We start from the raw sequence: 56,485 nt of genomic DNA on the forward strand, positions 1-56,485 counted from the left end.
TCAACTACGCCGGTGTCCTCACCGGTGGCGCGGTGAGTGGGCTCCTCGGCTCCACCGGCCGGTTCCGTCTCGCCTACGCGGCACCGGCCGCCCTGGCGGTTCTTGTCCTGGCCGCGGCCCGCCACTTCACCCAGCAGCCTCCACGCCCGGCCCGAGCGGAGCATTTCCCTCCCTTCGACCGGGCGGATCCTCAGCCACTGGGCTGAGCGGCCCCACACCGGGTGCCCGATGAGAAGCTCGGCCGCCGTCTGTCCGGACACGCCGGCGCGCGGATGCTTCCCTCGGGCAGCTCGATCTCGGTCACCTCGAAGGGAAGGCCGCCCAGCCCCAGCGGCGGACCCGCAGGTATGTCGGGGAACACGACGGCGCCGTCCGGGGTGGCCGGCGCGGGTACGGCGTAACCCCCCTGGGGGCCGTCTGCCCAACGGTCTGCCGGCCTGCAGGTACCGGCAGGTGGCTCGGACCTGCCCTCCCCGCGCGCAGCCGACGGAGAGGCCTGCCGAGCGAGGCCACGAAGTCCTGCGACAAGGCGAATCGGTCTTCGACGAGTTGCGCGGCCAATGGAAACAGCGGACCGGTTCCAGCGAGCTCGCGAGCCTGGAGGCGCACCTGGCGGTCGAAGCAGCAGGACCGCCGTGCCGGTCAGTCCGTCTTCGTCGACGGTGAGGAATGCGGGGAGAGGGTCTGTTCGGCCCAGATCGTCTTGCCGGTGGACGTCTGGCGGGTGCCCCAGCCTCGGGTGAGCTGGGCGACGAGGAGCAGGCCGCGGCCGCCCTCGTCGAAGGTGCGGGCGCGGCGCAGGTGGGGGGTGGTGTTGCTGGCGTCGGAGACCTCGCAGATGAGGTTGCGGTCGAGGATGAGCCGGAGCTGGATGGGGGCGCCGCCGTAGCGGATGGCGTTGGTGACGAGTTCGCTGACAACCAGTTCGGTGACGAAGGTGGCCTCGTCCAGGCCCCAGACGTCCAGCTGCCGGGTGGTCTTCCTGCGCGCCTCGGCGACCGCTGAGGGATCGGGCGGCACGTCCCAGGTGGCCACATGGGCCGCGTCCAAGGCGCGGGTGCGGGCTATCAGCAGCGCCACGTCATCGGTGGGGTGGTCCGGGAGAAGTGCCTGGAGCACGGTGTCGCAAATGCTCTCCAACGACTGAGCCGGGCGGGCCAGCACCTTGCGCAGCACGTCGAAACCCTCGTCGATGTCGCGGCCACGGGCCTCGATGAGGCCGTCGGTGAACAGTGTGAGGAGGCTGCCTTCGGGCAGCTCGATCTCGGCGACTTCGAAGGGCAGGCCGCCCAGCCCCAGCGGCGGTCCGGCAGGGATGTCGGGGAATTCCACGGCGCCGTCCGGGGTCACCAGCGCGGGTACGGGGTGGCCCGCGCGAGCCAGGGTGCAGCGCCGGGAGACCGGGTCGTAGACGGCGTACAGGCAGGTCGCGCCGATGTCACCGACGGTGTCGGCCGCGCTCTCGTCCTCGGCGGACATGCGGATGACCATGTCGTCCAGGTGGGTCAGCAGTTCGTCGGGCGGCAGGTCGACATCGGCAAGGGTGCGCACGGCGGTACGCAGTCGTCCCATGGCGGCCGAGGCCTGGATGCCGTGGCCGACGACGTCGCCGACGGCGAGTGCGACCCGGGCACCGGACAACGGGATCACGTCGAACCAGTCGCCGCCGACGCCGGCCTGCGTGCTGGCGGGGAGGTAGCGGGAGGCGACGTCGACGGCCGCCTGCGGGGGCAGCCGTTGCGGCAGGAGACTGCTTTGAAGGGTGAGGGAGGTGAGGCGCTCGCGGGTGTAGCGGCGGGCGTTGTCGATGCAGACGGCGGCCCTGGCGGTGATCTCCTCGCCCAGAAGCAGGTCGTCCCGCTCGAAGGGTTCCTGGCGCCGGTGGCGGGAGAACGTCGCCACGCCGAGGGTGATGCCGCGGGCGCGCATCGGCACGGCCAGCACCGAGTGGAAGCCGAAGCGTCGCATCTGCTCAGCCCGGTCCGGGGCCTGCCTCGCCACCTGGTCGATCACGGGGACGGTCACGTTCTCGATCAGCGGCAGGCCACTGGTCAGGCACCTGGCCGCGGTCGACTCGTCCGGGTAGGCGGCCACCGTTCCGCGGCTCACCACGACCTCGGGGCAGCCCTCCAGGACGGACTGGTAGGCGACACGGCGCAGCATGACGGGGCTGGGCGGCGAGCCGGCGAGTGGGTCGTCGCCGCCTTCGATGGCGGGAAGCAGGTCGACGGTGACGAAGTCCGCGAGCTGCGGTATGGCCACATCGGCGAGTTCCTGTGCGGTCCGGGCGAGGTCCAGGGTGCTGCCGATGCGGATGCTGGCCTCGTTGAGCAGGGCCAGGCGCCCTCGGGCCAGGTGCTCCTCGGTCACGTCGTGTGCGGAAAGCAGCACTCCCCGTATCAACCCCTCGCTGTCCCGCACGGGGGTGAGCGAAGTCGTCCAGACGCTCTGGCTCTCCTGGCCCGTAAGGTGCAGGGACTGCTGTAGATGCTGCTGTTCACCGGTCTCCAGCGCTCGCCGCATGCACTGTTCGGTCCGGTCGCTCTCCGGATCGACCACGATCTCCGATACCCGCAGCCCCTGCATCGCCGCCTCGGGCAGGCCGATCACACGCTCCATGTTCGTGTTCGCCCGCCTCAGCCGCAGACCGATGTCGTAGAGCGCCGTGGTGAACGGGGACCGGGTGAACGCCCACATCACCAGCGCGTCGTCCTGGAGTGGCGACGACGGCCGGGCCAGGGGGGAGACCAGGAGCCACTCGCCGGGCCCCCCGCCCTCGCGGTGGGGCGCCCGACGGTGGGCCAGCAGGTTCACCGCGAGGCGGTGGCCGTCCCGGTGCAGGAGAGTGGCCGTCCCGTGCCACCTCGGCAGCGTCTTCAGGGAGCGCAGCGTCTCGGCGGGCGGCTCCCCGGGGAGCAACGATGCGGCGGGCCGGCCGATGACCTCCGCGGACCGGTATCCGAGCAGCCGCCGTGCTCCCTCGCTCCACCCGGTCACGATGCCGTTCGGATCCATGCGGGCTCTGGCCGTGGCCGACTCGTCGATGGGGTCGTCCGGCCGCCGCGCCGCCCGGTCGTCGTCGGCGGTGTCAGAACCCGTCGTCGCGTTCATCCGCCCTCACCTCGGTCTTTCCCTATGTGTCCCGGCCCGGCCATCCGAGCAACCGACGGGGAGTGGACGGACATATATGCTCTATAAGGCCATAAGCCTAAAAGAGATACCAATATGGAAAGAGATTCCAATGTATCGGGGCGGCGTGCCATGACTTCCACCGGCGAGGACACGTGGCCGGACGTGGCCGAATGGACCGGGAAGATCTACAGCGGCGGTTGGCGGCAGTCCGAGGGCGGAGTTCAGCAGGTGAACGAACCTGCCTCGGGAGAGCGGCTGGCCGAGGTGGGTGTGGCGGGGCCCGCGGATGTCGCCCGGGCGGGGGCTGTGGCCGCCCGAGCTCAGCGGGCCTGGGCCGAGACGGCACCCCAGCAGCGTGCCGAGGTCCTGCTCCGCGCCGCCCGGGCACTGAGCGACAACAGCGGGGCGGTACGCGAGTGGATCGTCAGGGAGTCCGCAGGCGTCCCGGCGAAGGGCGACTACGAGATCGCGGCCGGACTCAGCCAGCTGGCACAGGCCGCCGGACTCGCATCGCTGCCCCGCGGCGAGATCCTGAGCCCGACGGCACCCGGCCAGACCAGTCACGCATGGCGGGTACCGCTGGGGGTGGTCGGCGTCATCAACCCCTGGAACGCCCCCCTGCTGTTCGCCATGCGGGCCCTGGCACCCGCGCTCGTGCTGGGCAACGCCGTCCTGCTCAAGCCCGATCCCCACACACCGGTGTCCGGCGGTGTCGTCGTGGCGCGGCTGTTCGAGGAGGCCGGACTGCCCGAGGGGCTGCTCCATGTCCTGCCCGGAGGCCCCGGCACCGGTGAGGCGGTCGTGGCTGATCCCCACGTCGCCATGGTCGTGTTCACCGGCTCCACCGAGGCGGGACGGGCGGTCGCCCGCGCCGCGGCCGACGGGCTCAAGCGGGTGGCCCTGGAACTGGGTGGCAAGAACTCGATCGTCGTGCTCGATGACGCGGACATCGACTCCGCCGCGGCAGCCGGGGCGATGAGTTCCTTCGGCTATCAGGGGCAGGCCTGCGTTGCCGCCGGACGTCATCTGGTGCACGCCGACGTCGTGGAGCCTTACACCGAGGTACTGATCAGGCAGGCCAAGGAACTGCGGGTCGGCGACCCCCGGGAGGAGGGCGTGGCCCTCGGTCCGGTGATCAGCGAGCGCCAGGCCGCGAGGATCGAACGCATCGTGGACGCGAGCGTGGCCGCCGGTGCGCGGTTGCTGGCAGGCGGACGACGCGACGGGCTGTTCTACCCGCCCACCGTACTGGACCACGTCGAGCGGACCATGCCCGCGTTCACCGAGGAGATCTTCGGGCCTGTCGCCCCCGTCGTCGCGTTCCGTGCCGACCAGGAGGCCGTCGAGATCGCCAACGACACCGAATACGGCCTGACGGCGGCTGTGCACTCCCGGTCGGCGTCGCGGGCCGCGGTCATTGCCGAGCAGTTGCGCACCGGCATGGTGCACCTCAACGACGTGTCTGCCAAGGACGCCGCGAACGCCCCCTTCGGCGGGATGGGAGCATCCGGCAACGGCTCCCGCATCGGTGGCACCGCCAACCTGGAGCAGTTCACCCAGTGGCGCTGGATGACGGCCCGGCGTTCCGCGTGATCGCGGGCGGCAGGAGCTCGCCGGACATCAGCGCGGTGTCGACGCGGGCCCGGCCCAGGGCGAGACCATGGCGCCGGCGGCCCGCTCGGTGCTGTTGTTGATCCACCTCGTGTCGACGTGTCCCGTGGACCGGGCCGGCGAACGCTGTCCCGGCGGGCGCCTAAGGGGCGGGCGCGTAGGGGGGAGCAACGGGGCGCGGCGGGCGGCGTCCGGTTCGTGGCCGTGGGCGAACGCGGGACTCCTCACGGTGTCGGCGCCGCTGACCAGATAGCTGTGCTTCAGGTGGAGCGGACCGGCGATCCGCTGCTGGACCAGGTCGCCCAGGGTGTGTCCGGACACCCCTCTCGGCGATCAGGCCGAGCGCGAGGTGACCGGTGTTGTTGTAGGCGTATTTCGTGCCGGGGGCGAACAGCGGTTCGGGTCGTCCTCGCCTACCTGCAAGGCTGAACCGCCGCCGCCCGCCACCGGAGTGTGAGGACGCCCCAGCCGGTCGCCGCGGCCCAGTGACCCAGCGCCCCAGCGCCCCAGTGTGAACGGCCCCCGCCGCTCACCCCCGGTTCCCCTTCCCCGTCCCATCCGCATCCCCGCGGTCGTCCGTCCTCGCAGGTCACACGCCTGGGACTGTCCCGGCGTCCCAAAGGGGAGGTGGGGAGATCCGCTGGGGGGCGGGCGGTGCCAGCATGAGCGGCGCCGGGGCTCCCGGCTACTCACATGAGGGGGAACACAGATGGGACGACGGACGCTTCTGCGGGGTCTGACCCTCGCCGTGGCAGCGGTCCTGCCCCTGTGCGGGCCGGCGGCGGTGCAGGCGGCCCAGTCCGCCACCGCGGTCGCGGTCTGCGGGCACACCAGCGCACAGCCCACGCTGCAGCTGGGATCGACGGGCGACCCGGCGGTCGAGGCGCAGTGCGAGCTCAACCTGGCGACCAAGCCGAGCCGTTACACGCCGATCGCGGCGGACGGCTCGTTCGGGCCGGGGACGGAGACGCGGGTCAAGGAGTTCCAGCGGTGCGCCGGGCTGGGCGTCGACGGTGTGCTCGGACCGCAGACCTGGGCGGCGCTCAACACCTGGGCCGCGCAGCCCCACAGCTGCGCCGGCCAGGGCACATCCAGCGCGGCGCAGGCGACCGTGTGCGGCCACACCGGGACGCGCCCGACCCTGAAGAAGGGGGCGACGGGCAGCGAGGTCGAGGAGCTGCAGTGCCGGCTCAACCTCGCCATGGAGCCGTTCCACTATCCGCCGCTGACGATCGACGGCGACTTCGGGGGCGGGACCGAGTCCCGGGTCGCCGAGCTGCAGAACTGCGCCAACCTCAGCGCCGACGGCGTCGTGGGCCCCAACACCTGGGCGAAGCTGGTGGACTGGTCCAGCCGTAACACGTACTGCACGCCGCCGCGCCCCGCCGGCTACCCGATCGACGGTCTGGACACGGCCAAGTACCAGCACCCCGGCGGAGCGCCGATCGACTGGAAGGCCGTACGGGCCTCGGGGGCCGAGTTCGCGACGGTCAAGGCCACGCGGGGGCTGAACGTCACCGACGAGTACCTCACCGCCGACCTCCAGGGGGCCAGGGCGGCGGGTCTGGCCGTCGCGCCGTACCACTTCTACACGGGGACGGCGGCCGACACGGGTGCCGCGCAGGCCGACCGGTTCATCGCCGCGGTGCGGGCGACCGGTTACACCGGGCAGCGGGCGGGCGACCTGCCGCCGATCTTCGACCTGGAGCGCATGGACGACGGCAGCGGACGCTGCCCCACCTACGGCACGGTGGCCGACGCCAAGGCGTGGCTCGACCGGGTCGAGGCGGCGTTCGGCCGTACGCCGATGATCTACACCCAGAAGTCCTTCCTGGACGACTGCCTGGGTTCGACCACCGCCTTCGCCCGCTATCCGCTGCAACTCGCGGACTACCGCCAGTCGATCACCCAGCCGCCGCTGCCGAACGGTTCGACGACCTGGGCGATGTGGCAGTACACCGACTCCGCGCTGTTCCCGGGGATCAAGGCACCCGCGACCGGCGACGTGTTCAACGGCACCCAGGCCGATCTGGACCGTCTGGCCAACCGCTGACCCGACCGGTCCGGACCGACCCGACCGGACTGACCCGACCCGACCGGACCGACCCGACCGGCCCGATCTGTTCGGACTTACCCGTTCGGACCGATCCGACCGGACCAAGGAGGACCGTCATGACCACCCGGTTCGCACGTGCGTCCCTTGTCGCACTGTTCGTCACGCTGGGCCTCGCCGCTCCCGCGCCCCTCTCCGCCTCGGCCGCCACGGCGGCGACGAGCTGCTATGGCGGGGCAGTCACGGTGCACTACGGGGACGTGCTCGACTTCGGCCCGTACCGGACCACGAGCCGCTGCACCGACATCAACATGCGCATGACCGGCGGCGACGCGGAGTACGTCGTCGCCTGCGTGAAGTTCGAGAAGACCGGCGTCTGCAACCACTGGACCAGGGTCGGCCGGAGCTGGACGACCATCGCCACCGACGTCCTGGACGGCACCCGGTTCACGGTGCCCAACGGGGTGGACCTGGAAGGCAGCTCCGCCACCCTGCAGATCGCCTTCTGACCCCCCTCACCCGAACGGAGACCACCATGATCCGGAGCAGGACGTTCGCCTCGGCCCTGTTCGCCGCGGCCGCACTGCTGGGCGCCGCCTCCGCGCCCGCCTCCGCCTCCGCGCAGTCGTCGGCATCCGCCGCCACCAGCTGCTACGGCGGCGCCAAGACCCTGACGTACCACTACCAGTCAGCCGCCAAGGAGTACGGCACCTACACCACGTCCTCGCGGTGCGGCGACATCAACATGCGGCTCGTCACGGACATCCCGGGGGTCTACCTGGACGCCTGTGTGGTGTTCACCGACCACACCACCAAGTGCAACAACGGCGACGCGTACACCACGCACGGCACCGAGTGGGGAACCGTGGCCACCGACGTCAAGGACGGCACGCACTTCGTCCTGCGCGTGCACGCGTACGACATCGACGCGCAGAACGTGACGTTCCTGCTCGCGTACTGACTCCCTCCCGCACCACCGTTCCTGAAAGGACGACGATGACCTCCTCCTTCCGTGCTCCCGTCAACCGCCGCGCCATGCTGCGTGGCACGCTCGCCGCCGGCGTCGGTGTCGCGTTCGGCCAGCTGCTCTTCTCCGGTGTCGCACAGGCCTACTCGTGGTCGCGCACCCTGGAACAGGGCGACACCGGCTCCGACGTGACCGAGCTGCAGATCCGGATAGCCGGCTGGGCGGCGGACAGCGCCGGTCACAGCCGGGTCGGCGTCGACGGCGACTTCGGCGCCGGGACGGCGGCTGCCGTACGCCGGTTCCAGGCGGCGTACGGTCTCACCGCCGACGGCAGTGTCGGACCCAACACGCAGGCCAAGCTCAACGCGCTGGAGCAGTCCGACGGTTCCACGGTTCATTTCAACTGGACTGAGTTCGTGGACCAGTCGAGCGGCACCTTCAACGGCGGCAAGGTGAGCGCGGCGCAGGCGAAGGAGAACGCCCGCCGCTGCATGTACAAGCTGGAGGCGCTGCGCAAGAAGCTGGGCGACAAGCCGATCACGGTCAACTCCGGCTTCCGCAGCATCGCGCACAACGCCGACATCGGCGGGGCCAGCGACAGCATGCACCTGTACGGCACCGCCGCCGACCTCGACGTGCCCGGCGTGGCCAACAAGACCGTCTACCAGAAGGCGGAGACCTGCGGGTTCTCCGGGCTGGAGACGTACACCGTCGACCACCAGCACGTCGACAGCCGGGCCGACCTCGGCCGCGACTGGTGGTGGGAGAACGGCACCGTCTGACGCCTTCGGTGATCAGGAGCCGGTCCCGGGTACCGCGGCGGCGGTATCCGGGACCTCCGGGCGTCAGCTCTTCGCCCGGTCCTTCAGCGCCGCCTCGCACGAGGGCCAGTCGTGGAAGTCACGCCGAACGCTCCACAGCCGGTGGGCCGCCCGGATGTTCCAGTCCGGGTCGAACGCCCGCAGGGGTGTGCCGCCGAGTTCCCGCAGACGGGCGTCGGAGATCTGGAACACGCCCCAGTTGCGGCTGCCGTTGGTGTTGGGCAGCACCCACAGCGGGTCCAGGAACGACGCGCAGCGTGCGACGGCCACGGCGGTGCGGGGATCCTCGACGAACACCTCACGGATCCGCCGCGCCACCCTGTCCGGCGACCAGGTCGCCATGCTCACCTTCCCCGCGTACAGCGCCTTCTTGGTGGCGTCGTCGACCACGCTTCTGGCCGTCACGCCCGCCAGCACCTGGAACGCGGTCAGTCTGCGCAGGGTCTCCGGCCCGAAGTCCCCGTCGACGGCGAGCCTGCCCTTCGCCCGCACCAGCAGCCTCTGGACCTCGCGCACGCACTCGTCGTTCTGCCCCATGCTCACCGACTTGCACGCCGGGGAGTACAGCAGACCCTCCCGGGACGCCGGCGCGGCGCCGGTGGTGTTGCCGCTCGGCAGCCACACGAAGCCGGCCACCAGGACCACCGCGACCACGGCGGCCAGTACGGCGAAGGGGGAGGACAGTTTCGCGGACACCCGGGACCGCGGGGGCTGCCCCGTCCCGCCGGGGGCGGTCTGCGGCGGGGTGACGTCCTGCGCGGGTCCGGGGTTCGCCGGCAGGGGCGCCGATGGCTCGTCCGGGTCGGCCCGCCGGCTCGGATCCGAGTCCGGGGCCGGTTGCGGGGCCGGGGTCTGCCTGGCGGTCGCGGCCGGTGCGTCCCGGTCGGTGTCGGCCAGTGCCCACAGCCGGTGCAGTTCGCGGAGCTCCTCCGTGCTGGCGCCGCACACCTTGGCGAAGGCGTGCACCACCCGGTAGTCCGTCGGGACGCTGAGGCCGGAGCAGTACCGGTGCAGACTGGAACCACTGACGCCCGCGTCCTTGCCCAGGCGGTCGTAGCCCCGGCCACTGCGGTCCTTCAGCATCCGAAGACAGGCGGCGAACTTCTCGGTTTGCGGAGAGGCAACCACGCATCCACCCTTGCTCAAGCCTCTACTGACGGGTAGAAGCTACACCGCTGAGAAGAACTTGTGTGTGTCCTTTCACTTCCGGAACATGATCGTCAAAGCCCCATCGCCTGACCGTGTCTGACTGTTTGTCAACCAGCCGGATCAGGGCGTCAGGATGATCTTTCCGGGGGTGGTGCGGGTGGAGGACTCCGCCAGTTCCAGTGCCGCGGCCGCCTCGGTCAGGGGGAAGCGGGCGGCGATCTGTGCGCTGAGCTCGCCGTCGCGCAGCAGGCCGAAGACGTGCGTGAGGTCGGTGCGGACGCGGGCCCGGAACGCCTCGCGCCTGGCCGAGCCGGGCTTGCCCGCGCCGGCCCAGACGTCGTAGAAGCTCGCGTGCCTGCCGGTGGGCAGGTGGTTCCAGAACGCCAGCTTGGCCAGCAGCGGCAGGAAGTCGAGAATGACGGGCCGGGTGCCGTCCAGCGCGGCCGCGATACTGTACGAGACCAGCGTGCCGGTGCGGTTGAGCAGCCGGTGGGAGAGGGTGACGCTCGCCCCGCCGAGGTGGTCGAAGACGGCGTCCACGCCGTCCGGGGCCAGTGCGCGGACGCGGGCGAACAGGTCGGGGTCCCGGTAGTCGACCGGCTCCACCCCGAGCGCGCGCAGCGCCTCGTGGTGGCGCGGGCCGGCCGTGCCGATCACGCGGGCGCCGGCGTTGCGGGCGAGCTGCACCAGGATCGAGCCCACGCCGCCGGCGGCGCCGAGCACCAGCACGGTCTGCCCCGCCCGCACCTTCGCGCTGCGGTGCAGCATCTGGTAGGCGGTCAGCCCGTTGACGATCAGCGTCTCCGCCTCGTCGGGGTCGACCCCCTCGGGTACGTCGACCAGGTCGGCGGCGGTGAGCAGGACGGCCGTGGACCAGCCGCCGGTCTTGGTGAGCGCGGCGACCCGGCGGCCGATCAGGGCGCGGTCCACACCGGGGCCGACGGCCTCGACGACGCCGACGAGGTCGTAGCCGGGGACGAAGGGGAACGGGGGCTGCCCGAAGTAGCGGCCCCGGCGCATCGCGCTCTCGGCGAAGGAGACGGCGGTCGACTCGACCCGCACCAGGGCCTGGCCGGCGGTGGGTGCCGGCAGCTCTCGAAGCGCCACGCGCAGCCCGGAGGGTGCGACCTTGCCCGGCAGGACCACCTCGGTGGCGGTCACGCCGGGGGGCGCGGGGGTGCCGGCGGCGTCGGCGGCGTCGGTCGTGGAGTTCGGCTTCGTCATGACTGTCTCCTCGGGTCCGCGCTCAGGGTCTGCGATGACCCGTCGCTCAGTTAATGGTCGTAACTATGCACCTGCCCTTCGCGTGACGTCAACAGATTCGTTAATGGGCGTAACTTAACTTTCTTATCGTCAGAAGTCTTTGCCTCCGTTACGATGCGACGATGGCTAACACGGCGCGGACGATGAGCAGGCGGGAGCGGCTGCGGGCGCAGACCCTCCAGGAGATCGAGGACACCTCGTTCGCGATCATCGACGCGGAGGGCGTGCACGCCCTGTCGATCGCGGCACTGGCCCGGAGCATGGCGATGTCCGCGCCGGCGGTCTACCGCTACTTCCCCTCGCGGGACGCGCTGGTGGCGCACCTGGTGTCGCTGTCCTACCGGCAGCTCGCCACGGCGATGAGCGAGTCCGTGACGGGGAGCAGGCGAGCGCCCCGCGCGCGGGTCCGGCTGCTGGTCACCGCCTACCGCGACTGGGCGCTGCGCCACCGGCGGCGCTACGGCATGCTGTTCGGGGAGCGGGCCGGGGACCTGCCCGGCGAGGACGTCACCGCGCGGACCCCGCTGCACGAGGCCATGGCGCTGCTGATCGACCTGCTGACGGCCGTACCGGGGACGGCGGAGGGCGGCAGCGGCGACCGCGTGCTGGACGGACAACTGCGCCAGTGGGCCCGCTCGCAGGAGCGGCCGGACACCGCACCGCGGGCGGCCCGCGCGGCCATCGTCATCTGGTCGCGGGTGCACGGGATCGTCAGCCTCGAACTCACCGGCGTCTTCGACGGCCAGCCTCTGGAGGCGCAGCGGCTGATCGACTCGGAGATCGACAGCGCCGTGCGGTCCCTGGAGCAGGAGTAGTCCGGACGGGCCGTGAGCGTCGCCTCCCGGGGGCCGGCCGGTCCCGGCGACCGCCGGCCGCTGGGCCCGGGGACGCTCAGGTCGTGGCGCGCAGCGCGTCCCAGGTGTCGTGGCCCACGACGCCGTCGGCGTCCAGTCCCTTGTCGCTCTGGAAGGCGCGGACCGCGGACGTCGTGCCGGGGCCGAAGTCGCCGTCCACGCCCGAACCGCCCACGCTGTAGCCGCGCTTGGTCAGCATGCACTGCGCCTGGAGCACGTGGTCGCCGCTGTCGCCCTCGCGGGTGCGCCCCTTGCCTCCGTAGTAGGTGCAGTCGGAGAGCCAGGGCGGGGTGGCGGCGGGCTCCGACGCCGCCGTGCTCGGCGGCGGGCTGCTGTCGGGGGAGCCGGTGGCGCGGGTGTCGGGAGCGGGGGAGGTGGCGTCCGCGTCGCCGGAGGCGGAGCCCGGGGCCTCGGGGTGCGCCGGGGGGTGACCGGGGGCGGTCCCGGTGACGACGGTGCGGCCGGACGTGCCTTCGACGGACGCGCCCAGCGGGGTTCCGGACGCGGCAGGCGAGCCGGTGTCGCCGGGCGCGGCGGCGAGCGAGGACCTGCGGCCGGCTGTGGGGGAGTGGGCGGTGGCGGAGGCGTCCGGACGCGTGATCATGAACACGCCCGCGGCCACGGTACACACGGCGACCCCCGCGACGACGGCCCACACCGCCTTCCGCCGCCGGCTCCGGCCGGGGGTCTCCACCTCGGGTAACGGCTCGGGCGCGGCCGGCTCCGGCCGGGCGTCCGCGGGGCGGGAGCGGGCCCGCCGCTCGGCGGGGAGGCGGTACAGCACCTCGTACGCCCGCTGCCGGGCCAGCACCCTGGCACCCAGCGGCTCCGCCCACCCGGCGGTCCCGGCAGCCGTCCCGGCCCGCGTTCCCGCCGCCTCGACGAGGTCTCGCGGAGTGGGCCGGCTCGCGGGGTCCTTGGCCAGGCAGGCGGACAGCAGCGAACCCAGCTCAGGGTCCGCCGCGATGATCCGGCCGAGCAGCTCCGGATCGGGTTCCTCGAACGCCACCCGGTGCATCACGTCCACACCCGTGCCGTCGCCGAACGGGGCGCGCCCAGCCGCCGCGTAGACCAGGGTCCCGGCGAGCGAGAACACGTCCGACGCCGTGTCGGAGCGGCCGGTGCGCAGGTGCTCCGGCGACATGTAGGCGGGCGTGCCGACCCGGTTGCCCGTGCCGGTGATCGAACTCGCGTCCACCGCCTTGGAGATGCCGAAGTCGATCACATGGGCGCCCCGCACGGACAGCAGGACGTTGGACGGCTTCAGGTCCCGGTGCACGATCTCCGCCGCGGCGAGACCGGCCAGCGCGCGCCCCAGTTCCCCAGTCAGCCGCCAGACCGTGGCCGGGTCCAGGGCGCCGTCCTCGCGTACGGCGTCCGCGAGGTCGATGCCCGGGACGTACTCGGTGGCCATCCACAGCAGCGCGTCCCGGAACCCGGTGCCGCACAGCCTCGGCGTCTGCGGGGTGCGCAACCGCGCGTGCACCGACGCCTCCCGCTCGAACCGGTGCCGGAACCTGGCGTCCTCCGCGTACTCCGGCCTGATCACCTTCACCGCGACCAGGCCGGGGCTGTCGTCCACCGGACGCGCCAGATAGACCCGCCCCATACCGCCGCTGCCGAGCAGTGCCAACGGGACGTAGGGGCCGACCTGGGCCGGGTCACCGGAGTGCAGGGGTGAGGCGCCTGCCTGCCGCAGCGCAGTGGTCCCGTCCGCCGCCGATTCCGGTGGCACCGGCCGCTGTTCCGCCACGAATCCCCCGAAGTGCTCCACGTCGTACGCCAGTTCGTCACACAGAGGAGACGAGGCTAACCCAGCGCTGCCGTAAGTTCCCGGGGTTCCCGCCGCTTCCGGCCGCACACTTCCGGCTCCGCACGCGTGCGGGCTCCCTGCGGGGCGGTGGGTCAGTCCAGCGTCGCGTACACGATGAGGTTGTTCACCGGGTGGCCCTGGGCGTCGAAGTCGCCGTCGCAGGTGATCAGCCGGAGGGCGTGGTCGGTGGTGGAGCCGTAGACCCGCTGGGTGGGGAAGGCGGTCTTGCTGACGCTCTCGGTGGACGTCACGGTGAAGTGGGACGTCTTGCCCCGCTCGTCGGTGACGGTGACGTCCGCACCTTTGGTGATCTTCCTGAGGTCGTGGAAGACGGCCCTGCCGAAGCGGGTGTCGTTGTGGCCGATGATGACGGCGGCACCGGTCCGGCCGGGCACCGCGCTCCCGGTGTACCAGCCGGCGGTCATCCCCTTGTCGGACGGCGGCACCTCGACCGTTCGGTCCGCGTTGAGACCGAGTCTCAGCAGCGGACTGCTCACCCCGATCGACGGGATGGCGACCTTGGCGGGCGCCGCCACCCGTGCGGCCCGCACGGTGCCTGGGGAGGCGGTGCCGAGGGCTGCGGGAGCCGCGGTGGGCGCGGCGGGCGTAGGCGCGGCGGACGAGCAGCCGGTGAGGACGGCGAGGACCACGGGGACGAGCGCGAGGCGGGCGTACACCGGCGAAGTGCCGCGACGCCGTACCGGACGGGGTGCAGGGGACAAGACGGGCTCCAGGGCAGGACCGGGTGAAGAAGCGGTGGCGCCGCCCGGTGCGGGGCGGCGCCACCGACGTGCGGGTCGAAGGGCGCGGCGGCGGCTGGGCGGGGGTGGCCCGACCGCCGCCGCGCCCGGCTCGAAGGGGCCGGCTCAGCCGTTGCGGCGCCCGGCCGAGCGGCGACGCAGCACGAAGGTGCCGGCGCCGGCCAGCAGCAGCGCGCCGGTGGCCGAACCGGCCAGCGGAACGACGCTGCTGTCGTCCGCCGGGGCCTCGCCCGCGGCGACGCCGCCGCGCGGGGCGCCGGCGCCCGCCTTGGCGGCGGCCTGCCTCTTGCGCTCCTCGGGCGACAGGGTCTTGGAGTCCGTGGCCTTCTTGGCGGCCTCGGCCTTCCGCTTGTCGGCGGCTGCCTTCTCCGCGGCGGTCGGACGCCGGGTGTCGGAGGCGGACGGCGCCGCGCTCGGGTCGTCGGCGAAGGCCGCGGAGGCCGGCACGACCAGCGCGCCGGCCGCGACGGCGGTCAGCACGGCGAGACGGAGGGTGAGATGGCGGGACATGTATCGCTCCAGTTCCAGCCCGGCCTTGGTGGTACCTGGATGCCTAGCCGCACCAGGTTCCGGGCTTGGCCCCACCCTGGAGACCGCTTGTGAAGAAGCTGTCAGAAAGCCATGGCCGCGGCGTCATGGCGGCACACCTTCCGGACGGCCCCTATGTGACAGGAGCCGGGTCGCCGCCCGGTGGCGCCGGGAGGCGCAGGGTGAAGACGGAGCCGCGGCCCTCGGCGCTGGTCACCGTCGCCGCCCCGCCGTGGGCCTCGGCCAGCTTGAGGACGATCGCCAGGCCCAGGCCGCTGCCGCCGGTGCTCCGGTTGCGGGACTTCTCCGCCCGCCAGAACCGGTCGAACACATGGGGCAGGTCGTCCGCCGGGATACCGCTGCCGGTGTCCGCCACCTCCACGGCCACCTGCCCCGAAGCCGTGGATTCCGTGGGGTCCGCAGGGTCCGTGACGTAGGCGCGCAGGGTCACCCGGCCGCCGGGAGGTGTGTGTCGTACGGCGTTGGAGACCAGGTTGCTGACGGCCTGGCGCAGTCGCACCGGGTCGGCGTCCAGCAGGGGCGGCGCGGGCGTGCCCGCCGAAGGCCCGGCGACCGACAGGGTGACGCCGGCGCTGTCCGCCAGCGCCTGGTGTGCGGCGGCGACCTGGCCGAGCAGCTCGCCGACGCGTACGGGCTCCCGGTGCAGGCGCAGGGCCCCCGCGTCGGCGGCCCCCAGATCCTGGAGGTCGTCGATGATGTGCTGGAGCTGTACGGCCTCCTCCAGGAGCGAGGAGACGAACACCGGGTCGGGGTCGGCCAGACCGTCCTGCGCCGCCTCCAGCCAGCCCCGGATGTTGCTCAGCGGGGTCCGCAGTTCGTGGGCGACGTCGCTGACCATCACCTTGCGCTGCTCCTCCAGCCGGGCGCGGTGCTCGGCCATGTCGTTGAAGGCGGCCGTCAGCCGGCCGATCTCGTTGTCCGGGCCGACCGGTACGGGCGCCGGACCCAGCCCGTCCCGCATCCGCTGGGCGGCGCCGGTGAGCGCGTGCAGCGGACGCACGAGCCGGGCGCCGGCGATCACCGACGCGCCGACGGTCAGCGCGAGGACGAGGGCCGTGACACCGGCGATGCGCGCCGTGTTGCCGGGGGAGAGGTCGAACCCGGGCACGCTGACGGCACCCGGATCGTCGATGAACAGCAGGGCGGGCGCGGCGACATAGGCGGTGAGCTGCTCGCGGCGGGCACTGCCCACGCAGGAGGCGACGGCCCGGTCGTAGGTGCTGCTGTGGGCGGCGGCCGCCCGGTCGGCGGCCGCCCGGTCCTCGGCCACCTTCGCGAGGCCCGCCTTCACCCGGGCCGCCTCCTCGTCGGTCAGCTTGGTCCCGATGTCGAGGGCGGACCCGTAGTCCGGGTCGCGCTGCGAGTCCTGGGCGTAGCCGCGGTCCCAGGACAGGTCCAGATTCAGGTGTACGCCCGTGCGGCCCTGGCGTTTCAGACAGGCGTCGGCCAGCTGGTTGAGGGCGTGCAGGGCCTTCCGCTCGGTCGGCGTCGGCCGGGCCGCCCCCAGGGCCAGGCACTTCTCCACCATGGGGCGGTCGTTGTCGTTGCTGACGAACTGGACGCGCGGACGGCCGCTCGGGCTCTGCACGATGTCCGCCGCGATGCCGGCCCGGTTCAGACAGGCCCTGCTGTCGGTGGTGGCCCGCCGCAGCGGGGCCCGCTCGCTCGCCGGCAGCAGGAACGGTCCCACGGCACGCGGATCGACACGGTCCGTGCCGCTGGCGGCGGCGTCGGGCACCAGCACGGTGTCGACGGAGAGCGGGTCGACGACCGCGGAGGCCTGGGGCGGCAGCGGAGCGGCGGACGAGGCGTCCGGGGAGGCGGCGCCGGAGGAGTCGGAGAGCGGCCGCCGGTCCTGGGTGGTCAGCACGATCCGCCGCTGGGACTGCCGGGCCAGCCTGCGCACGGTGGTGTCGACGCCCTCCCAGCCGGGATGGGTGGCCGCGTACCCGAGCAGGGTGTTGTAGATCGTGGCGTCGGCGCTGAGGTTCTGCCCCTGCTCCTGGCGGATCGCGCCGGACGTCGTCTGCACGGCGAGCCAGGCGGTGGCGGCCACCGAACAGGAGGCGACCAGCGCCGACACCGTCAGCATCCGGCCCAGCAGGCTCTTCCGCAGCGGCAGCCGCGCCCCCCGGTCACGACGAGGCATGACGTGCGTTCCTCGCCGGGTCCGTCAGCTTGTATCCGACGCCGAAGACGGTGAGCAGCCGGTCGGGGCGGCGCGGGGCGCGTTCGATCTTCTTGCGGAGATGCATGACGTGCACGTCCACCGTGCGGCGGCTGATGTACTTGTCGAAGCCGTGCAGCTCCTCCAGCAGCCGCTGCCGGGTGAACACGCGGTCGGGCTCCGCCGCCATCGCGGCGAGGATGCGGAACTCACCGGGCGTGCACACCACTTGCGCCGACTCCACCCACACCTCGTGCCGGGCCGGGTCCACCCGGAGTGTGCCCACGGTCAGCACCTCGTCCTCGGCGGCGTGCGCGGCGGCGGGCGCGGGGGCCGCGGTGGGGGCGGGGCCGGCGGCGTGCCGGTTGCGGCGCAGCAGGGTCCGCACCCGGGCCACCAGCTCGCGCGGGCTGAACGGCTTGGTCATGTAGTCGTCCGCGCCGAGATCCAGCCCCAGCAGCAGATCGTCCTCGGTGCTGCGGGCCGTCAGCATCAGCACGGGCATCTCGCGACGCTCGGCGCGCAGGATCCGCACCACGTCGAGGCCGTCCGCGCGGGGCATCATCACGTCGAGGACGAGCAGGTCGGGTGCTCTGCGCCGCACCTCCTCCAGCGCCGCGCGTCCGTCCTCGACGACCGTCACGGTGTGCCCCTCGTGCTCCAGGTAGCGGCGCACCAGTTCGGCCTGCTTCGTGTCGTCTTCGGCGACCATGATGTTTGCGTACACACCGAGGATCGTAACGAGCGCGCGTTCGAGGGCGGCGGTAACTGGCCTCACGACGCCGGGAGTTCGATGGGGCGGGCGGACGGCGGGCGCCCCTGCGGCGCCCCACCGGTTCAGGCCTCGAACTCGGTGAGGTCGATGTGGTGGACGCGCAGCGGGAAGCCGTGCACGGGGTGGGTCGTCTCGCGGTCCTCCGTCATGCCGAGCTTGCGGATGACGTTCTCGGAGGCGTCGTCGCCGGGCCGGGTGATGCTGATGACGCGGTCCAGGCCGCGGTCCTGGAGGGCGAACTCCAGGGTGGCCTGGGCGGCTTCGGAGGCGTATCCCTGACCCCAGAACTGTGCGCCGAACTGCCAGCTGATCGCCACGGCGGGCAGCACCTCGGGCAGGAACTCGGGCACCGACAGACCCGTGACGCCGGCCAGTTCGCCGGAGCCCAGCAGCTCGACGGCGAAGAGACCGAAGCCCTCCTCGTCCCACTCCTCCTCCCACCGCTCGACGGCCTCGGCGGTCTGCTCCAGGTCGAGCACCGAGCCGTCGCCGACCCAGCGCATGACGTACGGGTCCGCGGTGATCTCCGCCAGGGGCACGAGGTCGTCGTCGTCCCAGCGGCGGAGCAGGAGGCGAGGGGTGTGGATCTCGGTCATGGCGCCCATCCTGCCCGCGGCGGGGGCCGCACCGGTAATCGGCGCGGACGGGCCGGCGGGACGGGGGCGCGCCCGGGGGCGGATCGCCGGATCGCCGGGCGGGCGGATCGCCGAGTGGCCGGCCGGGCGCGGGCGGAGGAAGCGGGGGAGCGGGGGAAGCGCGGGAGGGGCGGGGCCCGGCGGGCCGGGGCCGGGCGGCGGCTCCGGCCGGGGAGTCGTGGCCGCGTGTCAAGATGGACGTGCCCCCGCCGCCCCTCCCCGCCGTCGGTTCACCGACCCGTCGCCCCATCGAGGTTTCCGTGACCAAGCCCGTGGCCCGCGAGCCGATGCGACGCAACTCGCGGTCCAACCGGGCGCGCATCCTGGCCACGGCCCGCCGGGAGCTGGGGCGCGACCCCGACGTCACGCTGGAGGAGCTGGCGCAGGCCGCGGGTGTCGTACGACGGACCCTGTTCGGGCACTTCCCCGGGCGCGCGGCGCTGCTGGAGGCGCTCGCCGAGGAGGCCGCGGAGACCATCCGGGGCACGGTCGCGGCCGGGGCCAGGGCGACGGAGCCGGCCGAGCGGGCGCTCGCCCACTTCATCTTCTCGCTGTGGCCCGTGGGCGACCGCTACCGCATGCTCCTCGCGCTGGCCCGGCGCGATCTCGGCGCCGAACGTGTGGCGGAGGTGCTGGCGCCCGCCCGCGAGCAGGCGACCGGCATTCTGGAACGAGGGCAGCGCGACGGCGTCTTCCACCGGCACCTGCCGCCCGCCGTGCTGAGCGCCGGCATCGAGGCCATGACGGTCGCGCTGCTGGAGGAGGTCAACACCGGGGCGCTGGAGGACGACGGGACCCGGGTCGCGATCGCCACGCTGATCGCCGCCGGTGTGCCGGACGAGCGGGCGCGCGCCGTGGTCGACGACGTCTCCGCCGCCGTGCTCACGGAGGCGGAGAGCGCCGCCGGGGCCTGAGCGGGAGCCGGGCGGCGCCTGTACCGGACCCGGGACCCGCCTGGCGCCCGGCCCCGCCCGTGACCCGCGCCCGACCCGGAGCCGCCCGGCGCCCGACCCGGAGCCGCCCCCCGGCGCCGGACCCGACCGGAGCCGGACCCGGACCCGCCCGGCGTCTTCCGCGTAGTCCGCTATTTCTGCCCGTCGGCGTCCGTGCCGTCGCCCTGGGTGTCCTCGCGGTCGCCCTCCGCCTGGGAGGGGGTCGGGTGCGGCGGGGAGGGGTGGCCGGTGTGGCCGGTGTCCGGCTCGTCGCGCTCGCCCTCGGCCTGGGACGGGGTGTGCTCGCTCATCGCGCCGACTCCTCGCGAAGGCGGGGGCCGGCGGTCGGCCCGAACGTCTTCGTGATCTGGTACCGGTGCAGTTCCTCCAGCCGGCGCAGCTGGTCGTGGGCCCGTTCGAGCAGGGCGTCCAGCCGGCCGGCGTCCAGGCGTTCCTCGTGGTCGGTCAGGTGGCGCAGGGTCTCCCAGCAGGCCGCCTTGCCGCTCACGCCGGTGCGCAGCACCTCCAGCTCCACCAGCGGGGTGAGCGGGGAGCGGCGCACCAGACGGCCGTTGGTCTTCAGGCGGCCCGCCTTCTCGGCGAGGGTGCCGGCGACCACCTTGTACCGGCGGACGGGCACGTCGAGCCGGCGCATGATCTCCAGGAGGCTCGCCCGGTCCTCGGCGATCTCCTCGGCGAGCCGTCCCACGACCGCCGCGAGTGCCGCGTCCTGTTCGGCGTCGGCCAGGTACCGGACCCGTTCGACGCCGGCGGTGGCGCCGGCGAGGTGGTCGTTGAGGTAGATGCCCAGCAGTTCGGTACGGCCCTCGTGGCCGTTCGGGGTGTCCGGCTGGTCTTCCGTGCGGTCCTGCATCGAAGGTCCCCTCGTGATGACGGGCGGCCGGTGTCGGTGCCGGCCGGCGGCCGTCGACTCCCGGCGGTGGCCGGGCGGCCCGGCCGCCCGGCTCGCTCGCCCCTACCGAGTCACCCTTCTCGGCCCCGCCACACCTCACCCCGCGCTGCCACCCGCTCCGGCCGGATCTGCCGGGTATGCCCGGAGGTGACCGTCCGGTTCGCCCGCCCGCCCCCGGCGTAGTACACATGTTCCCGGGGAATGAGGAAGAGCCGTGCAGGCGTGTACGAGCCCGGCGGAAGCGGGCAGGGGAGTGGGAGACGGAGTGGGCGACCGGTATCAGGTCCTGTCCGGCGTCGTCGGGGTGAACCCGGCGCTGAGCGTGTCACCGCTCGCCGGGCGCAGCGGTCTGCGGGTGGCCGGGGAGGTCGGCCTCGCGACGCAGCCGATCTGGGAGCGCGCGTTGGAGCGCGCCGTGGGCGAGGACGAAGACGTGTACCACTTGGAGTTGTCTGCCGTGACTTTCGTCGATGTCGCGGGCGCCGGCGCGCTCGCGGCCGCCGCCCAGCGGCTCCCGGACGGTCGGCGCATCGTCCTGAACCGGCCGCCGGCCACCCTGCGGAGGGTCCTGGAGATCTTCTGGCCCGAACTGTCGGCGATCGAGGTGTCGACGTCATGAGTGCCACGGCCCGCCCCTTCGACGACTTCGAGTCCGGTGCCCCGAGCGGTTTTGGAGGCCCCGGCGGCTCCGCCCTCCCCGGCGGCACCGCCGACCCGGCCGACACCGCCGACCCCTTCTTCCACCCCGCCCTGTTCTACGGGGACGAGCAGGAGTACGTCACCGCCACCGCCTCCTTCGTCCGGGCCGGTCTCGCCGCCGGTGAGCCCGTCGCGGTGGCCGTGCCCGGGGAGAACCTCCGGCTCATCCAGGACGAACTGGGCGACGCCGGCGACGGCGTCCGGTTCCTGGACATGCGGCAGGTCGGGCGCAACCCCGGCCGGATCATCCCCGGGGTGCTGCTCGCCTTCGCGGACGCCCAGCCGGCCGGCCGCCGGGTGCGGATCGTCGGCGAGCCGATCTGGGCCGGCCGTTCGGAGACCGAGTACCCCGCCTGCGCCCAGCACGAGGCGCTGATCAACGCGGCCTTCCGGGGCCGGGCGGTGAGCATCCTGTGTCCCTACGACACCCGCCGCCTCGACTCCCGGGTGCTCGCCGACGCCCGCGCGACCCACCCCACCCTGGTCCTCTCCGGTTCCGCGGAACGACAGGACAGCGCCGCCTACGACCCCGCCGACGTCCTCGCCCGCTACAACGAGCCGCTGCCGCCCGCGCCGGACGGGCTGTCCGTGTCGTACGAGGCGGAGTCGCTCGCGCAGGCCCGGCATCTCGCCGCCGACGAGGGCGGCCGGCTCGGGCTCACGGGCACCCGGCTCCAGGACCTGACGCTCGTCATCGCCGAGCTGACCACCAACAGCGTGGTGCACGGCGGCGGTTCGGGCACGGTGCGGATGTGGTCCGAGGACGGGTACGTGCTGTGCGAGGTGCGCGACAGGGGACGGCTCACCGATCCGCTCGCCGGGCGCCGGCCACCGGCCCGCGACCAGCGCGGCGGGCGCGGACTGCTCCTGGTCAACCTCGTCGCCGACCTGGTGCGCGTGCACTCCGACGCGGACGGCACCGCCGTGCGCTGCTGGTTCGGCCTCTGACAGCACCACCGCGCGGTGTGGGGTGCCGCCTGTGACGGCCCGGTGGACCGACGTCGGCGGTCCGACGCGGCGGCGAGGGTGCGCCGGGAGGGTCAGGTGGCCAGCGGGGCCAGTACGAGGGGTTCGATCCGGCCCTCCAGCATGGCGCCCAGCCCCTGTACGGCGCACACGTCGGGCCGTTCGGCGATGTGCACCGGCATACCGGTGGCGTGCCGCAGCATCTGGTCCAGGCCCGGGAGCAGGGCGCTGCCGCCGACCATCATGATCCCGCGGTCGGCGAGATCGGCCACCAGGTCGGGCGGGCAGTCCCGCAGCACCCTGCCGATGCCGTCGAGCACGGCGGTCAGCGGGGTCTCGATCGCGCCGCGGACGGCGGCGGTGTCGACCCGCACGGAACGGGCGAGACCTGTGGCCACGTCCCGTCCGTGGATCTCCGTGGAGGCCGGGCCCAGCGGGGTGAGCCCGTTGCCGGACAGGGCGAGCTGGAGCGGCCGTACGGACTGGCTGGGCAGCATCAGTTCGTGCTCGTGGCGCAGGTGCTGCACGATCGCGTGGTCCACGGCCTCACCGCCGACGGGGATGCGTTCGGCGGTCACGATGGAGCCGAGGGACAACACCGCGACCTGGGTCGCGGCGGCCCCACACACCATGATCATGGTGGCCTCGGGGCGCTCGACGGGCAGCCCGCAGCCGACCGCGGCGGCGATCAGCGTGTCCACGAGTTCGACCCGGCGGGCCCCGAGTCCGACGAGTGTCTCGATCGCGGCGCGCTGGGCCAGCGGGTCGGCGTCGTGCGGGGTGCAGGCGGCGGCCCGCAGCCGGGGCTTGCGGCGCAGGGAGCGGCGGATCTTGTCGCCGAGCAGGTGCCGCAGCATGCGCTGCGCCATCTCGATGTCGACGACCGTGCCGCCGGAGACGGGCCGGACCACGCGGATGTAGTGCGGGGTACGCCCCGTCATCTTCTCGGCGAACTCGCCCACCGCGATCAGCGCGCCCGTACGGGTGTTCACGGCGGCGGCCGACGGCTGGTCGACGACGAGCCCGGCGCCCTTGACGTACACCCGCGTCCTCGCCGCTCCCAGGTCGACGGCGAAATGGCAGCGGCGCAGCTGCTCCAGACTGGCGGTCATGGCAGGTCCTCCCGAGTGCGCAGACCATGGGGGCCGCCGAGCGGCGGGCCTCAGGGGAATCGTGCGGCGCCGGGGAGGCGGGCGCGCGCTGGGAGGGGCCGGGAGGGGGGCCGCCGAATGGGGATTTTCGTCGGTCGTGCAGCTTATGAGTTTCAGACAAGAGCCCGCCACTTCGCTACGGCGGGTACGCCGGAGGTGGGCACGCGCGCGGTGGGCACGCGCGAGGTGGGCGGCGGGCCCCTTCGCGCCCGCCCGGCCTCTCGGCTACCCGGCGTCTCGGCTACCCGGCGTCCGCACCGCCCGCCGCCCTGCCCCTGACGCCCCGGATCACGCCCAGCTCCACCAGGTCCTGCGGGCGGATGCGCAGGTGGTCCGCGGTCGCCTCCACCTCGTGCGGTGGACGCTTGAGGATCGCGGCGGCCAGCTCGGGGGCGATGACGGAGAAGTAACTGTCGGGCGTGGCCCAGGTGTTGCCCGGTGCGGCCAGGGCGAGCGCGCCGCCCGAGCCGCCCTCGCCGATCACCAGCGTGGTGACCGGCGTGCGCGCGGCCGCCACCGCGCCGAACAGGTCCGCGATCGCGGCACCCGCGCCCTGCCGTTCCGCCTCCGCGTCGTTGGCGGCGCCCGGGGTGTCCACCAGGGTCAGGACCGGGATGCCGAGCCGGTCCGCGAGGCGGATCAGCCGGGCGGCGGTGCGGTAGCCGGCGGGGCGGGTGGCGGTCCCGGTCTGCGCGGCGAACGCGATCGTCCGCCCCGCGTGCTCGCCGAAGCCGCACAGCATCCCCGCGTCGGTGCCGCCGCACCGGTCACCGCCGATCGCGGCCCGGTGTGTGAAGTAGGCGTCCAGGTACCGCTCGGCCCGCGGACGTCCGGCCGAACGGGCGCGCAGCACGGCCTCCCAGCCGGTGCGGGGGAGGTGGCCGGCGACGCCTCCGGTGGAACCGGTCTCCGGGGTGCCGTCCGGGTCCCCGGTGCCGTCACTCGCACCGCTCGACCCGGTGCCGGGCGCCGTCGCCCCGGCGTCCGCCACCGCCGCGGGGGCGGGGGCCGGGGTCTGGGACGGGGACGCCAGCAGCCGCAGCCAGCGGCCCAGGGTGGGGCGGAGCTGCTCCGGGGGGACGACCGCGTCGGCCGCGCCCGCAGCCACCTGCGCCTCGGCCGTGTACGCGGCCGGGTCGGCGTCCGGTGGCCGGACCCGGGAGCCGGCGAAACCGACCTGGGCGCCGGGCAGGGCGAGGACGATGTCGGCTCCCGCGCCGAGGGTGGCCCAGCCGCCGCCCGTCGTCGGGTCGCGCACCACCGCGATCTGCGGCAGGCCGGCCTCCCGGGTGAGCGACGACTGCCGTGCCACCCGCTGGAGTTGGGTGAGTGCGAGCATGCCCTCCTGCATGCGGCTGCCGCCGGTGGCGACCAACGGGACGACGGGCAGCCGGTGTTCGCGGGCATGGGTGTACGCCGCCTCCAGCCGGTCACCGGTGCGTTCGCCGAGGGAGCCGCCGAGGAAGCCGAACTCGAAGGCGATGAGGACGGCTCGGGTGCCCTCGACGCTCGCGGTGCCGCACACGACGGACTCCGTCTCGCCGGTGCGTTCGGCGGCGCGGGCGCGCGAGGCGTCGTAGCCGGGCCAGGAGAGCGGACCGTCGGGTGCGGACTCCCTTTGTCGGTCGGGGAGTTCGGCGAAGGTCGAGGCGTCTGCGACCAGGGCGATCGTCTCGCGGGCGGAGCGGCGGTCAGTCATGGCTCAGCGCCCGCTTCATGATCTTGCCCATGTCGTTGCGGGGGAGGGCGTCGAGGAAGTGGACCACCCGGGGGCGTTTGTGCGGGGCGAGACGGCCCGCCACGTGGTCGGCCAACTCCCCCGCCGAGGGCGGTCCCCCGGAGTCCTCCGGGACGATCCAGGCGACGATCCGCTCACCCAGGTCGGCGTCCGGCTCGCCGGTGACGGCGGCCTCCCGCACCCCGGGATGCTCCAGCAGGGCGTTCTCGATCTCACCGGCCCCGATCTTGTAGCCGCCGCTCTTGATCAGGTCGGTGGCCTTGCGGCCGACGATCCGGACGTAGCCGTCGGGATCACGCACCGCCATGTCCCCGGTGCGGAACCAGCCGTCGGCGGTGAACGCGGCCGCGGTCGCGTCGGGCCGGTTGAGGTAGCCGGTGAACAGATGGGGGCCGCGCACCTGGATCTCGCCCACCGTATCGCCGTCGTACGACGTGATCGGCGTCCCGTCCTCCTCCACCAGCCGCAGTTCCACGCCGGGCAGCGGTACGCCGACGGTGCCGGCGCGGGGCTCGCCGTCCGCGCGGACGCTGGTGTTCATGAGGGTCTCCGTCATGCCGTACCGCTCGATCACGCGCCGTCCGGTGGCCGCCGCGATGCGTTCGTGGTCGTGCACGGGCAGGGCGGCCGAGCCGGAGACGAGCAGGCGTGCACCGGCCAGCGCCCTGGCCAGCTCCGGTTCCGTGGGCAGGGCCTGGGCGATCCGGTGGTACATCGTCGGCACCCCGAACAGCATGGTGGCGCCCGCGCCGAGCTCGCGTGCCACGCCCTCGGTGTCGAACCGGCCCAGGTGCCGCACCGAACCGCCGCGCCGCAGCGGGCCGAGGACGCCCAGCACGAGTCCGTGCACATGGAACAGCGGCAGCGCGTGCACGAGGACGTCGTCGCCGGTCCACTGCCAGGCGTCGGCGAGCGCGTCCAGGGTGGAGGCGACGGCCCGCCGGGGCAGCACCGCGCCCTTGGGCGGGCCGGTGGTGCCGGAGGTGTAGACGATCAGGGCGGGGTCGTCGTCGCCGGCCGCCCGGTCGTCGGGGACGGGACCGGTGGCCCGCACGTCCACGTCGATCCGCTCGAAGTCCCGCAGCGCGGCCGGGAGTTCGTCGCCGGGCGCGGCCAGGACGGCCGTCGGCGCGCTGTCGGAGAGGATGTGCCCGAGCTCCTTCCCGCCCGACTTCGGGTTCAGCGGCACGGCCGCCACGCCGGCGAGCAGTGCGCCGACGACCGCGACGGCCGTCTCCAGTGAGGGGGTCGCCCAGACGGCGACGGGGCCGCCACGCCCCAGCCGGCCGCCGACGGCACCGGCCGCCGCCGCGAGCCGCGCACAGGTCAGCGACCGGTCGCCGAACCGCAGGGCGACCTGGTCACCCGGATCGCCCGTCAGGGCCGGAAAGAGGGAGGTCACGCGGCGCACTCCTCGACAGGGGTCGGTCCAGGGACAACACCCTGTTCCTACACCAGGGGACGCGTGATCCAACGCCGAGACGACTTGACCCTCGTCACGTCCCCCGACCGCGTCCCCGACGGCACGGCCACGACGCACCTCACCCGCCACTCGGCGCGCCGTACCGGATGCCGACCAGGGTGCTCAGGTCGGGGGCGAGCCGCAGTTCCGTGGCCCGCAGCGCGGGGTGCTCCAGCCAGAACCGGCGGGCCCGGTCGGGGCGGCCCTCGTACAGCGGGGGCCAGGTCGTCGCCGGTGTGAAGTCGTCGACGACGACCGTGCCGCCGGGGGCGAGTAGCCGCTCGACCGGGGCCGCGCGGTCACCGTCGGTCTTGCCCTGCCCGCCGCCGTCCAGCACGAGCAGGTCGTACGGCCCGCGCTCCCCGATCCGCTCCCAGTCGCCGGTGAGCACCTCGACCTCGGGCCGGTCCGCGAACAGCCCGGCCGCGACGCGGGCGCGCTCCGCGTCCCGTTCGACGCCGACCAGCCGTACGCCCGCGCCGGCGCCCGAGGCGAGCCAGGCCAGCCCGACGCCGAAGCCCGTCCCCGTCTCCCCGACGCGTCGCGGGGCGCCACCGGCCAGGGCGTGCAGCAGGCGGCCCTGTTCGGGACGGCAGGAGTGGGGGAAGCCGTGGGCGCGGGCGGCGGCGAGCGCCCGCTCGACGAGCGGGGGCAGGCCGCTCACGCCGTCGTACGCGTCGGTTCCGGAGATCGCCATGCCACCGATCCTGCCGCCCGCGCCCCAGCGGACGGGCCCGTTCCGGACCCGTCCCCGGCCGACGTGCCGTCAGACCGCCGTCCTGTCCACCACGTCCGCCACCACGCAGCTCACGTTGTCCGGGGCGCCGGCCCCGGTGGCGGCGGTGGTCAGGGCGTGGACCGTTTCGTCGGGGGCCTCGGTGGCGGACAGGAGGTGGCGGATGCGGTCGTCGGGGACGACGTTCGACAGGCCGTCCGAGCACAGGAGGTAGCGGTCGCCGGGGTGGGCGTCGTGCAGGCGGAGGTCCGGCTGTGCGGAGGTGCCGTCGCCGGTCAGGGCTTTGAGGAGGAGTGCGGGGCGGGGGTGGGTCACGGCCTCCTCCGCCGTCAGCCGGCCCTCGTCGATCATCGACTGGAGCACCGTGTGGTCGTGGGTGATCCGGAACAGGCCGCCGTCGCGCAGGAGATAGGCGCGCGAGTCGCCGATGTGGACCAGCGCGAGCCCGGAGCCCGTCCACAGCAGGGCGGTCAGGGTGGTGCCCGCCTCGGCGGTGCCCCGGGCCGCGTCCCGTACCGCCTCGGTCGCGCCGTGCACCGCGTCCTGGAGGACGTCCAGGACGTCCCCGGCGGGGAGTTCCCGCGTGTCGAGGAAGCGCAGGGCCTCCACGGCGGCGCTGCTCGCGGACCTGCCGTCGGGTCCGAACCCGTCGGCCACCGCGAGCAGTCGCCTGCCCGCGTACGCCGTGTCCTGGTTGGCGGGGCGGACCAGGCCCGGGTCCGAGTGGGCGGAGTAACGCAGTTCCAGCATGCTGGTGTCCTTCCTCGGTGCTGCCGTCAGCTGATCGACGAGGAACGCGGCGAGATCCCGCCGGGCGGCCGTCTCCGCCTCGACCCGCGCCCAGTAGGCGCGGATCTCGCGGGCGGCGGCCGCCGGGGGCAGGGCGCAGACGTCGCGGATGCGGGCCAGCGGCATGCCGATCCGCCGCAGCCACGCCACCAGCCGGGCCCGCTCCAGCTGCCCGGCCGTGTAGTACCGGTAGCCGGTGTCGGGGTCGACCCGCGCGGGCCGCAGCAGGTCCAGCTCGTCGTAGAGCCGCAGCGCCTTGGGGGACAGGCGCGACGCTCTCGCGAACGCGCCGATCGTCAGCCACTCCATGGGTGCTCCGTCCCGTGCCGTGTTTCCCGCGCTTCGTTCCTCGCCACCGATGCTGGGGCTTCACCGAAGGGGAAGGTCCAACGGGTTGCCGTGGTTGCGGGGACGGCGGTTAGCCTGCCGGGGCAGCAGACCGTACGACCGACCGAGAATGGAGCCGCCGTGCCCCGCGTCGCCCTCGTCACCTACGACCCGCGCCCGGAGCCCAGCCGGGACGCGGACCTGCCCGTGCTGGTGCGGGCGCTGAGGGAGGCCGGCGCCGACGCGGACGCGGTGTGCTGGGACGACGCCGGCGCGGACTGGGCCGCCTACGACCTCGCCGTCATCCGCTCGACCTGGGACTACAGCTGGCGCGCGGCCGAGTTCACGGCGTGGACGGAGCGCTGCGGCCGGCTGACGCGGCTCGCGAACCCGCCCGGGGTGGTGCGCTGGAACACCGACAAGCGGTACGTCGGTGACCTCGCGGCGGCCGGGGTGCCCGTCGTCCCGACCCGCTATGCCGCCCCCGGCGAGACGGCCGGCCTCCCCGACGACCACGAGTACGTCGTCAAGCCCACCTCGGGCGCGGGCGCCCGCTACGCCGCCCGCTACACACCCGAACAGCACGACACGGCCGTACGGCACCTCGCGCGGATGCACGCGGAGGGGCTGACGGCGATGATCCAGCCGTACATGAGGAGCATCGACACCGGCGGCGAGCGGGCCCTGCAGTTCTTCGGTGGCGAGCTGCTGCACGCCAGCCGCAAGCGGGCCGTACTCTCCCCGGGCACCGCCTTCGACGCGGACAAGGTCGCCCACCCCGGCCTGGAGCGCTGGACGCCGACCCCGGCGGAACTGGCCGTGGCGCGGGACGCCCTGGCCGCCGTACCGGACGCGCCGGACCTGCTCTACGCCCGCGTCGACCTGGTGGACGGCGAGGGCGGCGCGCCCCGGGTGATGGAGCTGGAACTGGTCGAGCCGAACCTCTTCCTGTTCCTGCACCCCGAGTCGGTGCCGGTCGTGGCCGCGGCGATCCTGGCCGCCGCCCGCTGACCGAGCCTCGGCCCCACCGCGAGGCGTCCGCACTCGCGCCCTACGTGAACCTGGCCGGGGCTGAAACCGCCGAGCCGCTCCCTACCCGCCGACCGCCGTCCGCTGGAGCAGGCCCCAGGTGAACTCGGCGGCCACCTTCCGCCGGACGCCCTCTCCGTCCGGCGCCTGGAACGCCAGTCCCCAGCGGGTCGGGGCGGTGCCCTCCAGGGGGCGCGCGGGGGCGAAGGCGCGGGCGGCCTCGTCGACCACGCAGGACCACGGGGTCAAATCGTCCAGGGTGCGCAGCTCGGGGGCGGGCGAGCCCGGCGCACGGACCAGCCACTCGTTCCAGACCGCCCCGTTCGGCGCGAGCAGCACCTCGAACCGCAGGTCGGGCCAGAGGGGGAGCGGCCACTGCCACGCCTCGCACTCCAGGTCGCCGATCGTGCGGGCGGTCACCGACCCGGGCGCGCCGAGGACCGAGCGGTAGCGCGAGGCGGCCGCCCGCGCCCGCGGGGAGCGCAGCATCGCCTGCCACCGCTTGTTCGCCTCACGCATGTCCGCGAGCGACGCGCCGAGGCTCCGGCGGGCGTCCTCCACCAGGTCCGGGTTGTGGTCGGCCATACGGCGGAGCAGCACGAGCTGGAACTCGCGGACGGTGAAGGGCCCGGCGGGTCCGGAGGGCCCCGAGGGCGAAGAGGGGCGTTTCGCGGAGGACGGCATGCGAGCCATCGTCGCGCATCGGCCGCCGCCTCCGGGCCCGCGAGCGCGGGCGAAACGGTGCGAAACGGTTGACGAATCACCCGTAGTCACAGGTGGTGCACGCACGCCCATTGCCCGGACATACCGCGATGACTAGCCTGTGTTCGTCATGCCGATCGTCTGTTGAAATTTCGAACACAGACACCTTTAACCCAAGGGAGGGGGCCGGTCGTGGGACGCTTGGTACCTGCCGTGACCCGGGCTCTCGACATTCTCGAGCTCTTCCTCGACGGGGACGGGACACTGTCCGCCCCCGACATCGTGCGGCGGCTCCAGCTCCCGCGCACCACCGTGCACGAGCTGGTCACCACACTCGCCGCCCGGTCGTACATCGTCCAGGTGCCCGGCCAGCCCGGACGCTACCGGCTCGGAGTACGTCCGTACCAGCTCGGCAGCCGCTACGCCGAGCAGCTCGACCTCGCCGCCGAGGGCCAGCAGGTCGCCCGCTCCGTCGCGGAGACCTGCGACGAGACCGTACACGTGGCGATACTCGAAGGCACCGACGTCATCTACATCGCCAAGGTCGACTCCACGCACGCGGTGCGCATGGTGTCCGCGGCCGGCCGCCGGCTGCCCGCGCACTGCACCTCCGTCGGCAAGATGCTGCTCGCCTCCCTCCCGGCCCCCGAACTGGCCGCGCGCATCCCCGACGACAGCGCGCTCATCGCGATGACCCCGAACAGCATCACCGAACCCGGCGCGCTGCGCGAGGCCCTGACCGAGATCAGGCAGCGGGGCATCGCGGTGGAGAGCCGCGAGTCCAACCCGGACGTCTCCTGCATCGCCGCCCCCGTGCACGACCGCACCGGCCGGGTCGTCGCCGCGCTGTCCATCTCCGTGCCCATGATCCGCTGGAGCGACGAGCGCCGCATCGAGCTGGAGCAGCTCGCCGCGAAGGGCGCGGTCGAACTCTCCGAGCGCCTCGGCCACCGGAGCGTGGCATGACCTACGAGGTGGCGGTACGGGCCGAGGCGGCCCTCGGCGAGGGGCCGACCTGGGACGCGGACACCGGACGGCTCGTCTGGATCGACATCCTCGCCTCCCGGGTGCACACCTACGACCCGGCGTCCGGCCGGCGCACGGTCCGGGTGACCGGTCAGCACGTCGGCGCGGCCAAGCCGCGCGCGGGCGGCGGGCTCGTCCTCAACCTCCGCGACGGGGTGGGCCTGCTCGACGCGGACGGCGAGGGCTTCCGCTGGCTGCACCACGAGCCCGTCCCCGGCCGCCGCGCCAACGACGCCGCCGTCGCGCCCGACGGCTCGCTGTGGACCGGCACCATGCGCTACGACGAGGCACCGGGCGGTGGCACGCTGTCCCGGGTCACCGGTGACGGCACTGTGGAGGTCGTCCTCGACGACGTGACCGTCAGCAACGGCACGGGGTGGAGCCCCGACGGCCGGCTGATGTACTACGTCGACTCGCCGACCCGCCGCGTCGACGTCTTCGACTTCGTGGACGGCCGGCCCGTCGGCCGGCGCACGCTCGCGGAGATCGAGGACGGCGCCGGCTTCCCCGACGGACTCACCGTCGACGCCGACGGCTGCGTGTGGGTGGCGCTGTGGGACGGGGGCGCGGTGCGCCGCTACACCCCGGCCGGCGCGCTGGACCGGGTGATCGCACTGCCGGTCCCGCGCGTCACCGCGTGTGCGTTCGGCGGCGCCGGCCTGACCGACCTGTACGTCACCACCGCCCGCGCGGGCCTCCTGGCACCGCACCCACTGGCAGGTTCCCTCCTGGTCCTCCCGAACGTGGGCAAGGGTCTGTCCCCACGGGCGTTCGAGGGCTGAGCCGGCGGACCCCACCGTGCCGGGCCCGGCGACCGGGCGCACCGCACGACGAACACGGTCGGCGCTGCGTCCCACCGGGCCCCGCGGCTGCCCGGCGCGTCCCGCTGGGGCCCACTGGTGCCCGGTCCGGCGCGTCCGGCTGGTACCCGGTCCGGCGGGCACGGCTGGTACCCGGTCCGGCGGGCACGGCGCGTCCCACCGGGGCCGACTCCTGTCCGGTCTGGCGTGTCCGGCTGGGGCTGGCTGTTGTCCGGTCCGGCGTGTCCGGCTGGGGCCGACTGCTGCCCGGTCCGGCGCGTCTGGCCGGGGCCCGCTGCTGCCCGGTCCGGCGGCGCGTGAGCGCACCGACGCGCACGGCCGGCAGGGCGCGCGGCACCCGGGTCGGCGCGGACGCACGGCGGCCCGGAGGCGCCGGCCGCCCCCGTTCCCGCCTCCGCCCTCGGCAGGGGTACGGCGGTCGCCGCCTTGCGTTTGTCCGGGGCCGACGGGTTGGCCCATGCGGCCGGCCGCGGACGCATGGCGGCCCTCAGGCGCCGCCGCTCCCGCCCCCGCAGGGCAGGCCCGCTGGCTTCCGTTCGTCCGGGCGCGGGCGTTCGGCGACCGCGGTGAGTCGTGATCCGCGTCCGCCGGTCCGCCGGCACGTGCGCGCACCGGCGCGCGTGGCCGCCGGGCCGGCGGGGTGCGCGGCGCCCGGGGGCGGCGGCTCGTTCGACCGTGTGCGGGACGCCCACGTGCGGTGACCCGGACGAGCCCGGCCTGCTCGCGCCCCCGGCAGGGTTACGGCAGGCCCGCTGCCTTGCGTTCGTCCGGGGTCAACGGGGGTTCCGTCAGGGGGCGTTTGAGGGGGCCGGTCGCCGCGGCCAGGAGGATGCGGGGGGCGAGCAGGACCTCCGGGCCCCGCTCCAGGGACATCACGTCCGTCACCTTGCGGGCGACGCGCCCGTTCCCGGTGGCCGTCAGGGTCAGCCGGTCGACGTAAGCCGCCAGCAGCCGCTCCCACCGGGTGGGCCCCGCCTCCGTCGCCCCGGGGAAGAACACGTCCTGTCCGACGGCGAGGTCCCACGCCGCGCCGGCCGGCCGGGCGACCGCCTTCTGCAGCCGCCGGGCCAGCCCGGGCGAACCCCAGCCGTGCCGCCGTACGACGTCCCGCAGGGCCACCGCCTCCTGGGCGGCCACCGACATGCCGTGACCGTAGGCGGGGTTGAAGGCGGCGAGCGCGTCGCCGACGACGGCGAAGTTCTCCGGCCACACCGGCATCCGCTCGTAGAGCCAGCGCCGGTTGGCGGTCGTGCGGGTGAACGTCACCTCGGACAGCGGCTCGGCCCGGTCGGTCAGTTCGGCCAGGATCGGGTGCCGCAGCTCCTCGCGCGCCCAGCGGCCGAAGTCGGCGGTGTCGGCGGACGGTTCGCCGCCGCGGGTGCCGAGCAGGGTGACCAGCCACTGCCCGTCCTCGACGGGCATGAGCACACCCCCGCGCCCCGGGCCGCCCGCCCGCGGATCGGCCATCACGGTCACCACGGGGAAGCCGTCCCGGGCCGCTTGCGGCGCGCGGTACAGGCGGCTCGCGTACGCCAGACCCGAGTCGACCTCCCGCCGCCCGGGCTCGGGCAGCCCGAGGTCCGTCAGCCAGCGCGCGGCCCGCGAGGCCCGCCCGGTGGCGTCGACGACGAGACCGCCGCCGACGACACGTTCGGCGGCGTCGTGCTCCCGGATCCGGACCCCGGTGACACCGGCGTCCGTCCCCTCGACACCGAGCACCTCCGCCCGGTCGACCAGCTCCACGCGGTCGTCCGCGAGGACCTGCGCCCGCACGGTCGCGTCCAGCAGGTCCCGCCCGCACAGCAGCATGAAGTGTGACTCGTCCCAGCGCCGGTACCAGCCCTTCGGCGACAGCGCCACCATGTCCGTGGTGACGGGCAGCCGGTGCGCGCCCGCCTCCCGCAGACGTTCGGTGACCCCCGGCAGCAAATCCTCCAGGGCCCGCGCCCCGCCCGACCACAGCTGGTGGACGTGCCGGGCCTGCGGCAGCCCCCGGCGCGGCTCGGGCCCGGCCGGCAGCGCGTCGCGCTCGATGACGACGACCCGCTCGGCGACCGACGCCAGGGCACGGGCGGCGAGCATGCCGGCGAGGGAGCCGCCCAGGACGACGGCGGTGGCGGGGCGGTCACTCATGTACGGGCACGCTCTCTGCGGGGGCGGCCGCACGGGTGCGGACCGCCGCGATCTCGTCGGGGTGGCGGAGGGCTCGGGACACGGCCGCGATCTCCTGGAGCAGGTCCGTCGTGTCGGGGTCGCCGCAGCCCTCGCCGTCCGGCACGCGCCGCCCGGCCTCCACGGCGTCCTGCACGGCCACGGCGGCCGCGAGCGCCTTCGCCCGGCCCGGCTCGAAACCGAGGGCGAGCGCCGCGTCGTAGGACCGCCGGCGCCGGTCCTCGTCGAGGTGCCGGGCCAGCGGCAGCAGCACGTCGCGGATGAACGTCTCCCGGCGGATCAGGCGCAGTTCGGGCGTGGCGTGCAGGACGAGGGGCACGCCGCCGCCGTTGGCGGTCCGCATCAGCACGTACAGCGGCCGCAGTTCGTGATGGGCGAGCCTGAGCCGCCACCGGTCGTGCAGGTACTGGCCGGCGTGCGGAAGGATGAAGCCCACCGCGATCAGGATCGCGGACAGACAGGCGACCGGCGGGGCCAGGTCGGTGCTCAGCCAGTCCGGGGCGTGGCCGGTCCAACGGGCCACGACGGCGGTGAGCTTGGCCGCGTCGAAGATCAGGTTCATCGCGTAGCCGATGCCCAGCAGCTTCAGGCCCCAGCGCAGCCAGGCGTCGAGCCCGTCGGTGCGCACCCAGTTCCAGATCAGCCGGGAGGTGATGAGGACGGCCACCGTGTGCGCGAGCAGGTAGAGCAGGATCTCCTCACGCATGAAGGGCGTCGAGGCGTAGTACGTGTCCAGGTCCCGGACCCGTTCCACGGGCGCGTCCGCGGCGGCGAACAGCGCCCACAGCGCGACGATCACACCGGTGTACAGCGTGATCACCCAGCGCATGGCCCGGCGGGTGGCGGCCGTGCGGTCGGACAGGCCGTTGCGCCAGGCGATGATCAGCAGCAGGCAGGACCCGCAGAACGCGGTGAGCAGGGAGTACACCAGGGGGGCCGCGATGTTCGGCACGCCGGTGATCCGGTTGGTCCAGGCGATCGTGGACGGCGCCGCGAACACGAACACGAAGCAGGCCAGCAGCAGCAGTCCGCCGACCGCGCGCAGCAGCGGGTCCTTCCACAGCCGGATGATGGTCGGCAGTTTGATCACCAGGGCGGAGGTGAGGATCGCCGCCGGGATCCAGAAGGAGATGTAGAACTCGTCGAGGACACCGGCGGGGCTCAGCGCCAGGCCGGTGAGTGCGGGGGCGGGTGTCACCGTGTCGTCCCTCCGCGTCCGCGGTAGCCGAGGGCCCGCTGGAGCGGGTCCACGGGCGGGTCCGCGGCAGTGCCGGACATCAGGGTGCGGCAGACGCTGGCCAGGCGGTGACCGAAGTCGTCGGCCTCGGCCTCGTCCCGCTGGCGGGAGCCGTCCCGGGCGGCCACGGTCAGCGCGACGCCCTTCCAGCCCGGCTGGTCGGCGAGCGCGTGGGCGGCCGCCGTGCCGGCCCGGTGGTGATGGCCGTGGCCGGCGTGCATGTGCCACAACTCGTGTCCGAGGATGACCACTTGCTGCACCGCCTCGGCCCGTTCCTCGACGATGACCAGGTCGAAGTCCTGGAACTCCACCCACAGACCGGTCACTTCGATCTCGTCGGGGAACCGCTCGAAGCGCAGCTCGACGGGGCGTCCGCCGCGTCGGGCGCTCATCTCCTCGCACAGTGCCCGGCACAACTCCCGTACGTCGGACGGCGGTCGGGGTCTGGACCGCAGTGCGGCGGCGAGGTCGGCGGCAAGGCCGCGCATCGCGGAGGCGCCCTGTGAGCGCCGCAGCGCAGCGGCGATCCGGGCCGCCGTCCCCCGCGCGCCCGCGATGTCCATCGTGTCCCCCGTTCACATCCACCGCCGCCCGGGTCGGCCGTCGCCGCCCGGCGGGTCGTTCGAGAGTACGCGTCCGGATGTGTTCGCGTCATGTGATCCGGCGACCGTTGTTCAACGGGGAACGAACGCGGAACGATCAGCGCGGGGACGGTAATCGGTCACCTCTCGCGGGCCGGTCCGGGCGCCCTCCGGGCGCCTCCGCTTCCGTCCGCCCCATTGACGTGCGCGCCCCCTCACCCTACGGTCCGTTCGACGCTACGGGCGACACCCGAAATCTCGAACAGTTCCGGCCACGCAGGACCCACGGACGAACCGACCCCCGAAAGGAAAAGATGCGCACCGCCCGCTTCACCCTCGACCCCGCGTTCACCGTCGGCGAGGTCGACCCGCGACTCTTCGGCTCCTTCGTCGAACACCTCGGCCGCTGCGTCTACACCGGCGTCTTCGAGCCGGACCATCCCGCCGCCGACGAGGCCGGCCTGCGCACGGACGTGCTGGAGCTGGTCCGCGAGCTCGGCGTCACCACCGTCCGCTACCCCGGCGGCAACTTCGTCTCCGGCTACAAGTGGGAGGACTCCGTCGGCCCCGCCGAGGACCGCCCCCGCCGCCTGGACCTGGCCTGGCGCTCCACGGAGACCAACCGCTTCGGCCTGTCGGAGTACATCGGCCTCCTGAAGAAGATCGGCCCGCAGGCCCAGCCCATGATGGCGGTCAACCTCGGCACCCGCGGCGTCGCCGAGGCCCTGGAACTCCAGGAGTACGCCAACCATCCCGGCGGCACGGCCCTGTCCGAACTGCGCGTCGCGCACGGCGACAAGGAGCCCTTCGGCATCCGGCTCTGGTGCCTCGGCAACGAGATGGACGGCCCCTGGCAGACCGGACACAAGACCGCCGAGGAGTACGGCCGCCTCGCCGCCGAGACGGCCCGCGGGATGCGCCAGATCGACCCCGGCGTCGAACTCGTCGCCTGCGGCTCCTCCAACCAGGCCATGCCGACCTTCGCCGCCTGGGAGTCGACGGTCCTGCAGGAGACCTACGACCTCGTCGACCACGTCTCCCTGCACGCCTACTACGAGCCGGCCGACGGCGACCTGGACTCCTTCCTCGCCTCCGCCGTCGACATGGAGTCCTTCATCGAGAACGTCGTGGCCACCTGCGATCACGTGGGCGCGCGGCTGAAGTCGGCGAAGCGGATCAACCTGTCCTTCGACGAGTGGAACGTCTGGTACATGTCCCGCTGGGAGGAGCAGTCCAGGGCCGCCGACCCGGCCGACTGGCCCGAGGCACCCCGGCTCCTGGAGGACAACTACAGCGTTCTGGACGCGGTGGTCCTCGGCTCGCTGCTCATCGCCCTGCTCCGGCACGCCGACCGGGTGAAGATCGCCTGCCTCGCCCAGCTCGTCAACGTCATCGCCCCGATCATGACCGAACCGGGCGGCCCGGCCTGGCGGCAGACGACGTTCTTCCCGTTCGCCCAGACCTCCCGGTACGGCCGCGGCCAGGTCCTCGACGTCCGCGTCGACTCACCGACGTACCGGACGCGGAAGTACGGCGAGACGGACCTGCTGCACGCCACCGCGGTCCGGGCCGACGACGGCACGGTCACCGTGTTCGCCGTCAACCGCTCCCGCACCGGCGCGCTGCCGCTCGAAGTCGCCCTGGCCGGCCTCGGGCTGTCCTCGGTCGTCGAGCACAGCGTGCTGGCCGACGCCGACCCGGACGCCCGCAACACCCTCGCCGAGCCGGGGCGGGTCACCCCGCACCCGGTCGAGGGGACGAGCCTGACGGACGGCGTCCTCACCACGGTGCTGGAGCCGCTGTCCTGGAACGTGATCCGGCTGGCGTAGCGGACCGCCCCGGTGGCCCCACCTCTCACCGTCCCGGTGAGGCCACCGGGGTCACCGGCGTTCCGCCGGCCGCGTGGCCCAGCAGGGTGAGCCGTACCTGCCCGGGGCCCGACCCTGTGGTCCCGTCGGACAGGACCGCGAGAGCCAGTGTGTTGACGCCCCGTGTGCGCAGGATCCCGTTCGGCAGGACGAAGGTGTGCTGGGGCCCCACATCGTTGATGTACTGGCCCATGTTCCAGCCGTTCAGGAAGATCTGCGCCCGGTAGGCGCGGTCCGGGTCGTCGGTGAGGGTGAGCCCGACCGAGGCGTCGATGCCCGCGTCCACGGCCAGCCGGAACGTCGTCCGGTACCAGGTCACGCCCTGCCGGCTCCCGGAGCGCGGCAGCGCGACGGACTCCCAGTCGCTGTCGCCGTACCCCGGCAGATGCCAGCCCTCCCGCTCCCCGTACAGCCCGCCGTTGTTCTGCGGTCCGCGCACCGGGTCGGTGGCCGCCTCCCCCTGCAGGCGCCAACTCACCTTCGGCGAGGCCCCCTTGAAGGTGACCGCCGTCAGCCCGCGGGCCGCCTTGTGGGTGTCGAGCGCCTCGCCGTCCTGGTCGTGCTGCATCCGGCGCACCAGCACGGACAGGACGTGCGATCCGTCCGACGCCTCCCCGTCCAGCTTCTCCCGGACCTGCTCCGGCACGGCGAAGGTGGCCTTCGCCGTCCACGTGCCCTGCCGCAGCGTTCCGCCGTCCGGCACCGGCATGCGGTGGGTGCCCAGCGGCTTCCCGTCCAGCCACGCCATGAGCAGGCCCTGCGTGCCCGTGCTGTAGGCGAGCGACACGGACTCCAGGCCCGTCGTGCCGGCGGTCAGGCGTCCCCGGTACCAGACGTCGCCGTAGTGGAAGCCGTAGTCGTCCGCGAACAGGACGGGCTGCCCCTTCGGCACGGGTGTCGTGCTGTACGACACCTTCCGGTCGGCCGCCTTCCAGCCCGAGTCGTCGAAGCCGGGCGCCGACTCCGGGTTCTCCGTCCGCCGCCGCCAGCCGCCGGACAGCGGTGGCAGGGTCACCGGCGCGACGCCGGGCAGCAGTTGCAGGCTCAGCAGACTGCTGGAGGCGCTGATCCGGGTGCCCAGTACGCGCTCGTTCCAGGTGACCCGGTCGATCCCGCGCGGCCCCCAGACCTCGATGCCGGTCGCCGCGGTGGTGTCGCCGGTGAGGTGGACCGTGGAGTCCTCCAGGGCGACCTCGCGCACGAGTGAGGGGCCGTACACCAGCACCGAGCCGGACGGGGTGTCGTAGGGCCACAGGCGGACCGCGGTGGCGTCGTCGGCGAGCAGGATCAGCAACTGCCGGTCGGAGCCGCCCCCGTCGACCAGGATGCGGCTCAGTCCGCCGACTCCGAGCGGCGCGGTGATGCGCAGCAGGCCCCGGTCGTAGACCCAGGCGACCTCCGCGTCGAGCCGCGCGGGCGTCGGCTCGTCCGGGCACTCCAGCACGATCTGCGCCATCTCGCCGTGCCGTCCGGTGAACACCGCGATGTCCTGCCGCCCGGCGCGCAGGAACATCATCGGCTCGACGGTGGCGTAGTGGAACGTCCGGTCCCCGAAGGACAGATGGGTGGTGAGCAGCCGGGCGTCCCGGGCCGGGACGGTCACCGGCACCTCGATCCCCGCCTCGGGCAGCGCCGAGGACACCGGCTCCGCCGAGTCGTTGCGCACGACGTAGACATGGGCGTCCGTGTCGGGGTTGACCAGGTGGTGGACGCTGAGCCGGGGGTCCGCCGCCCGGACCCGCGGCGCCCGGTCCAGCTTCGCGAAGTCCGGCACCCGCTGGAGCAGATGCCCGAGCTGGTGCATGGGGGCGAGCTTCGGCGTCTGGTTGCGGCCCTCGTCGAAGGCCGCCCCGTAGTCGTACGACGTGTAGGCGACCGGCGCGGGCAGCCAGCCCCACGAGGTGCCGCCGAAGGTCATGTAGACGTTGTGCAGCGTGATGCCGTCGGCGAGGTTGGTGAGGTGCGAACGCCGCTCGTACGCCGCGTCCCGGGTCCGCCGCGCCTCCGCGTACCCCTTGCCCCGCAGCCCGGCCCCACCCCAGCCGTCGACGGCGCCCCCGGCGAACTCCGCGAGGAAACCGGGTGTCCTGGCGCCGGCACTCGCCCCGCGGGCCTTCAGGTTCCCCCAGTCGGAAGGCGCCCGGGCCGGCGAGGGGTCGGCGTCGAAGGCGTACAGCCAACGCCCCTTCTCACCACCGGTGTCGAAGGACCCGGGCGCCCAGGACCCGTCGCGGCCACCGTCGTTGTGGAACAGCGGTACGTCGATGCCGTCGGCCCGCACCTTGCGGTACAGATGGGCCATGTGCTCGCGTCCGGCCGCGCCCGTGCCGGCGGCGTCGTACTCGTTCTCGATCTGGTAGAGCAGGACCGTGCCCCGGCCCGCGGTGAACAGGTGCCGTACGGCGATGGCGTTGACCTTCGTCAGCCACTCGTCCGCGTGCCGCAGGTACGCCGGGTCCGTCGACCGGGCCCTGCCGGCGGTGGCCGTCAGCCAGCCGGGGAAGCCGCCGGCGTCGACGTCCGCGCCGATGTACGGGCCCGGGCGCAACACCACGTAGAGACCGGTCTCGGCAGCCGTGCGCAGGAACAGGTCGAGGTCGCGGACACCGGTGAAGTCGTACACGCCGGGCGCGGGGGAGTGGTAGTTCCAGGCCACCTGGACACTGACCGCGTTGTAGCCGTGGGCGCGCATCTTCTGCAGCACGTCCCGCCACAGCGACGGGCTCGGCAGCCGGAACGGGTGCATCTCGCCCGACCACAGGACCAGGCGCTTCTCGTCCACCAGCAGCGAGTAGCGGTCGAAGCCCACCGTGTGCTCCCGGCCGTCGGCGCTCGGCGCGCCCGGCGCCGGACCGGTCGGCACGGTGTGCGTCGCGTAGGCGCTGGTCGCCCCGGTGCCGCTGCCGCCCAGCGCCAGCCCGAGCGCCGTGGTGCCGGCGAGGGCGCTGAATGTACGTCTGCTGAGCTCCAAGGGAGCGCCTCCTGTTGTGCCGGTCCGTTCGCTGCGCCGCGAGGGGCGGGTGGGGTCAATGTCGGGTTGGGACATTGTGCACACCCGCACGCCTCACAATGTTCATATGAGGATCTCTGCACAGGCTGACTACGCGGTACGAGCGGTGCCGGAGCTCGCCGTGCGGGGTGTCACGGTCGCCGACATCGCGGCGGACGCCCTGCCCGAGCCGGTACGGCGGCCGGCCGCCGAGCCGGCCGCGTGGGAGAACCCGTGACGATCCTCACGTCGAGCCGCCGCCCGCGCCGGTGACACCGCCGGACGCGCCGTCGACGGTGCCGGACGATTCCGGTCCCGCGTCGGGCGAGCGGGCCACTGCCGACGCCCGCGCGGTGTGCGGCTGTGAACGATCCGCGGCTGCGCCCGCCAATGCCCGCTGCTTTCAACCAAGTTCGCGAGCAGTGCGCGGGCTGTGAAATAAGCGTCTGTGAATGGCCGGAGTTCGCCCTGCCCGTCCCGGCCGTGGCTCCCTACGCTGCGATCGCCCCCCACTTCACAGAATCCTCACAGGTTCTCCAGAGGGCGGGGGCACAGCCACCCCCCAACCCACTAGGAGAGACCATGACCGGTGGACTCCTGCTGAGCGGAGCGATCGCCGCTCTTCTCACCACCGCGCTCCCCGCGCACAACCCGTCGGGCGGGTTCGACGACCCGCCCCCGGACAAGATCGTCATCAAGGTCGCCACGGTGAACGGCTCCGGCTGTCCGCAGGGCACCGCGGCGATCGCCGTCTCCGAGGACAACACCGCCTTCACCGTGACCTACAGCGACTACCTGGCCCAGGCCGGCGGTGGCTCCGACCCCACGGCGTTCCGCAAGAACTGCCAGCTCAACCTGATCGTCCACGTCCCACAGGGCTTCACCTACGCCATCGCCAGCGCCGACTACCGTGGCTTCGCCGCGCTCCAGTCCGGTGCCAACGGCACCCAGAGAGCCTCGTACTACTTCCAGGGCTCCTCGAACACGGCGGCCAAGACCCACCCGTTCAACGGCCCCTACAACGACAACTGGCAGGCCACCGACACCACGGACTGGGCCCAGCTGGTCTGGGCCCCCTGCGGGGTCCAGCGCAACTTCAACATCAACACCGAGCTGCGGGTGACCGCGGGCAGCCAGTCGCCCGGCAAGGTCAGCTTCATGACGATGGACTCGACCGACGGGGACATCAGCACCATCTACCACATGGCGTGGAAGGAGTGCCCGGAGTCCTGACGGCCGCGGTCCCGGGAGCCCCCCCGCGACGGGCGGCCTCCCGGGACCTCGTTCAGCTCCGCTCCACGCCCAGGGTGAGCGTGCCCGCGTAGCCCGAGGAGGCCGAGCTGCCCAGGGCGGTGAGGGTGAGCAGGCCGGAGGCGGCGCCGCCCTCGTCGTAGATGCCGTCCTGGGCGAGCGTGGTACGCGTGACCCTGTTGGTGGAGTACGGCGACAGCGCGGCGATCCTGGCGGTGACCGACTCGTTGAAGAAGAGCTGTCCGGTGTGCAGTTCCTGGCCGCCGGTGAACGAGCCGTCCGAGGTCAGGGTGACGTTCGTGTGCACCTTGACGTGGATGTGCACGCAGCGGCCGCGGTACCAGCCGGGGTAGACCGTGGTGATGCTCGCGACGCCGGTGGAGTCGGTCAGCACGCCGCCGCGCAGGAAGGTGCCGTCGTCGGGTTCGCTGTGGCCGTTGTCGCCGACGAAGCCGGAGTACTCGCCGAGCGCGTCGCAGTGCCAGATCTCCACGAGCGCGTTGCCCAGCGGGACACAGGTGTCGTCGTCGACGACCGTGAGGGTCAGCTTGAGCGGGGCGCCCGGTTTGCCTTCGGTGACGTCGGCGCGGACGTACTGGCCGTCGAGATAGTAGGGGCCTTCGGTCATCTCCTTCGTGAGGGTGCAGACGGCGGCGGCCGCGGCGGGTGCCGCCTCGGCGGCGGGGGCCTCGGGCGCGGCGGCGCCGACGGCCAGGGCGGCGGCGGTGGCGCCGGTGGCGATCAGCACGGCGCGGCGCCCGATCGGGGTCGATCCTGTGGTGTCTGTCATGAACACGGCACCTTAGGAACGGATGCTGTCGGTCAGCTGTCAGTTGGGCAAAGTGACAGAACGTCAAGTCGAGCGGAGGACAGTCTCACGCGACCGTCCGGGCGTGGGCGGCGACCGCCACCGCGACCGGCCGGTGGTTCCCGGGTCTGGCGGCGGGCGCGGGGTAGCGTGGCGAGCCCTAGAGCTGTGGAGGGATGTGGATGGGGCTGACCGCACGCGTCAGACGACGGATCTCCGAGGACTACCCCGAACGGGACGGACAGGTGGTCGAGGCACTGCTCGCCCAGCTCGTCACGCACCTGAACGACAGAGGGGACAGAGAGGACAAGGAACGGATCGCCGCCGCCACGCTCCTGTGCGGAAGGGGCCGCGTGGACCGGCTCCTCGACGCGGTGCAGTCGGCCAGGGAGGACTGGCGGGACGTCCTCGTCGGCGCGGGCCTCGCGGACGCGGACTGGTCCGACCGGCTGAACAAGGAGTTCGGCGCGGAGCCGACGGTCGCCGAGGCGTGAACGGGGCCCCGCTCCGAGCGTGAACGGGGTCGCGGCTCCGGCCGCGTGCCGGGCCGCTGCTCCGTGCCGCGTGCCGCGTGTGTGCGGGGCCGGAGTCGCGTGTGCGGGCGGGCCGCGATCCGTGTGTGCGGGGCCGGAGTCGCGTGTGCGGGCGGGCCGCGATCCGTGTGTGCGGCGGGGCCGGAGTCGCGTGTGCGGGCGGGTTCCGAAGCGCGTCGGCGGTCGAGGGTACGGCGGCCTGTGACCTGGCCGGATCCGGCCAGTGGGTGCCGGTGCGTAACCGGCCCGGGCGGCGAGCGGCGCACCGCCGTTCGCCGCCCCGGCGTTTGCCGCTGGGCGGCAGGCGGTCGCCGGTCGGCGTTCTGCCCGCTGGGGCTTCAGCCGGTCCCCGGCCGGCTTCAGCCGTTCGCGGCTCGGGGCTTGCCGGTCACCCGTCGCCGCTCGACGCTGCCGTTCGTCCTTCGCCGTTGGGCGTCACCCGGTCGCCGGTCGCCGGTCGCCGCCCCGGCGTCTGTCTTGCCGTTCCGGTCGGGTGCCGGGGTGCCGGGGTGCTCGGGTCGTGCCCGGGGTGCCGGGGTGGTGCCCCGGTCAGCCTGCCTGGCCCATGCCTGCCGCGTTGGGCCAGTTCTGCGCGTTGGGCCAGCCGGTCGCCGGGGCCGGGGCCAGGTTGCCCGGGGCTCCGGGAGGACCGGTGGTCCCGCGTACCTGGGCTGCCGTGAGACCCCCGCGTGCGGGGACCCCGGGCGGGGTCGGCCCGGTCATCGCGGCCGCGGCCGCGGCCGGTATCGGCGCGGCGACGGGAGCCGGGGCCGGCATCTGCGGCGGCGGGGCCGGCATCTGCATGGGCGGCGGCGTGGGCATCCGGGTCTGCGGCATCACGGTCTGCGGCATCTGGGTCTGCGGCATCTGGGTCTGCGGCATCTGGGCCGGCATCGGTGCGGGGGCGGGGTAGCCGATGGGCTGGGGCTGGGGGGCCTGCTGGATCACGGCCGGCGCCGGCATCGGCATGCCTGCCCCACCCGTCTGTCCCGGCTGCGGGATCCGGCCCGGCTGGCTCTGCGCCATCTGGGCCATCATCGCGAGCTGCGACATCTGCGCCGCCGCCGGCAGGGGGGCCGCGGCCGGCGCGGGTGCCAGGCCCGGCATGCCGGGTGCCGCTCCGACGGCCTGGGCGGCGAGGTCGTGCATCCCGGCCCCGTTGGTGGCGCTGACGAGCCGGTCGACGGCCGCCGTACCCGAGCTGTAGCTGGTCCCTGTAGCCGGCTCGGGCACGGCGGCTCCCCTCCTGGTCCCGTAGAGCACCTGTTCCAGGCCGGACACCAGGCGACGGACGTCCACCTGGGGACGCACCACGAGTCTCAGGAAGCGGCTGGACGAGCCGATCTTGTTGCCGCACTCGCGGACCAGGATGCGGTGCTCGGTGAGCAGCCGGTCGCGGACCACGGTGCCCTCCGCGCCCACGGGGAGGCGGACGAAGAGGAAGTTGCCCTGCGACGGATAGACCGTCAGACCGGGCAGAGAGGACAGCTGGCTCGCCATGTCCAGGCGGTCGCGGCGCACCTGGTGCAGGCTCTGCGCGTACTCGGCGCCGTGCTCCCGGAGCATGAACACCACATACTCCGCGAAGGAGTTGAGGTTCCACTTCGGCAGCATGGAGCGGACCCGGCCCGCGAGGGAGGGGTTGGCGACGAGATAGCCGAACCGGATGCCGTGCAGACCGAAGTTCTTGCCGAGGCTGCGCAGCACGATGACGTTGGGCCGCAGCATCGCCTCCTGCACGACGCTCGGTTCGACCTCGGCGTCCGCGAACTCCAGGAACGACTCGTCGATGACGATCAGGTCCAGGTCGGCCATCGCGTCCATGAACTGCACGAGGGCCTGCTTGTGCAGGAAGCCGCCGTCGGGGTTGTTCGGGTTGCAGATGACGGCGACGCGGGTGCCGCGGGCGCGGATGAAGTCGGCGTACTGCGCGAGGTCGAGCGCGAACCCGCCGGACTCCTGGAGCGGGAACATGTCGACCCGTTTGCCGGTCTCCATGGGCTGGTCGGTCCAGCGGCCGAAGGTGGGGACGGGGACGGCGAGGGACTCGCGCACCAGCAGGTGGTCGATCCAGGTGATCAGCTCCGTGGAGCCGTTGCCCATCGCCACGCACTGCGGGGGCAGTTGGAGCAGGTTGCACAGCTCGGCCGTGATCGTGTCGGCGCCGCTCGGGTAGTACGTGATGATGTCCCGCAGCCTGGCCGACATCTCGTCGAACATGGCGGGGGTGGGGAAGTAGGGGTTGCAGGGGATGCAGAAGTCCACCGGGCCGGACCCGTCGCCTTCACGCGTCAGCGCCGCCATAGACGGGCTGTGCGCCGCTGTGCTGCGAAACAGCGAGGTGACGTTGTCAGCCAATTGGAGCCTCCGTAGGGGGCGGGCCCGGTGGGGACGACCGGGCCCGTCGTCTGGGTGGCCCGTGCGGGGGAGCACGGGCCGCTCTTAGATACGGAGGCGGCTGTGGCGCCGTTCAACCCGTGTGAAAGTGGTGTGAGTTTCGGAACCCCTTACTCCACTTCCCCGTCCGCTCTCTCCCGGCGCCCCGTAAGACGCCTCTGGAGCGCCCCGAGGGGCGCTCCAGAGGGGCGCGGGGAACGGCGCGACCAGCCACGACGAAACCGCGCCGCGCACGTGAGCAGGGGTGGGGGAACGGCGCAACCGCCCCAACGGGCCCGCGGTTCCCCCACCCCCGGCGGAGCGCTACGCGCCGAACGTGTGCACCGTCGTCGTCCGGTACGTCTGGCCCGGCCGCAGCACCGTCGACGGGAACGACGGGTGGTTCGGCGAGTCCGGGAAGTGCTGCGTCTCCAGGCAGAGGGCGTCGCCCTGGCGGTAGATGTGGCCGCCGGTGCCGACGAGTGTGCCGTCGAGGAAGTTGCCGGAGTAGAACTGCAGTCCGGGCTCCGTGGTGGCTATCTTCAGGGTGCGGCCGGAGGACGGGTCACGCAGGGTCGCGACGTGCTCGGGCTTGCCGGTGATGCCCTTGTCGAGGACCCAGTTGTGGTCGATGCCCTTGCCGTAGAGCAGCTGCTGGTTCGCGACCCGGATGTCCTCGCCGACCGACTTGGTGTGCCGGAAGTCGAACGGGGTGCCCGCGACCTTCGCCAGCTCGCCGGTGGGGATCAGCCCCGAGTCGACGGGCGTGTAGCGGGCGGCGGCGATCTTCAGCTCGTGGTCGTAGATCGAGCCGCTGCCCTCGCCGGCCAGGTTCCAGTAGACGTGGCTGGTGAGGTTGACGACCGTGGCCTTGTCGGTGGTGGCCGCGTAGTCGATGCGCCAGTCGCCGTGCCGGGTCAGGGTGTATGTCACCCTCACCTTGAGCGTGCCCGGGTAGCCCATCTCCCCGTCGACGCTCGTGTAGTGCAGGTGCAGGCCGACGTCGGAGCCCTTGGTGAACGGCTCGACGTCCCAGACGTGCTTGTCGAAGCCCTTGGCGCCGCCGTGCAGGCTGTTCACGCCGTCGTTGACGGAGAGCTGGTAGCTCTTGCCGTCGAGGGTGAACTGCCCCTTCGCGATGCGGTTGCCGTAACGGCCGATCAGCGCGCCGAAGTACGGGGTCTTCGCGACGTAGTCCTCGATGTTGTCGAAGCCCAGCGACACGTTCTTGTACCGGCCGTGCCGGTCGGGGATCTCCAGGGACTGGACGATGCCGCCGTAGGACAGGACCTTGAGCCTGGTGCCGCCGTTGGCCAGTGACCAGCGGTAGACCTTCGTGCCGTCGGCGAGCTTGCCGAAGAGCGACTTCCTCGGCGCACCGCCGTTCGCGGCGTGTGCCGTGCCGCCGAGCGCGGTCGCGGCGACTCCCGCTGCCGCGGCGCCCGCGATGACCGTACGTCTGTTCAGTTCCATGTGCGGCTCTCCCTTTTCTGGGGGCTCGTATGGAGGGGCCCCGCCGTCCGGCGGGGCCCCGAGCTGACTTACGAACCGGACTTGCGCTTGTTCCACACGTCGAAGCCGACCGCCGCCAACAGGGCCAGGCCCTTGATGACCTGTTGCCAGTCGGTGCCGACACTGAGGAGGTTCATGCCGTTGTTCAGCACACCGAGGACGAGACCACCGATGATCGCGCCGAGGACGGTACCCACACCGCCGCTCATGGACGCGCCACCGATGAACGACGAGGCGATGGCCTCGAGTTCGAAGCTCAGGCCCGCCTTCGGTGAGGCCGCGTTCAGGCGGGCTGCGACCACCAGACCCGCCAGGGCCGCGAGCACGCCCATGTTCAGGAAGACGAAGAAGGTGACCTTCTTGTCCTTGACGCCGGACAGCTTCGCCGCCGGCAGGTTGCCGCCGATCGCGTAGATGTGCCGACCGAAGACGGCGTTGCGCATGACGTAGCCGTAGCCGACCACCAGCACGCCGAGGATGAGCAGCACGATCGGCGCGCCCTTGTAGCTGGCGAGCAGCATCGTGACGACGAGGATCGCGGCGACGATGGCGACGAGCTTCAGCAGGAAGATGTTCTTCGGCAGCACCACCAGCGAGAACTCCTGCTGGCGCTTGCGGTCGCGGACCTCCTGGAGCACCGCGAACACGATCAGGGCGAGGCCCAGCAGCAGCGTGATGTTGTGGTAGTTGGTGTCCGGGCCGGTCGCCGGCAGGAAGCCGTTGCCCATCTTCTGCAGTCCGTCGGGGAACGGGCCGAGGGTCTGGCCCTCCAGCAGGATCTCCGTCATACCGCGGAAGAGCAGCATGCCGGCCAGGGTGACGATGAACGATGGTATGCCCAGATACGCGATGAGGAATCCCTGCACCGACCCCGCCACCGCGCCCACCAGCAGGCTCAGGACCAGGGCGATCGGCCATGCCACGTCGTGCTGAACCGTCAGTACGGCGGCGAACGCGCCGATGAACGCGGTGAGCGAGCCGACCGACAGGTCGATGTGGCCCGCGATGATCACCAGCATCATGCCGATCGCGAGGATCAGGATGTAGCTGTTCTGCAGCACCAGGTTGGAGACGTTGCGCGGCAGCAGCAGGTCGCCGTCGGTCCACACCGCGAACAGGGCGACGATCAGGCCGAGGGCGATCAGCATGCCGTACTGGCGCATGTTGCGGCGCAGGCCGTCCAGCATCAGTTGCAGCAGTCCGCCGCCCGCGGTCGAGCCGCCGGACTTCCCGGGCGGCGCCGGGGCCGGGGTCTTGGCGGTCACATCCGTGCTCATCGGGTTACCTCTTTGTCCTTCGTCATCTGACGCATCAGCGATTCCTGCGAGGCCTCGGCACGTGAGAACTCACCGGTCAGCCGCCCCGCGGCCATCGTGTAGATGCGGTCGCACATGCCGAGCAGCTCCGGCAGCTCGGAGGAGATGAAGACGACCGCCTTGCCCTCGGCGGCCAGCTTGTCGATGACCGTGTAGATCTCGAACTTGGCGCCGACGTCGATGCCGCGCGTCGGCTCGTCCAGGATCAGCACGTCTGGTCCGGCGTAGATCCACTTGCTGAGGACGACCTTCTGCTGGTTGCCGCCGGACAGCTTGCCCGCCGGCTCGAAGACGGTCGGCGCCTTGATGTTCATGGACGTGCGGAACCGCTCGGCGACCTGCCGCTCCTCGTGCTCGTCGACCACACCGCGCTTGGAGACCTTGTTCAGGGAGGTCAGCGAGATGTTGCGGTTGATGGTGTCGATGAGGTTGAGGCCGTAGTGCTTGCGGTCCTCGGTGACGTACGCGATGCCGTGCTTGATCGCCTCGGGGACGGTCTTCGTACGGATCTCCTTGCCGTCCTTGAGGACCGTGCCGCCCGCGTACCGGCCGTAGGAGCGCCCGAAGACGCTCATGGCCAGTTCGGTGCGGCCGGCGCCCATGAGGCCCGCGATACCGACGATCTCCCCGCGCCGCACGGAGATCGACACGTCGTCGGCCACCTTGCGCTGCTGGTCGATCGGGTGGTGCACGGTCCAGTTGCGGATCTCCAGCGCCGGGGCCGCGCCCACCTCCGCCTCGTGCGGGGTGCGCTCGGGGAAGCGGTGGTCGAGGTCGCGGCCGACCATGCCGCTGATGATCCGGTCCTCGGTGGTCTCCGGCGCCTTCACGTCGAGCGTCTCGATGGAGCGCCCGTCGCGCAGGATCGTCACCGAGTCGGCGACCCTGCGGATCTCGTTCAGCTTGTGGGAGATGATGATCGAGGTGATGCCCTGCTTCTTCAACTCCAGGATGAGATTGAGGAGTTTGCCGCTGTCCTCGTCGTTCAGGGCGGCCGTCGGCTCGTCCAGGATGAGGAGCTTCACCTTCTTCGACAGCGCCTTCGCGATCTCCACGAGCTGCTGCTTGCCCACGCCGATGTCGGCGACGCGGGTCTCCGGGTGGTCCTCGAGACCGACCCGGCGCAGCAGTTCGCTGGCGTGCCTGAGCGTGTCGTTCCAGTTGATGAGCCCGCGCGTGGCGTGCTCGTTGCCCAGGAAGATGTTCTCCGCGAGCGACAGGAACGGCACCAGGGCCAGTTCCTGGTGGATGATGACGATGCCGCGTTGCTCGCTCGCCCGGATGTCCTTGAACTGGCAGGTCTGCGAGTCGAAGAGGATCTCCCCTTCGTAACTGCCGTGCGGATGGACGCCGGAGAGCACCTTCATCAAGGTGGACTTCCCGGCGCCGTTCTCGCCGCAGATGGCGTGGACCTCGCCCTGACGGACGGTCAGTGTGACGTCCGAGAGCGCTTTGACACCGGGAAAGGTCTTGACGATCGAGCGCATTTCCAGGACGGGTCCCGCCATGGTCGTGCCTTCCAATCCTTGGGGTTCGGCGGTTACTTGAGCTGGTCAGCCGTGTAGTAGCCGCCGTCCACGAGCACCTTCTGGTAGTTGGACTTGTCGACGCTCACCGGCTGCAGCAGGTAGGCGGGAACGACCTTGGTGCCGTTGTCGTAGGACTTGGTGTCGTTGGTCTCCGGCTTCTTGCCGTTGAGCACGTCGTCGACCATGGTCGTGGCGACCTCGGCGAGCTTGCGCAGGTCCTTGTAGACGGTCTGCGTCTGGTCACCGGCGATGATCGACTTCACCGAGGCGAGCTCGGCGTCCTGGCCGGTGAGGACCGGCAGCGGCTTGCTCTTGGAGCCGTAGTCGTCCGACTTCAGCGCCGACAGGATGCCGATCGAGATGCCGTCGTACGGCGAGAGCACCGCGTCGACCTTCTCGCTCTTGTACGACTTGGTGAGGATGTCGTCCATGCGCTTCTGCGCGGTGGCGCCGTCCCAGCGCAGGGTGGTCACCTGGGTGAGGCCGGTCTGGCCGGAGCGGACGACCAGCTTCTTCTTGTCGATGTACGGCTGCAGGACACTCATCGCGCCGTTGAAGAAGTACTTGGTGTTGTTGTCGTCGTTGGAGCCGGCGAACAGCTCGATGTTGAAGGGGCCCTTGCCGGAGGCGAGACCGAGCTTGTCGACGATGTAGTTGGCCTGGAGCTGGCCGACCTTCTCGTTGTCGAAGGACGCGTAGTAGTCGACGTTCTTGGTGCCGAGGATGAGACGGTCGTAGGAGATGACCGGGATGTTGGCGTCGGCGGCCTGCTGGAGCACGTTGCCCAGGGACTTGTTGTCGATCGCGGCGACGATCAGCGCCTTGACGCCCTGCGTGATCAGGTTCTCGATCTGGTTGACCTGCTGGTCGGGGTCGTCCTCGCCGAAGACCAGGCTGGTCTTGTAGCCCTTGGCCTTCAGGTCCTTCTCGACGTTGGCGCCGTCGGTGATCCAGCGCTCGGAGGACTTGGTCGGCATCGCGATGCCGATCGTGCCGCCCTTGGCGTCGCCCTTCTTCTCGTTGCTGCCGCCTTCGCCGCTCTGGCCGCAGGCGGACAGGGTGAGGGCGAGGGAGGCTGCTCCGGCTATCGCGGCGAGGGCGGCTCTGCGGTTACGCATGATCATCATCCTTGATGTGTGTGCAGGGCTCGGTCTCGCGATGTGCGGTCACCGGTGAGGGTGAAGCGGGAAAGACCGAGGAGCGGTGTGTTGGATTGTGCGCGGGTGTGTCGTCTTCTGTGAAGCAAGGTTTCCGGAACGTTATGACCCGGCGTCGAACCTGTTCAGTTCGCCGGGCAGCCGGGTGCCGAGCGGCGCCATGTCGGCATCGGCGCCGTGCCGTTGGAGCAGATCGAGGGCCAGTCGTCCGCGCCGCACCCGCTCCTTGGCGGTGGCCAGGGTGACGTCCCGCAGATGGTGTCCGTACGGGTAGATCGCGGGTGCCTTGGACAGGCCGAACTTCAGGTACAGCGGTGCGCCGCGCCGGATCAGCTCGGCGACCTCGTACATCCGGATGTAGCCGCCGAGGTCGTCGGGGGCCTCGATGTACATGTCCATGGGGGCGGCCGACTGCCGTCTTATCTCGGTGAGGTGATCCAGCGTCAGGTCGCTGGGCACGTTGACCGAGTCGGCGCCGAGCCGCTCGAAGACCGCGTACGCCGCCGGGTTGACCGGTCCGATCAGCGCGGACACCTTCAGGGTCGTGTCGGCGGGGATGATCCCGGCGACCCGCGCCCGGTGCAGGGTCCACAACACGCCCTCGTCGGCCACGAGCAGGCACTTGACGCCCAACTCCGTGGCCCGCACGGCGTCTTCGACACATCCGGCGACGGCGTCGTGGCCGCGGGCCCGGAGCCCCCCGCCGCGTGAGTCGGTACGCGTCGAGCCGCCGATGTCCCACGTGCCGCGCGGACCGGTGAACAGGCAGAGCTCGATGTCACGTTCGGCGGTCGCCTCGACCATCTCGGTGATCTCGGCGTCGCTGAGCATCCACACCCCGCTGCCCTGGCTGATCCGGTGGATCGGCACGTCGAGGCGGGAGGACTCCTTGAGGATCACGGCCAGCGCTTCGGGACCCTCGCACGAGGGGATCTCGGTGCGCCAGCGGCCGCCGCCGGGGAAGGAGTGCGGCGAGGCGTCGGCGGGATCGAGGGCGGGCGCGCCCAGGCCGAGGGCGGTGAGGGCCTGCTCGCCGGGCCGGCGGGCTGCCGTGGCGGAAGCGTCGGTCACAAGCTGTCCTTCTGGTTCGGTATTTCGGACAAAGTTCGCGGCTCGGAGCATGGAAAACGTGGGTGTACGCCGGCACGGAGGCCGTCAGGTCGCCCCCGTACCGGCGTACGACTGGGGGCTTCCTACGGCCGGAGCAGCACCTTGCCGACCTTCGGATCGCCGGACCCCACCAGCTCGATGGCGCGCGGGAACCCGTCCAACGGCAGTTCGTGCGTGACCAGGGGCAGCGGATCGAGCAACCCGGCGCCGAACACCCGCACCGTGTGCGCCCAGGCGTCCGGCGGTGCCCCGAAGACGGTGTGCACCTCCAGCTGCCGTACCACCAGGTCCGTCGGGTCCAGGCCCTCGGCGCCCGGCGCCGGGATGCCCGTCAGGACCAGGCGTCCGCCGCGCCTGAGCAGGGAGGCGGCGGTGCGCGCGGCGGACGCGGACCCGGCGGTCTCGACGACGACGTCGAAGTCGGCGGGGAGATCCTGGTCCCTGGTGCGGAAGTCCGTGGCCCCGAACCGCTTCGACAGTTCCTCCCGGTCCGGCCGGGTGCCGACGACCAGCAGTCCGGCGGGGGAGCCGGCCTTCAGGAACTGCACGGCGAACATCCCGAGCGTTCCGGTGCCGACGACCGCGACCCGCTCACCGGGCCGGGCGTTCACCTTGAGCGCCGCGGCGGCGACGCAGGCGGCGGGCTCCAGCAGAGCGGCCGCCGTCAGGTCGGCGTCGTCCGGCAGGACGTGCAGCAGCCGGGCCGGCAGGGTGAGCGTGGTCGCCATCGCACCCGGCTGGGTGAACCCGGTCTCCTCGTACCCCGCCGAGCACAGGGTGGTCTCGCCCGCGTGGCAGCGGTCGCACACCTGGCAGTTGCGGAAGCCCTCGCCGACGACCTTGCGCCCGACGAGCGAGTCGGGCACGCCCGCCCCGACGGCCGTCACGGTCCCGGACCACTCGTGGCCCGGAGTCAGGGGGTAACGGACGTACCCCTCGGGCCGGTTGCCCTGGTAGACCTCGCGGTCGCTGCCGCAGATCCCCACCGCGTGCACCCGTACGAGCGCCTCGCCCGCGGCCGGCTCGCGGGGCGTGTGCGCCGCCAGCCGGTGTTCCCCGGGCGCCTCCACGACGACGGCGGTGCTCACTGCCGGGCGCCCTTCGGCCTGCGCTGCTCCCAGCCCTCGGCCCACAGGTCGAACCGGGCCTGCTGCTGCGGGAACTCCGCGGCCGCGTCGACGTCGAGCTCCACGCCGAGCCCGGGAGCGTCGGACAGGTGGAAGCAGCCGTCCTCCGGGTCGACCTCCGGGGCGCCCTTGACGACCTTCTTGATCTCCGCGTCCGCGAAGTCGTTGAAGTGCTCAAGGATCTTGAAGTTCGGGCTGGTGAAGCCGACCTGGAGGGACGCGGAGGTCAGGACCGGCCCACCGACGTTGTGCGGGGCCACCAGCACGTAGTGCGTCTCGGCGGTCGCGGCCAGCTTGCGGGTCTCCCAGATGCCGCCGATGTGACCGACGTCCGGCTGGATGATGTCCACGGCCTGGCTCTCGAAGAGCTCGCGGAACTCGATGCGGTCGTGGATCCGCTCACCGGTGGCGACCGGGATGTCGACCTTGGCGGCGACCTTCTCCAGCGCCTTCAGGTTCTCCGGCGGGCACGGCTCCTCCAGCCAGGCCGGCTTGAACGGCGCGAGCTCGTGCGCCAGCCGGATGGCGGTGGCGGGGGAGAAGCGGCCGTGCATCTCCAGCATCAGCTCGGCGTCGGGCCCGATCGCGTCGCGCACCGCCTCGATCAGCGACACGGCGTAGAGGCTCTGCTTGTGGTCGAGCTCGAAGTGCCCGGTGCCGAAGGGGTCGATCTTGAGCGCCCGGTACCCGCGCTCCATCACGCCCTGGGCGGCCTTGTGGTACGCCTCCGGGGTCCGCTCGGTGGTGTACCAGCCGTTGGCGTACGCCTTGACCTTGTCGGTCACCTTGCCGCCGAGGAGCTGCCACACGGGCACGCCGAGGGCCTTGCCCTTGATGTCCCAGCAGGCCATCTCGATGACGGCGATGCCGGACATGACGATCTCGCCGGCCCGCCCGTAGTCGCCGTACTTCATCCGCCGCGCGAGGTCCTCGACAGCGAACGGGTCGGAGCCGAGAATGTGGTTGGTCTGCGCCTCGTGCAGGTAGCCGACCAGCGCGTCGGTGTGACCCAGCATCCGGGTCTCGCCGACTCCAGTGATCCCCTCGTCGGTGTGCACCTGTACGTACGTCAGGTTGCGCCATGGCGTCCCGACCACGTGTGTGCTGATTCCGGTGATGCGCACGCCAGTCGCCCCTCGCTGCTTCGTCGACTCGTCTGTGTGTGTTCGAGATTTCGTCACACGTTCGAAATGCTGGCGTGACAGTAAGGACGGTGTGAGGGGGGTGTCAATGGGTCGAACGCATATCGCTTTCGGCAAGTCTTTCGAAAGCGGTTTCGGGAGGGGTTTCGGCGGGCTCGGGAGGGTGGCGGCCGATAGGCGCCGGATGCCGTGCGATGGCGGGGAATAGTGGGGCACGACCGCCGAATCTCCGGCCCGTACGGCAGCTTCCCCACACAACTTTCACAGCCGTGCCTAGGAACGTGACCGGCGCGGAATCTAGTCTTCCCGCGACATGGACTACTGCGACCCGTGCCGACGGCACCTCAACGGCGCCCTCGCCTGCCCGGGATGCGGCGCGCCCGTCGACCACCTCCACCACGGACCGGGCCCGGTCCGGGAGGCGGGGGGCGGGTACGACGGGGGCGCGTACGCCGGGCCGTCCGGCGGCGGCGGGTACGGCGGTCAGTACGGCGACGGCGCGTACGGCGGTCACGGCGGCGGTGCCCAGATGCCTGCCGCGTACGAGACGCCGGGCGGTCAGGGTGGCGCGGCCGGCCCGTACGGGGCGCCGGGCGGCCCGGATGGCGCGGTCGGCGCCTACGAGGTTTCCGGCGCGGCGCGGGACGTCGCTTCCCCGGGGGCGTCCGGTTGCCGGGACGGTGTGTACGGAAGCGAACCCGGTGAGCCGGTGGAGGCCGCCCACGCGGGTGCCTCGGACGGGCTGGGCGCCGACGCGGGCCGGCACGACAGCGGGCCGGAGGTCGAACCGGGCGGCGGTCGGGCGGCGGCCCGCCGGGCGCGCGGCCGGGGGAGGGACCACCGCGACACCGGGGGCGTCGCGCTCGCGGAGCACGCCGTGGAGGGCCTGGACGCCGACGACGGTACGGACGACGACGACCGGGACACCGTCAGCGGCGCGGGCCGCCGCGACCGCAAAGCGGCGGCGCACCGGCGCCGGCGGCGCCGGACCCTGCTGGTCGCCGCCGGCTTCGTGCTGGCGGCCGGCGGACTGAGCCTGGCGGAACTGGGCCTCGACGCGCCGGGCTCGACGCCGACGCCCGCGGCGGCCGGGGACGCGTCGGCGGACGGCGGGGCGTCACCGAAGGCCGGAGGGACGGCGCGGCCGGTCGGCGGCCGGCCCGGCGGCACGGCCGGAGCGTCGAAGTCGGCCTCACCGTCCACGTCCGCGTCCCCGTCGGCCTCGAAGTCGGCGAAGGCCGAGGACTCGGCGAGCGCGGACGCCGGCGCGACGGGCTCGCAGTCGGCGACGACGGGCACGGGCCCGGCCGCGTCCGCCCCGGCGCCCGAGACGACGGCCCCGGCCTCCACCCCGACCCCCTCGGCCACCCCGACGACGGCCGCCCCGCCCCCCGACCCGACCCCGTCGGAAACCTGCAACCGGTTCCTGTGGTGGTGCAGCTGAGACGCCGGCCGGGCGAGGGGCGAACCCGGGGCGCGGATCCGCGCCGCGGCGCCCGCACGCCGGCGCCGTCACCGGGCCCGCCGTGCCACCGCGTCAGCGGCGAGGCCGGGCCGCACCCGCGGCGGACAACCGGGACAGCCAGGACAGCCACCTTGCTGCCCGACCCGGCGCGGACTCGCGGAACCACTCCGGACCGCTGAGGCGCCGCTGCGGTGGGCGTCGGCATACCGCTACGACCGGCCCGCGCGTGCCGCTGCGACCGGCCTTGGGGCGCCGCTACGACCGGCCCGCGCGTGCCGCTGCGACCGGCCTTGGGGCGCCGCTGCGACCGGCCCGCGCGTGCCGCTGCGACCGGCCTTGGGGGCGCCACTACGACCGGCCCCCGCCTGCCGCTGCGACCGGCCTGGGGGCGCCACTACGACCGGCCCCCGCCTGCCGCTACGACCGGCCTCTACGGCCTGCGGCCGTGGATCGAGCAGAGCTACAAACAGA

49 protein-coding genes and 1 pseudogene (1 of these 50 running past the window's edge) are annotated in these 56,485 nt (G+C 72.8%); 19 read left to right on the top strand and 31 right to left on the bottom strand.

Annotated features, from left to right (window positions below; translation table 11 throughout):
* Positions 1–206, top strand: the 3' portion of a protein-coding gene (locus ABZT03_RS16655) for an MFS transporter (protein ID WP_356039550.1). 1,045 nt of this gene lie to the left of the window's left edge; 206 of the gene's 1,251 nt are visible here — the last part of the coding sequence; the start codon falls outside the window, past its left edge; its stop codon occupies positions 204–206.
* A 436-nt stretch (positions 207–642) separates the two neighbouring features.
* Here the strand turns inward: ABZT03_RS16655 and ABZT03_RS16660 are convergent, their stop codons facing one another.
* Complete coding sequence (locus ABZT03_RS16660; protein WP_356039553.1) at positions 643–3,111, bottom strand: SpoIIE family protein phosphatase; 2,469 nt, start codon at positions 3,109–3,111, stop codon at positions 643–645.
* A gap of 150 nt (positions 3,112–3,261) precedes the next feature.
* On the opposite strand from ABZT03_RS16660, the gene ABZT03_RS16665 reads away from it, so the two are divergent.
* The gene (locus ABZT03_RS16665; RefSeq protein ID WP_356039556.1) at positions 3,262–4,725 is read left to right on the top strand and encodes an aldehyde dehydrogenase family protein; all 1,464 of its coding nucleotides are present in this window, start codon (positions 3,262–3,264) and stop codon (positions 4,723–4,725) included.
* A 27-nt stretch (positions 4,726–4,752) separates the two neighbouring features.
* Here the strand turns inward: ABZT03_RS16665 and ABZT03_RS16670 are convergent, their stop codons facing one another.
* Positions 4,753–5,064: a hypothetical protein gene (locus tag ABZT03_RS16670; protein ID WP_356039559.1), complete on the bottom strand. Its 312-nt coding sequence runs from the start codon at positions 5,062–5,064 to the stop codon at positions 4,753–4,755.
* 388 nt (positions 5,065–5,452) lie between these two features.
* Here ABZT03_RS16670 and ABZT03_RS16675 point away from each other — a divergent pair, with 388 nt between their 5' ends.
* From ABZT03_RS16675 to ABZT03_RS16690, 4 genes are all read left to right on the top strand, one after another.
* Positions 5,453–6,796, top strand: a complete 1,344-nt coding sequence (locus ABZT03_RS16675; protein ID WP_356039561.1) for a GH25 family lysozyme — start codon at positions 5,453–5,455, stop codon at positions 6,794–6,796.
* Between the two features lie 119 nt (positions 6,797–6,915).
* Positions 6,916–7,305, top strand: a complete 390-nt coding sequence (locus tag ABZT03_RS16680) for a hypothetical protein (protein ID WP_356039564.1) — start codon at positions 6,916–6,918, stop codon at positions 7,303–7,305.
* Positions 7,306–7,331: 26 nt separating this feature from the next.
* Positions 7,332–7,757, top strand: a complete 426-nt coding sequence (locus ABZT03_RS16685; RefSeq protein WP_356039566.1) for a hypothetical protein — start codon at positions 7,332–7,334, stop codon at positions 7,755–7,757.
* Positions 7,758–7,792: 35 nt separating this feature from the next.
* On the top strand, positions 7,793–8,545 hold the full coding sequence (locus ABZT03_RS16690; protein WP_356039570.1) for a D-Ala-D-Ala carboxypeptidase family metallohydrolase: 753 nt from the start codon (positions 7,793–7,795) through the stop codon (positions 8,543–8,545).
* Positions 8,546–8,608: 63 nt separating this feature from the next.
* On the opposite strand, the gene ABZT03_RS16695 is transcribed toward ABZT03_RS16690, so the two are convergent.
* Entirely contained in the window at positions 8,609–9,712 is a 1,104-nt protein-coding gene (locus ABZT03_RS16695; RefSeq protein ID WP_356039573.1) for a helix-turn-helix domain-containing protein, read from the bottom strand.
* 141 nt (positions 9,713–9,853) lie between these two features.
* Positions 9,854–10,957, bottom strand: coding sequence for a medium chain dehydrogenase/reductase family protein (locus tag ABZT03_RS16700; RefSeq protein WP_356039576.1), 1,104 nt, complete (start codon positions 10,955–10,957; stop codon positions 9,854–9,856).
* A 161-nt stretch (positions 10,958–11,118) separates the two neighbouring features.
* On the opposite strand from ABZT03_RS16700, the gene ABZT03_RS16705 reads away from it, so the two are divergent.
* Positions 11,119–11,811 (top strand): TetR/AcrR family transcriptional regulator, encoded by a 693-nt coding sequence (locus ABZT03_RS16705; protein ID WP_356039579.1) that lies wholly within the window; start codon positions 11,119–11,121, stop codon positions 11,809–11,811.
* 76 nt (positions 11,812–11,887) lie between these two features.
* Here the strand turns inward: ABZT03_RS16705 and ABZT03_RS16710 are convergent, their stop codons facing one another.
* From ABZT03_RS16710 to ABZT03_RS16735, 6 genes are all read right to left on the bottom strand, one after another.
* A complete protein-coding gene (locus tag ABZT03_RS16710) occupies positions 11,888–13,585 on the bottom strand; it encodes a protein kinase (protein ID WP_356039685.1) in 1,698 nt (565 codons plus the stop codon).
* A gap of 170 nt (positions 13,586–13,755) precedes the next feature.
* On the bottom strand, positions 13,756–14,340 hold the full coding sequence (locus tag ABZT03_RS16715; RefSeq protein WP_356039688.1) for a class F sortase: 585 nt from the start codon (positions 14,338–14,340) through the stop codon (positions 13,756–13,758).
* A 189-nt stretch (positions 14,341–14,529) separates the two neighbouring features.
* Positions 14,530–14,934 (bottom strand): sortase-dependent protein, encoded by a 405-nt coding sequence (locus tag ABZT03_RS16720; RefSeq protein WP_356039582.1) that lies wholly within the window; start codon positions 14,932–14,934, stop codon positions 14,530–14,532.
* A 151-nt stretch (positions 14,935–15,085) separates the two neighbouring features.
* On the bottom strand, positions 15,086–17,122 hold the full coding sequence (locus ABZT03_RS16725; RefSeq protein ID WP_356039584.1) for a HAMP domain-containing sensor histidine kinase: 2,037 nt from the start codon (positions 17,120–17,122) through the stop codon (positions 15,086–15,088).
* A complete protein-coding gene (locus ABZT03_RS16730) occupies positions 17,109–17,852 on the bottom strand; it encodes a response regulator transcription factor (protein WP_356039691.1) in 744 nt (247 codons plus the stop codon). The genes ABZT03_RS16725 and ABZT03_RS16730 overlap by 14 nt, the downstream gene beginning before the upstream one ends.
* A 125-nt stretch (positions 17,853–17,977) precedes the next feature.
* Positions 17,978–18,511: a GNAT family N-acetyltransferase gene (locus ABZT03_RS16735; protein ID WP_356039587.1), complete on the bottom strand. Its 534-nt coding sequence runs from the start codon at positions 18,509–18,511 to the stop codon at positions 17,978–17,980.
* A 299-nt stretch (positions 18,512–18,810) separates the two neighbouring features.
* On the opposite strand from ABZT03_RS16735, the gene ABZT03_RS16740 reads away from it, so the two are divergent.
* Positions 18,811–19,464 (top strand): TetR family transcriptional regulator, encoded by a 654-nt coding sequence (locus ABZT03_RS16740; RefSeq protein WP_356039590.1) that lies wholly within the window; start codon positions 18,811–18,813, stop codon positions 19,462–19,464.
* 170 nt (positions 19,465–19,634) lie between these two features.
* On the opposite strand, the gene ABZT03_RS16745 is transcribed toward ABZT03_RS16740, so the two are convergent.
* A complete protein-coding gene (locus ABZT03_RS16745) occupies positions 19,635–19,793 on the bottom strand; it encodes a hypothetical protein (RefSeq protein WP_356039593.1) in 159 nt (52 codons plus the stop codon).
* Positions 19,790–20,356: a hypothetical protein gene (locus ABZT03_RS16750; RefSeq protein WP_356039596.1), complete on the bottom strand. Its 567-nt coding sequence runs from the start codon at positions 20,354–20,356 to the stop codon at positions 19,790–19,792. The genes ABZT03_RS16745 and ABZT03_RS16750 overlap by 4 nt, the downstream gene beginning before the upstream one ends.
* A gap of 304 nt (positions 20,357–20,660) precedes the next feature.
* Here ABZT03_RS16750 and ABZT03_RS16755 point away from each other — a divergent pair, with 304 nt between their 5' ends.
* Both ABZT03_RS16755 and ABZT03_RS16760 read left to right on the top strand, forming a co-directional pair.
* Complete coding sequence (locus ABZT03_RS16755) at positions 20,661–21,014, top strand: STAS domain-containing protein (RefSeq protein WP_356039599.1); 354 nt, start codon at positions 20,661–20,663, stop codon at positions 21,012–21,014.
* Complete coding sequence (locus tag ABZT03_RS16760; RefSeq protein ID WP_356039603.1) at positions 21,011–22,042, top strand: anti-sigma factor RsbA family regulatory protein; 1,032 nt, start codon at positions 21,011–21,013, stop codon at positions 22,040–22,042. The genes ABZT03_RS16755 and ABZT03_RS16760 overlap by 4 nt, the downstream gene beginning before the upstream one ends.
* Positions 22,043–22,134: 92 nt before the next feature.
* Here the strand turns inward: ABZT03_RS16760 and ABZT03_RS16765 are convergent, their stop codons facing one another.
* The 5 genes from ABZT03_RS16765 to ABZT03_RS16785 form a co-directional block, all read right to left on the bottom strand.
* On the bottom strand, positions 22,135–23,172 hold the full coding sequence (locus ABZT03_RS16765; protein ID WP_356039606.1) for a rod shape-determining protein: 1,038 nt from the start codon (positions 23,170–23,172) through the stop codon (positions 22,135–22,137).
* 280 nt (positions 23,173–23,452) lie between these two features.
* Positions 23,453–24,910: a carboxyl transferase domain-containing protein gene (locus ABZT03_RS16770; protein ID WP_356039609.1), complete on the bottom strand. Its 1,458-nt coding sequence runs from the start codon at positions 24,908–24,910 to the stop codon at positions 23,453–23,455.
* Positions 24,903–26,351: an acyl-CoA synthetase gene (locus ABZT03_RS16775; protein ID WP_356039612.1), complete on the bottom strand. Its 1,449-nt coding sequence runs from the start codon at positions 26,349–26,351 to the stop codon at positions 24,903–24,905. The genes ABZT03_RS16770 and ABZT03_RS16775 overlap by 8 nt, the downstream gene beginning before the upstream one ends.
* 139 nt (positions 26,352–26,490) lie before the next feature.
* Positions 26,491–27,108 carry a class I SAM-dependent methyltransferase gene (locus ABZT03_RS16780; RefSeq protein WP_356039615.1) on the bottom strand — a complete coding sequence of 206 codons (618 nt, stop codon included), beginning with the start codon at positions 27,106–27,108 and terminating at the stop codon, positions 26,491–26,493.
* A gap of 69 nt (positions 27,109–27,177) precedes the next feature.
* Positions 27,178–28,245: a MerR family transcriptional regulator gene (locus tag ABZT03_RS16785; protein ID WP_356039618.1), complete on the bottom strand. Its 1,068-nt coding sequence runs from the start codon at positions 28,243–28,245 to the stop codon at positions 27,178–27,180.
* A gap of 159 nt (positions 28,246–28,404) precedes the next feature.
* Between ABZT03_RS16785 and ABZT03_RS16790 the strand changes: the two genes are divergently transcribed.
* On the top strand, positions 28,405–29,274 hold the full coding sequence (locus ABZT03_RS16790; RefSeq protein WP_356039621.1) for a hypothetical protein: 870 nt from the start codon (positions 28,405–28,407) through the stop codon (positions 29,272–29,274).
* A gap of 81 nt (positions 29,275–29,355) precedes the next feature.
* Here the strand turns inward: ABZT03_RS16790 and ABZT03_RS16795 are convergent, their stop codons facing one another.
* A complete protein-coding gene (locus tag ABZT03_RS16795; RefSeq protein WP_356039624.1) occupies positions 29,356–29,985 on the bottom strand; it encodes a hypothetical protein in 630 nt (209 codons plus the stop codon).
* A gap of 201 nt (positions 29,986–30,186) precedes the next feature.
* Here ABZT03_RS16795 and ABZT03_RS16800 point away from each other — a divergent pair, with 201 nt between their 5' ends.
* Together ABZT03_RS16800 and ABZT03_RS16805 are read left to right on the top strand one after the other, a co-directional pair.
* Complete coding sequence (locus tag ABZT03_RS16800; RefSeq protein ID WP_356039626.1) at positions 30,187–30,960, top strand: IclR family transcriptional regulator; 774 nt, start codon at positions 30,187–30,189, stop codon at positions 30,958–30,960.
* A complete protein-coding gene (locus ABZT03_RS16805; RefSeq protein WP_356039629.1) occupies positions 30,957–31,802 on the top strand; it encodes an SMP-30/gluconolactonase/LRE family protein in 846 nt (281 codons plus the stop codon). Before ABZT03_RS16800 ends, ABZT03_RS16805 begins: the two co-directional genes overlap by 4 nt.
* A 777-nt stretch (positions 31,803–32,579) precedes the next feature.
* On the opposite strand, the gene ABZT03_RS16810 is transcribed toward ABZT03_RS16805, so the two are convergent.
* Genes ABZT03_RS16810 through ABZT03_RS16820 form a run of 3 tightly spaced genes read right to left on the bottom strand, consistent with a single transcriptional unit; the run spans position 32,580 to position 35,813 of the window.
* Entirely contained in the window at positions 32,580–33,974 is a 1,395-nt protein-coding gene (locus ABZT03_RS16810; RefSeq protein WP_356039632.1) for an FAD-dependent oxidoreductase, read from the bottom strand.
* A complete protein-coding gene (locus tag ABZT03_RS16815) occupies positions 33,967–35,211 on the bottom strand; it encodes an MAB_1171c family putative transporter (RefSeq protein WP_356039635.1) in 1,245 nt (414 codons plus the stop codon). The genes ABZT03_RS16810 and ABZT03_RS16815 overlap by 8 nt, the downstream gene beginning before the upstream one ends.
* Positions 35,208–35,813: a toxin-antitoxin system, toxin component family protein gene (locus ABZT03_RS16820; RefSeq protein WP_356039638.1), complete on the bottom strand. Its 606-nt coding sequence runs from the start codon at positions 35,811–35,813 to the stop codon at positions 35,208–35,210. The genes ABZT03_RS16815 and ABZT03_RS16820 overlap by 4 nt, the downstream gene beginning before the upstream one ends.
* Positions 35,814–36,145: 332 nt before the next feature.
* On the opposite strand from ABZT03_RS16820, the gene ABZT03_RS16825 reads away from it, so the two are divergent.
* On the top strand, positions 36,146–37,660 hold the full coding sequence (locus ABZT03_RS16825) for an alpha-N-arabinofuranosidase (protein WP_356039641.1): 1,515 nt from the start codon (positions 36,146–36,148) through the stop codon (positions 37,658–37,660).
* 25 nt (positions 37,661–37,685) lie between these two features.
* Here the strand turns inward: ABZT03_RS16825 and ABZT03_RS16830 are convergent, their stop codons facing one another.
* A complete protein-coding gene (locus ABZT03_RS16830; RefSeq protein ID WP_356039643.1) occupies positions 37,686–40,670 on the bottom strand; it encodes a beta-galactosidase in 2,985 nt (994 codons plus the stop codon).
* A gap of 160 nt (positions 40,671–40,830) precedes the next feature.
* On the opposite strand from ABZT03_RS16830, the pseudogene ABZT03_RS16835 reads away from it, so the two are divergent.
* Positions 40,831–40,926, top strand: a pseudogene (locus tag ABZT03_RS16835) (transcriptional regulator); the annotation flags it as partial.
* Positions 40,927–41,270: 344 nt separating this feature from the next.
* Positions 41,271–41,921, top strand: coding sequence for a DUF4360 domain-containing protein (locus ABZT03_RS16840; RefSeq protein ID WP_356039646.1), 651 nt, complete (start codon positions 41,271–41,273; stop codon positions 41,919–41,921).
* A gap of 52 nt (positions 41,922–41,973) precedes the next feature.
* Here ABZT03_RS16840 and ABZT03_RS16845 read toward each other — a convergent pair whose 3' ends face one another.
* Positions 41,974–42,729, bottom strand: coding sequence for an intradiol ring-cleavage dioxygenase (locus tag ABZT03_RS16845; RefSeq protein WP_356039648.1), 756 nt, complete (start codon positions 42,727–42,729; stop codon positions 41,974–41,976).
* Between the two features lie 200 nt (positions 42,730–42,929).
* Here ABZT03_RS16845 and ABZT03_RS16850 point away from each other — a divergent pair, with 200 nt between their 5' ends.
* The gene (locus tag ABZT03_RS16850) at positions 42,930–43,241 is read left to right on the top strand and encodes a hypothetical protein (protein ID WP_356039651.1); all 312 of its coding nucleotides are present in this window, start codon (positions 42,930–42,932) and stop codon (positions 43,239–43,241) included.
* A 588-nt stretch (positions 43,242–43,829) separates the two neighbouring features.
* On the opposite strand, the gene ABZT03_RS16855 is transcribed toward ABZT03_RS16850, so the two are convergent.
* From ABZT03_RS16855 to ABZT03_RS16890, 8 genes are all read right to left on the bottom strand, one after another.
* Positions 43,830–45,638: an aminotransferase class I/II-fold pyridoxal phosphate-dependent enzyme gene (locus ABZT03_RS16855; RefSeq protein ID WP_356039654.1), complete on the bottom strand. Its 1,809-nt coding sequence runs from the start codon at positions 45,636–45,638 to the stop codon at positions 43,830–43,832.
* Between the two features lie 342 nt (positions 45,639–45,980).
* The gene (locus tag ABZT03_RS16860; protein WP_356039657.1) at positions 45,981–47,129 is read right to left on the bottom strand and encodes an aldose epimerase family protein; all 1,149 of its coding nucleotides are present in this window, start codon (positions 47,127–47,129) and stop codon (positions 45,981–45,983) included.
* Positions 47,130–47,197: 68 nt separating this feature from the next.
* On the bottom strand, positions 47,198–48,445 hold the full coding sequence (gene mmsB, locus ABZT03_RS16865; protein WP_356039659.1) for a multiple monosaccharide ABC transporter permease: 1,248 nt from the start codon (positions 48,443–48,445) through the stop codon (positions 47,198–47,200).
* On the bottom strand, positions 48,442–49,992 hold the full coding sequence (gene mmsA / locus ABZT03_RS16870) for a multiple monosaccharide ABC transporter ATP-binding protein (protein ID WP_356039663.1): 1,551 nt from the start codon (positions 49,990–49,992) through the stop codon (positions 48,442–48,444). The genes mmsB and mmsA overlap by 4 nt, the downstream gene beginning before the upstream one ends.
* 32 nt (positions 49,993–50,024) lie before the next feature.
* Positions 50,025–51,131: a multiple monosaccharide ABC transporter substrate-binding protein gene (gene chvE / locus ABZT03_RS16875; RefSeq protein WP_356039666.1), complete on the bottom strand. Its 1,107-nt coding sequence runs from the start codon at positions 51,129–51,131 to the stop codon at positions 50,025–50,027.
* 141 nt (positions 51,132–51,272) lie between these two features.
* Entirely contained in the window at positions 51,273–52,241 is a 969-nt protein-coding gene (locus tag ABZT03_RS16880; RefSeq protein ID WP_356039669.1) for a hypothetical protein, read from the bottom strand.
* A gap of 122 nt (positions 52,242–52,363) precedes the next feature.
* Complete coding sequence (locus ABZT03_RS16885) at positions 52,364–53,368, bottom strand: alcohol dehydrogenase catalytic domain-containing protein (protein ID WP_356039671.1); 1,005 nt, start codon at positions 53,366–53,368, stop codon at positions 52,364–52,366.
* Positions 53,365–54,531, bottom strand: a complete 1,167-nt coding sequence (locus tag ABZT03_RS16890) for a mandelate racemase/muconate lactonizing enzyme family protein (RefSeq protein ID WP_356039674.1) — start codon at positions 54,529–54,531, stop codon at positions 53,365–53,367. Before ABZT03_RS16890 ends, ABZT03_RS16885 begins: the two co-directional genes overlap by 4 nt.
* Before the next feature lie 331 nt (positions 54,532–54,862).
* On the opposite strand from ABZT03_RS16890, the gene ABZT03_RS16895 reads away from it, so the two are divergent.
* Together ABZT03_RS16895 and ABZT03_RS16900 are read left to right on the top strand one after the other, a co-directional pair.
* Positions 54,863–55,993: a hypothetical protein gene (locus ABZT03_RS16895; protein ID WP_356039677.1), complete on the top strand. Its 1,131-nt coding sequence runs from the start codon at positions 54,863–54,865 to the stop codon at positions 55,991–55,993.
* Positions 55,994–56,286: 293 nt separating this feature from the next.
* On the top strand, positions 56,287–56,485 hold a 199-nt coding region (locus tag ABZT03_RS16900), incomplete at its 3' end, for a hypothetical protein (protein WP_356039679.1).

Origin of the sequence: Streptomyces sp. NPDC005574, from assembly GCF_040605435.1 — a bacterium.
Taxonomy (GTDB): Bacteria; Actinomycetota; Actinomycetes; order Streptomycetales; family Streptomycetaceae; genus Streptomyces.

What these genes read in the sequence shown, in the direction of transcription:
- ABZT03_RS16765 (WP_356039606.1), bottom strand. Translation starts at nt 23,172, where the DNA reads ATGACCGCCAGTCTGGAGCAGCTGCGCCGCTGCCATTTCGCCGTCGAC.
- ABZT03_RS16785 (WP_356039618.1), bottom strand. Translation starts at nt 28,245, where the DNA reads ATGGAGTGGCTGACGATCGGCGCGTTCGCGAGAGCGTCGCGCCTGTCC.
- ABZT03_RS16820 (WP_356039638.1), bottom strand. Translation starts at nt 35,813, where the DNA reads ATGGACATCGCGGGCGCGCGGGGGACGGCGGCCCGGATCGCCGCTGCG.
- mmsB (WP_356039659.1), bottom strand. Translation starts at nt 48,445, where the DNA reads ATGAGCACGGATGTGACCGCCAAGACCCCGGCCCCGGCGCCGCCCGGG.
- ABZT03_RS16795 (WP_356039624.1), bottom strand. Translation starts at nt 29,985, where the DNA reads ATGGCTCGCATGCCGTCCTCCGCGAAACGCCCCTCTTCGCCCTCGGGG.
- ABZT03_RS16725 (WP_356039584.1), bottom strand. Translation starts at nt 17,122, where the DNA reads ATGCCTCGTCGTGACCGGGGGGCGCGGCTGCCGCTGCGGAAGAGCCTG.
- ABZT03_RS16705 (WP_356039579.1), top strand. Translation starts at nt 11,119, where the DNA reads ATGGCTAACACGGCGCGGACGATGAGCAGGCGGGAGCGGCTGCGGGCG.
- ABZT03_RS16675 (WP_356039561.1), top strand. Translation starts at nt 5,453, where the DNA reads ATGGGACGACGGACGCTTCTGCGGGGTCTGACCCTCGCCGTGGCAGCG.
- ABZT03_RS16730 (WP_356039691.1), bottom strand. Translation starts at nt 17,852, where the DNA reads ATGGTCGCCGAAGACGACACGAAGCAGGCCGAACTGGTGCGCCGCTAC.
- ABZT03_RS16660 (WP_356039553.1), bottom strand. Translation starts at nt 3,111, where the DNA reads ATGAACGCGACGACGGGTTCTGACACCGCCGACGACGACCGGGCGGCG.
- ABZT03_RS16850 (WP_356039651.1), top strand. Translation starts at nt 42,930, where the DNA reads ATGGGGCTGACCGCACGCGTCAGACGACGGATCTCCGAGGACTACCCC.
- ABZT03_RS16860 (WP_356039657.1), bottom strand. Translation starts at nt 47,129, where the DNA reads ATGGAACTGAACAGACGTACGGTCATCGCGGGCGCCGCGGCAGCGGGA.
- ABZT03_RS16700 (WP_356039576.1), bottom strand. Translation starts at nt 10,957, where the DNA reads ATGACGAAGCCGAACTCCACGACCGACGCCGCCGACGCCGCCGGCACC.
- mmsA (WP_356039663.1), bottom strand. Translation starts at nt 49,992, where the DNA reads ATGGCGGGACCCGTCCTGGAAATGCGCTCGATCGTCAAGACCTTTCCC.
- ABZT03_RS16680 (WP_356039564.1), top strand. Translation starts at nt 6,916, where the DNA reads ATGACCACCCGGTTCGCACGTGCGTCCCTTGTCGCACTGTTCGTCACG.
- ABZT03_RS16760 (WP_356039603.1), top strand. Translation starts at nt 21,011, where the DNA reads ATGAGTGCCACGGCCCGCCCCTTCGACGACTTCGAGTCCGGTGCCCCG.
- ABZT03_RS16720 (WP_356039582.1), bottom strand. Translation starts at nt 14,934, where the DNA reads ATGTCCCGCCATCTCACCCTCCGTCTCGCCGTGCTGACCGCCGTCGCG.
- ABZT03_RS16750 (WP_356039596.1), bottom strand. Translation starts at nt 20,356, where the DNA reads ATGCAGGACCGCACGGAAGACCAGCCGGACACCCCGAACGGCCACGAG.
- ABZT03_RS16770 (WP_356039609.1), bottom strand. Translation starts at nt 24,910, where the DNA reads ATGACTGACCGCCGCTCCGCCCGCGAGACGATCGCCCTGGTCGCAGAC.
- ABZT03_RS16690 (WP_356039570.1), top strand. Translation starts at nt 7,793, where the DNA reads ATGACCTCCTCCTTCCGTGCTCCCGTCAACCGCCGCGCCATGCTGCGT.
- ABZT03_RS16895 (WP_356039677.1), top strand. Translation starts at nt 54,863, where the DNA reads ATGGACTACTGCGACCCGTGCCGACGGCACCTCAACGGCGCCCTCGCC.
- ABZT03_RS16685 (WP_356039566.1), top strand. Translation starts at nt 7,332, where the DNA reads ATGATCCGGAGCAGGACGTTCGCCTCGGCCCTGTTCGCCGCGGCCGCA.
- ABZT03_RS16665 (WP_356039556.1), top strand. Translation starts at nt 3,262, where the DNA reads ATGACTTCCACCGGCGAGGACACGTGGCCGGACGTGGCCGAATGGACC.
- ABZT03_RS16745 (WP_356039593.1), bottom strand. Translation starts at nt 19,793, where the DNA reads ATGAGCGAGCACACCCCGTCCCAGGCCGAGGGCGAGCGCGACGAGCCG.
- chvE (WP_356039666.1), bottom strand. Translation starts at nt 51,131, where the DNA reads ATGCGTAACCGCAGAGCCGCCCTCGCCGCGATAGCCGGAGCAGCCTCC.
- ABZT03_RS16845 (WP_356039648.1), bottom strand. Translation starts at nt 42,729, where the DNA reads ATGACAGACACCACAGGATCGACCCCGATCGGGCGCCGCGCCGTGCTG.
- ABZT03_RS16840 (WP_356039646.1), top strand. Translation starts at nt 41,271, where the DNA reads ATGACCGGTGGACTCCTGCTGAGCGGAGCGATCGCCGCTCTTCTCACC.
- ABZT03_RS16810 (WP_356039632.1), bottom strand. Translation starts at nt 33,974, where the DNA reads ATGAGTGACCGCCCCGCCACCGCCGTCGTCCTGGGCGGCTCCCTCGCC.
- ABZT03_RS16780 (WP_356039615.1), bottom strand. Translation starts at nt 27,108, where the DNA reads ATGGCGATCTCCGGAACCGACGCGTACGACGGCGTGAGCGGCCTGCCC.
- ABZT03_RS16825 (WP_356039641.1), top strand. Translation starts at nt 36,146, where the DNA reads ATGCGCACCGCCCGCTTCACCCTCGACCCCGCGTTCACCGTCGGCGAG.
- ABZT03_RS16735 (WP_356039587.1), bottom strand. Translation starts at nt 18,511, where the DNA reads ATGACCGAGATCCACACCCCTCGCCTCCTGCTCCGCCGCTGGGACGAC.
- ABZT03_RS16805 (WP_356039629.1), top strand. Translation starts at nt 30,957, where the DNA reads ATGACCTACGAGGTGGCGGTACGGGCCGAGGCGGCCCTCGGCGAGGGG.